Raw genomic sequence first — 55596 nt, 5'->3', positions numbered from 1 at the left:
GGTCCCCGATCAGGGAGAACAGGGCAGGGACGAGCACCGTGCGCACCAGCACCGTGTCCACGAGGACGCCGAGCCCGACGATCAGGCCCAGCTGGCCGAGGACCACGAGCGGCAGCACCCCGAGGGCCGCGAACACGGCGGCCAGCACGATGCCGGCGCTGGTGATCACCACACCCGTCGAGCCGACGGCCCGGACGGTCCCGTGCACGGTGCCGAAGCGCTCGGCCTCGCGACGGATCCGGTGGGTGAGGAAGATCGTGTAGTCCACGCCGAGCGCCGCGAGGAACAGGAACGCCAGCAGCGGCACGGTCACGTCGAGCGCCGGGATGTCGAACAGGGTGCGGCCCACCCAGAGCCCGAGCCCGATCGAGGCGAGCGTGCTGACGAGGTTCGCGGCGAGCAGCACCACGGGGGCCACGGCGGCGCGCAGCAGCACCACGAGCACCACGAGGATCACGGCGAGGATGATCGGCGCGATCAGCAGCAGGTCGCGCTTCGAGTCGTCCTGGACGTCGAGCGCCTGGGCGGAGGTGCCTCCCACCAGGGCGTCCGGGGTGACGTCGTGGACGGCGGCGCGCAGGTCGGTGACCTCGGTGTCGGCCGCGGGCGACTCGGGCTGTGCGGTGCCGGTGGCCGAGAGAACCGTCTGCCCGCCGGGCGTCGTGCCGGTCTCGGAGACGGACTCGATGCCGGGAACGTCCTCCGCGGCGGTCGTCACGGCCTTCGCCTCGGACGTCGGGACGGTGATCAGGTGGGGGCCGGACTGGCCTGCGCCGTAGTGCTCGGCGATCGCCGTGAAGCCGGTCTGCGACTCGTTCGCGGAGGCGAACTGCTCGCTCTGGGCGAGGCCGACGCGCGTGCCCAGCAGGCCCGTTGCACAGATCGCGAGCACGGCGAGGGTCCCGATCACCGAGATCACCGGGTGAGCGGTGACGCGGCGCGCCACGGCGGCGAAGATTCCGCGCTCGGCATCATCGGTCGCCGCGGAGTCGGCCGTGGCATCGACCGCGGAGTCCGAGTCGGAGGCCTTCTCGCCGTCGGCCGTGGCCTGCGTGGGACGGGGCACGAAGGGCCAGAAGACGCGGCGCCCCGTGATCGCGAGCAGCGCGGTGAGCGGGAACAGGACCGCGAGCAGGGCGATGACGAGCCCCACGGCGGCGGCGATGCCCAGCCCACGGGTCGCGGGCATCACCGCGAGGACCAGGGTGAGCAGGGCGAGCACCACGGTCACGTTCGAGGCGAGCACCGCCGGGGCGGTCTCGCGCCACGCCATACGCAGGGCTTCGCGATGGTCCGTGTGGCGATGCAGCTCCTCGCGGTAGCGGGAGATCAGCAGCAGCGCATAGTTCGCGCCGGCGCCGAAGACGAGCACGCTGATCACACCCGCGTCGAAGGCCAGGGAGAAGGACTCGCCCATGCGGGAGGTGACCGCGCTGGCGACCCCGTCGGCCGATCCGACCACCGCGAGCGGCAGCAGCCACAGCACGGGAGAGCGGTAGGTGAGCAGGAGGAGCAGGCCGACCACTGCGATCGTCACGATCAGCAGCTTGAAGTCGGCGCCCGCGAAGGCGCCGCGGATGTCCGAGCCCACGGCCGGTCCGCCCGTGACCTGCACCTGCAGTTCAGCAGCGGCGCTGCCCTCGACGGTGTCGTGGGCGACGTCCCGCAGCTGGTCGATCTTCGCGTCCACCGCGTCATCGCCCGCGCTCACGTCGATCGGGGCGAGCACGAGGTCGGCGCGGCCGTCCTCTGAGGGCATCGGCGGCAGCTCGTGGCCGTCGGTCGCGGAGGCGAGGTCGCTGCGCAGCTGCGCGATCTGCTCCCGGTCGGCCGACGTCAGCTTCCCGCCGTCGGTGCGGGTGACCACGGCCATCACGGACTGCTGGTCGGCGTCGGGCAGCTGGTCGGCGACTGCAGCGGCGCGGGAGGACTCGGCGCTCGCAGGAAGGGCGTCCATGCCGGCTGCGGGTCCGGAGCCGCGCAGGCCCATCAGGCCGAGCGCGAGGACGGCCGCGATCACGAGCACCACCCATGCGGAACGGCGACCGGTGAGGATCGAGGCGGCCTTCGCGAGAGCGCGGCCGGCGGGCGAGCGCGGCGGGGTCGACGCCGCACGCGCGTCGGTGGTCGGGGAGGAAATCGGGGACGTGGTCGAGGTTCTCATCGTTCTTCCTGGTCGCGCACGGGTTTCGGGGCCGCGGCGCTCAGCGCCGCGGTACGTGTCCCACGCTAGGAACGGCCTCCTCGGACGGAATCAACCGTTCGATGTATTCGACCTGTGACCCGGAGCGCCGCCGCGCCTCGGCGTGCTCCCCGGAGCCTCATGTAGGAATGGGGGCATGGAGAACCGACCCACCTACGGCTACGGCGCCGACGACCCGGATCCGGCCCAGCGCCCGCGACCCAGCTACGGCTACTCCGCCGGCGACGCCGAACGCGCCGGAGGGGCCGACGGCGCGGCGGCCGGGACGGGCGGCTCCTCCGCGGGCGCCGCGGACGACGCCTCGCTGCCTGCGCACCAGATCCCGGGAGGCGAGCAGGCGAGAGCGCCCGTGTGCCCCCGCCACCCCGACCGCGTGAGCTACGTGCGCTGCAAGCGCTGCGGCCGGCCCGCGTGCGGCGAGTGCCAGCGCCCCGCACCCGTGGGGATGCTCTGCGTGGACTGCGAGAAGGAGCTCGCCGCGCAGCAGCGCTCGGCGAGCCCGCGCAACATGGCCGGCGGCCGCATGGGCAGCTCCACCCCGTTCCTCACCTACGGCGTGATCGGCCTGTGCGTGGTGCTGTTCCTCGGCCAGACGCTGATCCCCGGGGGCGCCGTCGAGCAGGCGCTGATCTACGCGCCGGTGCGCACCCTCGCGATGCCCTGGACCCTGATCACCACGGGGTTCCTCCATGGCGGCGTGTTCCACCTTCTGCTGAACATGTACGCGATGTACCTGGTGGGTACGCACCTCGAGCGCACGCTCGGGCACTGGCGCTTCGGCGCGATCTTCATGCTCTCCCTGTTCGCGGGGCAGGTGGCCGTGCTCCTGTTCGCCGACCCCATGTCCTCCTCGTGGGTCGGGGCGACGCTCGGCGCGAGCGGCGGCATCTTCGGCCTGTTCGGCACACTGCTGATCGTGAACCGGCGGATGGGCGCGGAGACCACGCAGATCCTCGTGCTGATCGGGCTGAACCTCGTCATCACCTTCACGATCCCCAATATCTCGTGGCAGGGGCACCTGGGCGGTCTGGTGATGGGCACGGCGCTGACCGCGGTGATGTTCGCGCTGCGTCCGAAGGCGAGCCCCGGCGCCGACCGCGCCGCCCTCGCGCGCCGCTCCGCGCTCATCCACGGCGGCGTGCTCGCCGCGGGGCTTGTGCTGTGCCTCGTGCTCATCGCGGTGAAGATCGCGACCGTCCCCGCCGGGTACCTGCCGCTGGTCTGAGGCGGCGGGCCGCGGGTCAGGAGGGCCGACGGCGAGGGGCCGATGGGCTGAGGAGCCGACGTGCCGAGTCGCCGACGGTCGAGCCGACCCCGGGGTTGTGGAATCACATGCCTGTGATTATCCCCAGTTGTGGATAACTTTGGGGACAACTGCCGATCGTGTGTGGAATCGCGGGGGACGGAGGCCTCGAACCTGTGGACCAGAGGTGTCCAACAGGCGTCGACGCCGTGCGACAGCCCCCATGACCTGCGGTACGAAGCCCTCCACCGTGCGGAATCACAAACCTGTCATTCGTCCCCAGGTGTGGAGTTCTCTGTGGAAAACCCTCTCAGGACTCCACACCACCGGTGATCCGGACGTCCTGATCCGACCTCAGAGCGGCCTCGACCATCGCCACCAGGGCGCGCGCGGCATCGTCGGCGCCCACCACGTCGGCCGAGGGGACATGGACGAACCCGCCGCGGACGGCGACGCCTCCACGGCTGCCCGCGCTCGCGTCCGCCCGCAGCGCGTGGCACAGCCGGTAGAAGACGTCGTTGCACACGTACGTCCCGGCCGCCTGCGAGACCGCGGCCGGCACGTCGAGCACCCGCGCGGCCTCGACCATCGCCTTGATCGGCAGGGTCGAGAAATATCCGACCGGGCCGCCGGCCAGGCAGGGGACGTCGATGGGAGAGCGGCCGTCGTTGTCGGCGATGCGCGCGTCCTGCACGTTGATCGCGACCCGCTCGGGAGTGATCGCGCGCCGGCCCGCAGCGAGACCGGTCGCGATCACGAGGTGCGGCGAGCGGGCCTCGATCTGCTCGAGCAGGAGGTCGGCACCGCGGGAGAACACGACCGGAAGGCGCGCCGTCGCCACGCTCACTCCGCGGGACTCCAGCTGCGGCGCGGCCCGCCGCACCGCCTCCCACGACTCGTTCGTCGCGGCCCCCGCGAAGGGCTCGAACCCGCTCAGCAGCACGTCGATGCTCATGGGGGCAGGGTATGCGCCTCTACTCTGGGCGCATGCCCGCCTCGCCGACGCCCGATCCGTCCATGTCCCCCGGGCTCCCGCCGGACCTCGACGCCCTGCACCCGCCCTTCGCCCTCCGGGTGCGCTCCGGCCCGCTCACCCTGCGGGTCCTCGCCGACCGCGACCTGCCGGAGTACGCCGAGCTGCTGCGTCGGCCGATCTTCGCCGACCCCGACGCCCCGCACGTCTTCCCCTGGTACGCCCGGCCCGAGCAGGAGCGGATCCGCGAGGCGCTGCGCTTCCAATGGCGCCTGCGCAGCGAGCTCTCCCCGGAGAGCTGGTCGCTGACCCTGGGCATCTGGGCCGACGACCGGCTGATCGGCTGCCAGGACCTCGACGCGAAGCAGTTCGCCGTGCGCCGCACCGTGACCTCGGGATCCTGGCTCGCACGGGAGATGCAGGGGCGCGGCCACGGCGGTCTCATGCGCCGCGCCGTGCTCGTGCTCGCCTTCGACCACCTGGGCGCGGTGCGGGCGGAGTCCGCGGCTGTCGTCGGCAACGAGCGCTCCTACGGCGTCTCCCGCTCCTGCGGCTACGTCGACAACGGCACCGAGGTCATCGAGCAGAACGGCCGAGCCGTGGAGCACCAGCGGTTCGTCGTCACCCCGGAGACCTTCCGGCGCGGGCCCCGGAGCGTCGAGGTCGAGGGACTCACCCCTGAGCTGCGCACGCTGCTCGGGGCGCCGGAGCCCGGCGACTCGAGCACCTGAGCGCGCCGTCCTCCGGGTCGCGGAGCGACGCTGCTCCGCGACCCGCCCCACCACCAGCGAGGGATCTCTCTCCTGGGGTCGCAGCCCCCGGGGTCTCAGGCCATGCGCTCCGGCGGGCGCTCGCGCGGGTGCTTCGCCCGCAGGACGAAGTAGTTGATCGCGCCCACCAGGGCGAAGACGACCACGCCGAAGGCGATGCCGATCAGGAGCGCGCTGCCCACCGACGCGCCGCCCAGCACGCCGAATCCGATGATCGCGGCGGCCAGGGCGATCACCCCGGCCACGGCGCCGTTCAGCGCCGACCGGGCATAGATCTGGTTCGAGCTCATGGGAACCTCCGTTGCGAGTCCCTGTGCTGCAGTGCCGACCCGTCCGGATGCCGCAGAAGCGCGACATCGTCGCAGACCAGACGTGTTCTCACGGTAGGGTCGGCCACGAGCCAGGGCTACTTCTGCACGGAACGTGAGGAGAACGGTGACGGATCTTGAACGCTATCGGCGCACCGACCGCGCGCAGGACGTCGGGTTCGTCTTCGGTGCGCTCACGGCCGCGAGCCTTCCCGGCCCGGGCCTGCTGCGCCTGCTCGGCCGCCTCCACATGACCGAGTCCGCCGCCCGCAGCACGCTCGCGAAGATGGTGAGGATGGGTCGCCTCGACGTCGAGCGTCACGGACGCGTGGGCGTCTACTCCCTGGGAGCTCCGCTCGCGCGTCGATACCGGCAGATCGAGGGCACCGCGACGCTTCCCGCCTGGTCCGGCAGCTTCCACGGGATCGTCCATCAGGTCCCCGAGAGCGCACGCTGGTTCCGCGACCGCCTCACCTACTACGCAGACTTCCACGGATTCGGGACCCTGCGCCCCGGTGTGCTGATCAGCGTCCGGGCCGAGACGGACACCGTGCTCGGCCAGCTGGGCGAAGCGCCCGAGGGAGCAGTCCTCCACCGCGTGCTGATCACCCCCGAGACCGTCGAGGAGGCGCGGGGGATGGCGGGCGCGACGTGGGATCTCGCCGACGTCGCCCGCCGCGCCGAGGACCTCACCTCGCGGATCCGCGAGCTGCGGGGGAGCGTGGATCTCGAGTGCCGCCCTGGCGGCCAGGGGCACGAGGGCCGAGAGTTCCGTGGTGACGATCCGCCCGCCGACGAGGCGCGCCTCTGGGACGTGTTCGGACGATGGAACGCGCTCTACCAGCAGGTCATGCGCGTCGTGCTCGCCGACCCCCATCTTCCCGTCGAGCTCCTGCCGCCGCGCTGGCCCGTCGGCGTGATGTTCGCCGAGCTGAACCGGCTGAACACAGGATGGGGGCCGACGCTCCAGCCGTTCCTGCGCGCGCAGGTCGAACAGGCCGCACCGGGTCTCGCCCGGTACGAGCCCGCCCCGTGGGAGCGCACCCGGTAGCCACGCAGGTCCCGCGCGGGAGCCGGAGCGACGGGCCGGCGCGCTCCGTCAGACCCCGTCGGCCGCGAGGCGCAGCGCGGCGCGGGCGGCGGCAGCGGATCCCGGCGCCTCCTGGACGCAGCGCGCGAGGAGCCAGCGCACCGTCCGCTCCGGATCGAGGCCCGTCAGGCGCGCCATCCGGGCGCTGAAGCCCGACGGGTCCTCGACCAGGCGGTCCTCGGCGTTGAACATGTGCTGCAGCAGATCGTAGTGCGGGTCGCCCACGTACGGCTTCGGGTCGATGACCAGCCAGGAGCCGCCGTGATCCGGTCCCTCGCCGCCCGCTGCGAGCACGTTGTGGTGGTGCAGATCGGTCGCGAGCAGCACCTCGGGGACGCCGTGCTCGCGGGGGAGCGCGCGGAACATGTCCAGGCCCCGTCGCACCAGCTCCTCCGGCAGGCCGCGGGACTCGCGGGCGAGGCGCTCGGCGGCCTCGTCGGCCCACCAGGCGCACATGTTGGCGAGCGGGCGGAAGCCGTGCTCGGGAGCGCCGGGGAGGTCGCCGGCGGGGATCCACAGGCGACGCAGCAGCCCCGCGACCACCTCGTCCTCCTGCTGGCGCGGGAGCCCGCTGCGCGCGAGCGTCGTGCCGGGGCGCACGCGCTCCATGAGCAGCACGCTGAGCGCGCCCTCGCGGCGGGCCTCGAGCACGGGCGGCACGATCGGTCGAGGCTCCTCCCGCTCGGAGTCCTGGCCGGAGGACCAGATGCTCATACCGAGCGCCTCGTCCCGGGCCTCCTCGTGCGCCCACGCGACCTTGAGCACCAGGTCCTCGCCGCCGGCGCCGGTCGCCGCGCCCACCCAGCCCGTCGAGCCCTCGGGGAACGCGGCGCCCAGCATGACGCCCAGGCGCTGGGCCGTGACGTCCCTGGCGGCGAGGATCTGCGCGTCCGACGGCCGCGGTTCCTGCGTCGGTCCGGGCGCAGGTCCGGGCGCGGGCCCGGACTCGGGCCCGGGGCTGGGATCGGAGCGATGGTCGCCTTTCGTGCTCATGACCGGCGCCCGAGAAGGATCAGCTCGGCGGTCGCGTCGGTGACGGGTCCGCCGGACCAGTCGCCGTGCACCCGCTCCAGGACGAAGCCCGCGGCCTCGAGGTCCGCGCGCAGCACCTCGAGCGGCCGGAAGATCAGCGTCTCCTCGGCGCTGCGTCGCGCGGACCCCTCGCGCTCCGTGATGCCGCGGTGCGTCTCGACGACGCCGTCGGCCCCGCTCTCGTCGACCGCGAGGAGCTCGACCCAGCTGGTGAACACGCCGCCGTCGGGGTGAGGGAAGTCGCCGCGCGTGCTCTCGGGCGTCCAGTGCTCCCACGGCCGCCGACGCGGGTCGCGGCTCTCGAAGGCGAGCACCCCGCCGGGACGCAGCGCCCGATGGGCGCTCGCGAGCAGCGCGTGCCACGTGTCCGCGGGGACGATCTGCTGGGCGGCGTGCCCGGTCATGACCGCGAGGTCCGCCTCGCCCTCCGGGGCGGCGTCGGCGGAGCCAAGGATCCAGGTCACACGCTCGCCGCCGGGACGCGTGCGCGCGATCTCGAGCATCGCCCCGGCGGGATCGACGCCGAGCACGCGGTGGCCGTCGGCCGCGAGATCGACGCAAAGGACCCCCGTGCCGCAGCCGATGTCGAGGACCGTGAAGGGGGCGTCCGCCCCGCGCGCCGCGGCGCCGCGCAGCTCGCGGGCCAGGCGCCGATAGAACTCGACGTCCTCACGCCCGGAGTTCTCGGCGTCGTACAGCCGCGCGGACTCGGGATCCTCGTAGGGGTTCGTGGAGGGGAGCGTGCTCACCTCGGCGACGCTAGCGGGGCGCGACCGGGCATGGCGAGCGAATACACCGGACGCCGCGCCGCGCCGAGATGTGCCGTCTGTCCGTTCCCGGCGGTGCCCCTGAGTGACAATGACCGGGTGAAACCGTTCCTTCTCATCGCGACGCGTCCCGAGGACGAGGTCGCGCAGTCCGAGTACGAGGCAGTGCTGCGCCTGACGGGCCTCGAGGCCGAGCAGCTGCAGCACATCCAGCTCGACCGCACGCCGATGCCGCCCGTCGACCTCGAGGAGATCTCGGGGATCATCGTCGGCGGCAGCCCGTACAACACCTCGGACGACGCCGCCTCGAAGTCCTCCGACCAGGTGCGCGCCGAGCGCGAGCTGGGGGAGCTGCTGGACCGCGTCGTCGAGGCCGACTTCCCCTTCTTCGGCGCCTGCTACGGCGTCGGGACCCTGGGCGTCCACCAGGGCGCGATCGTCGACCGCACCTACGGGGAGCCCGTGAGCGGCATCGACGTCGAGCTCACCGACGCCGGTCGCGAGGACCCGCTGATCAGGGCCTCAGGCGTCCCCGAGAGCTTCCTCGCCTTCGTGGGCCACAAGGAGGCCGTGCACGTGCTGCCCGAGCACGCCGTGCTGCTGGCCACCGGCCAGCGCTGCCCCGTGCAGATGTTCCGCGTGGGCACCTCGCAGTACGCCACCCAGTTCCATCCCGAGCTGGACAACGACGGCCTCGTCTTCCGCATCCGCGCCTACCGCGACAACGGCTACTTCGACCCGGCCGAGGAGGAGGAGCTGATCGAGCGCGTGCGCCCCGTCGACGTCCACCACGCCGCGAAGCTTTTGCGCGCCTTCGTCGAGCTGCACGCCCGCTGACCCCGTCGGCCGGAGCATCCGACCGTCCGCCCGCGCTGATCCCCGCGCCGGAGGACGCCCGCCGCACCGCGCCACCCGCCCCCACCGGAGGCCCCGAGACCGATGACGTCCTCCCCGCCCCCCGACCGCTCCTCACGACCCGGCGATCCCGTGCGCCCGCGCCCGCGACCGCGCCAGAAGTTCACCCGTGAGCAGGTACGACGCCGCCAGATCGTCGCGGGAGGATGCCTCGCGCTCGTGATCCTGCTGGTCGTGATCTCGTGCAGCGCGATCCTTGGACGCCACGGCGGCGGGGGAGGGGGAACGCTCGGCGGTGGGGCCGACGACTCCGCGATGAGCGTCCCCGCCACCCCTGCTGACGCCCCGGCGCTCTCGCAGCTGCCGAAGGACGCGAGCCTCGGCGGCGAGGAGGCCCTCGGCATCGACGTCTCCGCCCATCAGGGCGAGATCGACTGGACGGAGGTCCGGGGCGACGGCATCTCCTTCGCGTACATCAAGGCCACCGAGGGCACCGGCTTCACCGACCCGCAGTTGAACGCGAACTGGCGCGGCGCGCGCGGGGCCGGCGTGACCCCCGGCGCCTACCACTACTTCACGCTCTGCTCGCCCGGGGCCGACCAGGCGAAGGCGTTCCTGGAGGCCGTGCCGCCGAGCGACGACGCCCTGCCTCCCGCCCTCGACCTCGAGTTCGACGGGGCCTGCGAGAAGCGTCCCGAGGCGAAACAGGCGAAGGAGGAGGTCGCGGCCTTCATCGATGCCGTCGAGAAGGCCTGGGGGCGCCGCGTGGTGCTCTACTCCTCGCGCGAATGGCGCGACCACTACGGACTCGACGCCACCGAGGACCGGCCCGACTGGCTGTACAACGACGGCTCCCGGCCTGTCCAGGGCGACTGGGCGCTGTGGCAGACCCGCTTCGACGGCTCGGTCGCGGGCGTGAAGGGCGACGTCGACATCGACGTCCTGCGCACCGAGGTGCTCCGCGCGTCCTCCTCGATGAACGACGACGCCTGAGCGGCAGATCTCTCTGATCCCCGACTGACCTGGTCGAGACGATCCGGCGACGCCGCGCAGCGGCGCGTGTGACCCCTCACGCATCCCCACGTGGGACGTGGTGGCGGCCCTCGCCCACCCTTTAGGGTGAGGTTCGCCGAAGCCTCGGAGAAGTCGACCCTCACCTGCCCTCGGCGGGCATCGCCGAAGGCACCGTCGACCCTCCCGCATGCGGACGCCCCACCGGATGCGCGGCCCGGCTCCATCCCCAGTCACCAGGAACGGAGACCGCACCGCCATGACCCGCCGATCCCTCTCTCGCAGCCCCCTCGCGCCCCGCCCCCTGTCCGCCGACGGGGCCCGTCGGCCCGAGCCCGCCCGTCGGCCCAGCCGCCGCTCGCTGCTCGCCGGAGCGGCCGCGGCCCCCATCGGCCTCGCGCTCGCCGCCTGCGGAGGAGCCTCCTCGGCGGACGAGACCGCCTCCGACGCCGGCGGCGACTCCGAGGACGGCGCCTTCCCCGTCACCATCGAGCACGCGCTCGGCACCGCCGAGATCACCGAGAAGCCCCAGCGCATCGTCACCCTGGGCCAGGGGTCCACCGAGACCTGCATCGCGCTGGGCACCATCCCCGTGGGCGTCGAGGACTACGCCTGGGGCGCCGACGACTCCGGCCAGCTGCCGTGGGTGCACGAGGCCATCGACGAGAAGAAGGGGAAGCTGCCGGAGCTCATCACCGGCTCCACCGAGCTCGACACCGAGGCGATCCTCGCGCTCACCCCCGACCTGATCCTCGCCCCCTGGTCCGGGATCACCAAGGAGCAGTACGACGTCCTCAAGGACATCGCCCCCACCGTCGCCTACGAGAAGGAGGCGTGGGTGATCACCTGGGAGCAGCAGATCACCACGATCTCCACGGCCCTCGGCCTGCCCTCGAAGGCCGACGAGCTCATCGCGGGCATCAAGGACGAGTTCGCCTCCCGCCGGCAGGAGGAGTGGGAGGACGTGACGTTCTCCTTCATCTACAACTCCGGGAAGGGCACGCTGGGCGTCTTCTACCCCGACGAGCAGCGCGTCGCCATGGTCAGCGCACTGGGCCTCACCGTGGATCCCATCAAGGACGAGATCTCGAAGTACGAGGTCGAGGGCACGGACTCGGCCATGATCGGTCTCGAGAACGCCGACATGCTCGACGACTCGGAGCTCATCTTCACGTTCTACTCCGACGAGAAGAACCGCAAGGAGGTCGAGGCGCAGCCGCTGTACGCGGACATCCCCGCGATCAAGGCCGGCGCGATCGTCGCCCCGACCGACCAGGCGTTCGTCACGGGCTCCTCGATGATCAACCCGCTCACCGTCCCGTGGGCGCTCGAGCGCTACGTCCCGCTGATCGAGAAGGCCGTCGCGAAGGTCTGATCGTGAGCACCGCGGTCTCGTCCGATCCGAGCACCCGCCCCGCCGCCGGCGCGGGGCGGGTGCTCCTCGGCGGCAGGCGTCGGATCCCGCCGCTCGCCGCGATCGCGCTCGCCGTGCTGCTCGTGCTCGCCGTGTGCCTGGCCAGCGTGTGCCTCGGCGCCCGGGCCGACGACCCCGGCCAGCTGCGCGCCGCCCTGCTGGGACGGGGCGAGGAGCGGATGGAGCTGATCGTGCACGGCCGCGCCGTGCGCACCCTCGTCGGACTGGCCGTGGGCTCGGCGCTCGCGCTCTCCGGCCAGCTCATCCAGGCCCTCACCCGCAACCCCCTCGGCGAGCCCGGGCTGCTGGGCGTCACCTCCGGCGCGTCCTTCGCGATCGTGCTGGTCACCGCGGTCCTCGGCACCGTGAGCGCGCAGGTCGCGGCGCTCGCCGCGATCCCCGGGGCGCTGCTCGCGGTGCTCGTCGTCCACCTCGTCTCCCGCCCGGCGGGCACCTCCTCCGTGGTCCCGCTCGTGCTCGCCGGCGCCGTGGTGAGCGCCGTGCTCGGCGCCATCGTGCAGGGGATCATCCTGCGCATGCCCGGCGTCTTCGACTCCTACCGCTACTGGGTCGTCGGCTCCCTGACCGGCGCCGACCTCACCACCCTCGCGACCGTCGCACCCGTGCTGCTCACGGGGCTGGTCGTCGCGATCCTCATCGCCCCGGCCCTGAACACCCTCGCGCTCGGCGACGACGTCGCGATCTCGCTCGGCTCGCCGGTGCGCCTCGTGCGGGGCGCCGGGATCATCGCCGCCGGACTGCTGGCCGCGGGCGCGACCGCCGCCGCGGGCCCCATCGCCTTCGTCGGCCTCGCCGTCCCGCACCTCGTGCGCGGCCTCGTCGGCGCCGACCACCGCTGGCAGCTGCCGCTCAACCTGCTGCTCGGGGCCGCGCTGCTGGTCGCCTCCGACGTCCTCGCGCGCGTCCTCATCCGGCCCGAGGAGCTCATGGTCGGCGTCGTCACCGCCTTCGTGGGCGCCCCGTTCCTGCTGCTGGCCGTGCGCCGCGGGGCGGTGACCGACCGATGAGCACCGTCTCCGCGCCTCCCGCCGAGCGCGCCGCGCGCCGCTCCGAGCCCCGCCCGACCCGGGCTCCGCTCCCGCCGGGGCTCCGCACCGTGCTGCTCGCCCTCGTCCTCGTCGCGATCGCCGTCGCGGCCGGGGTCATCACCCTCGCCCGCGGCGAGCTCGGCGTCGGCCCGTCGGACATCCTGAAGGTGCTCGAGGGAGGGGGAGATCGCCGCGCAGAGATCATCCTGACCCGCATGCGCGGACCGCGCGTGCTCGTCGGCGCGGGCGCCGGAGCCGCCCTCGGCCTCGCCGGGACCCTCTTCCAGACCGTCACCCGCAACCCGCTGGGGAGCCCCGACGTGATCGGGCTGGGAGCGGGCGCGGGCGCCGGCATCGCCCTGGTCTCCCTCGTCTCCGACGGGCCCGCCCCCACCTGGATGGGCGCGCTCGCCGGCTCGGCGATCGCGATCGGCCTCGTCCACGCGGCGACCGGACGCGGCTTCGCCTCGCCCTCGCGGCTGATCATCGCCGGGATCGGCGTGGCCGCGATGGCGCTCGCCCTCACCCAGTACGTGGTGGCCGTGGTGCTGCGCGACGCCGGCTCGCAGCTCGCCGGGCAGCTCGTGGGCTCCCTGAACTCCCGCAGCATGCAGCACGCGGCGATGATCGGCATCGTGCTGCTGGTGTGCGCGCCGCTCGCCGGTCTGCTGCGCCACGACCTCACCGTCATGGACATGGGCGACGAGATGGCAGACGCCCTGGGCGGCGGGGCCGTGCGCACCCGTACGAGCGCGATCATCCTGTCGGTGCTGCTGTGCGCGGGGGCCGTCGCGGTCGCCGGGCCCATCGCCTTCGTCGCGCTCGCCGCGCCGCACATCGCCCGCAGCACCCTGCGCCTGCCCGGCCCCCACCTGCTGGTCTCCGCGCTCGTGGGCGCCGTGATCCTGCTGGTCTCCGACCTCGCCGTGCAGGCCGTGCCCCTGCTCGACGGGCTTCCCGTGGGCGTGATCACCGCCGGATTCGGCGGCGTCTACCTGGGCATCCTGCTGATCGGCACCTGGAGGAGGAACAGCGCATGAGCACAGGACCCGAGCCCGTCGCGGCCCCGGGGCGCGCCACGAAGACGGTGCGCACCCCTGCCGCCGCCTCGGCGCCCGCACCGGCTCTCTCCCTCGAGGGCGTGAGCGTCGGCTACGGGGAGAATCTGGTCCTCGCCGACCTCGACCTCGAGGTGCCCGCGGGCCGCTTCACCGCGGTGATCGGCCCGAACGGCTGCGGCAAGTCCACGATGCTCAAGGCCATGGCGCGGACGCTGCCCGTGCGCGCCGGGCGCATCCTCCTCGACGGCGAGCCGCTGGACGCCCAGCGCTCCCGGGCGGTCGCACGGCGCCTCGCGATGCTCCCGCAGGAGCCCGTCGTGCCCGACGGCATCACCGTGCGCGGCCTCGTGGACCGCGGGCGCCACCCGTACCGCTCCGCGCTGCGCCGACGACTCCCGGGCGACGGCGAGGCAGTGGACGTCGCGATGGCCGCCACCGGCGTGGCCGAGCTCGCGGACGTGCAGGTCACGGACCTCTCCGGCGGGCAGCGCCAGCGCGTGTGGATCGCGCTCGTTCTCGCCCAGCAGACGGCGCACGTGCTGCTCGACGAGCCCACGAGCTTCCTCGACGTGGCCCACCAGATCGAGGTCCTCCACCTGTGCCAGGACATGCGCGCGAGCGGCCGCACCGTCCTCGCCGTCCTCCACGACCTGAACCAGGCCGCCCGCTACGCCGACGAGCTCGTCGTCCTCCACGAGGGCCGGCTCGTCGTCCAGGGCGCCCCGGCCGACGTCCTCGGCGAGCAGCTTCTCGCCGACGTCTTCGACCTCGACGCCCAGGTGGCCTCCGATCCGCAGAGCGGCACGCCGATGGTGGTGCCGCGCCTGCGACAGGCGGCTCAGGCCGGCTGAAGCCGGTGGGGTCGCGGCCCCACCCGGTGGCGGCCCGCGGCGCGGCGATGGTCCCGCTGGACGCGAGCGCGGTGCAGGGCGGCCTCGGCCTCGCGCTGACGACGAGAGTCCTCCGCCCTGCGCTCGGCGCGGATCCGCTGCAGCTCCTCGAGGGCGCCGGGATCCCCGAGGTCGGCGTCGAGTGGACGGTAGGTGATCAGTTGCGTGGTCATGTACCGACCCTCCCGCGCCCGCCCCTCGTCCTCCCCGTGATCGGGCTGTGCCGTCGCTCTGGACGGGACGCGGCGTCGGGCGCCGGTGCGATCCGTGCGACCGGTGCGTGAGGTGCCGCTGGTCGCGGGGCGGGGAGCGGGGCCGTCGCGGTGGGGAGCGGAGTCGTGGCGGAAGCGGCGGAGCAGGTCGTCGAAGAACATGCCTCAAGGCTCGCGCCGCGCGGGCATCCTGCACATCGCTCCGCGGTCGCCTGCGGCTCGGACCGCGGGTGGATCCCTCGGAGGCGCGCGCCCTACCGGGGAGTGAGCACCGGGTGCCCGAACTGCGGGGTCACCGCGGAACCGGTCCCGGGGAACCGATCCTGCGGGAGGGAAGCCCGGAGGTCACGGCTGCAGGCGCACGCGCTCCCAGGCGCCCGCGGAGGGAGCGGCGGATCCCGAGCCGTCCGCCGCCGCGGCCCCGTCGGCCCACCGGTAGACGATGCGGTCGTGCATGCGGCCGCCGCGGCCCTGCCAGAACTCGATGCGGTCGGGCACGAGGCGGTACCCGCCCCAGTGCGGGGGACGGGGGATCTGCTCCTCGTCGGCGAAACGAGCCTCGACCTCGGCGTACTGCGCGTCGAGCTCCTCGCGGGCACCGATCTCGCGGGACTGGTGGGAGGCCCAGGCGCCCAGCTGGGAGGCGCGCGGGCGACGCGCCCAGTAGGCGTCGGACTCGGCGTCGGCCACGTCCTCGATGCGCCCGTCGACCCGCACCTGTCGCTGCAGCGGGTACCAGGGGAACAGCATGGTCGCCCATGGGTCGGCGGCGATCTGCTCGCCCTTCGCGGAGTCCTTGTTCGTATAGACCACGAAGCCTGCGGCGTCGTGCGCCTTCAGCAGCACGGTGCGCGAGCGGGGGCGGGCGTCGCCGTCCTCGGAGCGGTCGACGGTGGAGAGCACGAGCGCCGTGGGATCCGGCAGGTCGCCGCGCTCCTCGCGGCGCGTGAACGCCTCCTGCATCCAGACGTCGAACAGCCCCATCGGGTCCGCAGGGGCGGCGTCGGCAAGGGAGCCGCCGAGGTAGTCGTTGCGGTCGTCCGCCAGGTCCGGGACGGGGTGCGAGTCGCTCATGCCCCATGAGTACGCCTGCGGGCCGCCGCGCGCAACACGGTCCGCCGGGCGCTGCCGACCCTGCCCCACGTCACGATTCGGCCACGGGATCGACCCTTCGTGCACAGGACGCGACCCTCGCGCGCGCCGAGTGCTAGGTTTCCGTCCACCATGCGCCGTGGGGCACAGGTCACATTCGCGCCCAGCGCCCGCCCCGCCCCCGTCACCCCCATCGGAGGATCTCCATGTTCGACGCAGCTCTCACTCCTCGCCGCCGCACCGTGCTGCTCGGTCTCGCCGGCGTCCCGGTGCTGCTGACCGCCTGCGCCCAGACCAGCGACGACGGCGGCGACGGCGGTGGCGGGGACTCGTCGGGCTCGCTCACCGTCGGCACCACCGACAAGGTGACCGCGCTCGACCCGGCCGCGGCGTACGACAACGGCTCCTCGACGGTGTGGACCCAGGTCTACGGCTACCTGCTGAACACGAAGATCGGCTCGAAGGACGGCAAGCCCGAGCCGGACCTCGCCGAGTCCGCCGAGTTCACCTCGGACACCGTGTTCACCGTGAAGCTCCAGGAGGGCCTCACCTTCGCCAACGGCAACGAGCTGACCAGTGAGGACGTGAAGCACACCTTCGACCGCCAGCTCGCGATCGCGGACCCCAACGGCCCCTCGAGTCTGCTCGCGAACCTCGAATCGGTCGAGGCCAAGGACGACCTCACCGTCGAGTTCCACCTCAAGGAGCCCAACGACCAGACCTTCCCCTACGTGCTCACCAGCCCCGCCGGCCCGATCGTCGACAAGGACGTCTTCCCGGCCGACAAGGTCCTCGCGGACGACGAGATCGTCAAGGGCAAGGCCTTCAGCGGCGCCTACCAGATCGCCAGCTGGAAGCTCAACGAGCTGGTCGCCTTCCAGGCCTTCGACGACTACAAGGGGATCTACGGGAAGCCGAAGACCTCGGACGTGTCGCTGAAGTACTACGCCGACCAGAACAACATGAAGCTCGACATCCAGCAGGGCAACGTCGACTGCGTGTTCCGCTCGCTCTCGGCGACGGACATCGAGGACCTCAAGAAGGATTCGAAGGTCGCGGTGCACGACGGCCCCGGCGGCGAGATCCGCTACATCGTCTTCAACTTCGACACCATGCCCTACGGCGCGAAGACGAAGGACGCCGACGCGAAGAAGGCCCAGGCCGTGCGGCAGGCCGCCGCGGACCTCATCGACCGCCAGGCCATCGCGACCTCGGTCTACAAGGACACGTACACCCCGCTGTACTCGTACATCCCCGAGGGCCTGCCGGGCGCGGGCGACCAGTTCAAGACCATGTACGGCGACGGCTCCGGCAAGCCCGACGCGGCGAAGGCGAAGAAGCGCCTGTCCGACGCCGGCGTCGAGACCCCCGTGAAGCTCAACCTGCAGTACAACCCCGACCACTACGGCAGCTCCTCGGGTGACGAGTACGCGGCCGTGAAGTCCCAGCTCGAGGCCGACGGCCTGTTCGCCGTGGACCTGCAGTCCACCGAGTGGGTCCAGTACTCCAAGGACCGCACGGCCGACGTCTACCCGGCGTACCAGCTGGGCTGGTTCCCCGACTACTCGGACGCCGACAACTACCTCTCGCCGTTCTTCATCAAGGACAACTTCCTGGCCAACCACTACGACGACGCCGAGGTGCAGAAGCTCATCGAGCAGCAGCGCGGCACCCAGGACGCCGCCGAGCGCGAGAAGCTCTTCGTCGAGATCCAGGACAAGGTGGCCACGGACGTCTCGACCCTGCCGCTGCTGCAGGGCGCCCAGATCGCCGTGTCCACGAAGGACCTGCAGGGCGTCACCCTCGACTCGTCCTTCAAGCTCCGCCTCGCGCCGCTCGCCCCGTGACCGCGGACCTCACGCGCAGCGCCACGGACGAACCGGCCGACGCGGGCCCGTCGGGCTCGTCGGCCCCCTCCGCGACCGCCCGCCGCGGCCGGCGCGGCGGCGGGGGACTGGGCCGCTACATCCTCACGCGCTTCCTGCTGATCATCCCCACCGTGCTGATCCTGATGACGGTCGTCTTCTTCCTCATGCGGATCACCGGCGACCCGATCACCGCGGCCCTCGGCGGGCGCCTGACCCCTGATCAGCTCGCCCAGCGCCGCGCCGAGGCCGGCTACGACCGGCCGCTGATCATCCAGTACCTCGACTACCTGTGGGGCGTGGTCCGCGGCGACTTCGGCACCACCTACACCGACCGCACGCCGGTGGCGAAGATCCTCACGGAGTACGGCGGGGCGACCGCGGAGCTCGTCGTCTACGCGGTGGTGGTGGCGCTCGTGATCGGGGTGCCGCTCGGCATGCTCGCGGCCCGCGCCCGGGACCGCTGGGGCGACCTCGCCCTGCGCGTCCTCGCGATCCTCGGGTACGCGACCCCGGTGTTCTTCGTGGGCCTGCTGCTCAAGCTCGTGTTCTCCGTGGGCCTGGGCTGGCTCCCGGTGGCCGGGCGCATCTCCAGCCGGGGCGAGCTGACGATGGGGAAGATCCTGAACCCCACCCCGTTCTACCTGCTGGACGCGATCCGGCTGGGTGACGCCTCGCTGCTGTGGGACGTCGTCAGCCACGCGATCCTGCCCGCGATCGCGCTGGGCCTGCTCACCGGCGGGATCTTCCTGCGCCTGGTGCGCACCAACATGATCGGCACCCTCGAGATGCCCTACGTCGACTCCGCCCGCTCCCGCGGCGTGCGCGAGTCGCGACTGACCACCCGCCATGCCCTGCGCCCCGCCCTGATCCCGATCATCACCGTGATGGGCATGCAGATCGCGATGATGCTGGGCGGCGCCGTGCTCACGGAGACCACCTTCGAGTGGAAGGGCCTGGGCTACATGCTCGCCGAGTACATGACCGCCCGCGACTACGTCGCCGTGCAGGGCATCGTCATGATGCTCGCGGTCATCGTCGCGATCTCGAACTTCCTGGTCGACGTGATCGCCGCCCTCATCGACCCCCGAGTGAGGTACTGAGATGACGATCCCCCCGCCCCAGCCTCCCGGAGAGTCCCCCTCCGGCCAGGAGGGCACCGAGCTCGCCGCCGAGGCCGCCGTCGTCGCCGCCACGGCCCGCGAGCGCTGGTACCTGCGCCTGCCGATCATCAGCCATCTGCGCCGCAGCGTCGGCCTGCAGCGGGGCATGCTCGTCGCGGGCCTCGTGCTCGTGCTCGGCCTGCTGGCGACGGCGCTGTTCGCGCCGCTGCTCGCGCCCTACGGCTTCGCCGAGACCTCGGCCGACGGCGCCTCCTTCGGCACCCAGCATCCGCCGTCGGGCGCGCATCCGCTGGGCACCACCGTCGCCGGCTACGACGTGCTCTCGCGCGTCATCTGGGGCACGCGGACGGCTGTGGCCGTGATGGCGTGCGCCGTGGTGCTGTCCCTGTTCATCGGGGTCGCGCTCGGGCTGATCTCCGGTTACGTGGGCGGCTGGCTCGACCGGATCCTGGTGATGCTGGCCGACGCGATCTACGCGTTCCCCTCCCTGCTGCTCGCGATCGTCATGTCGATCGTGATCTCCGGCGGCCAGTCGAGCGCGGGCGGCGGCATCCTCGCCGCGGCCATCTCGATCACCGTGGTGTTCGTGCCCCAGTACTTCCGGGTCATCCGCGCCGAGGTGGTGCGGCTGAAGGCCGAGCCCTTCGTCGAGGCCGCGAAGGTCATCGGCACCGGGCACCGGCGCATCATGGGCACGCACCTGCTGCGCAACGCCACCCGCACCCTGCCGCTGATCTTCACCCTCAACAGCTCCGAGGCGATCCTGACCCTCGCCGCGCTGGGCTTCCTGGGCTTCGGCATCGAGCCGACGAGCGCCTCCGAATGGGGCTACGACCTCAACCGGGCCATGGCCGACGCGACCTCCGGCATCTGGTGGACCGGCCTGTTCCCGGGCCTCGCGATCGTCGCCGCCGTTCTCGGCGTGACCCTCGTGGGCGAGTCCATCAACGACCTCAACGACCCGCGCCTGCGCGTGCGGCGCAGACGGCGGGGCGGCGGACGGCGCACCGACGCCGGGCCCACCGGCCCCGCGGGAACCACCTCGACGGAGGCCACGGCATGAGCGAGACCCTCGACGAGCGCACGAACGGGTCCGCGGGCGCTCCGGCGCGCCTCGCGATCCGCGATCTCGACGTCACCTTCGCGACCGACGCCGGGGAGGTCCACGCCGTCGACGGCGTCAGCCTCGACGTCGCCCCCGGCGAGATCCTCGCCGTCGTCGGCGAGTCCGGCTCGGGCAAGTCCGTCACGGCCCGCAGCATCCTGGGCCTTCTCCCGGAGACCGCCGAGGAGTCCGGCGCCGTGCTCGTCTCCGGCACTGACGTCGTCGGCCTCAGCGGCGCGCGCCTGCGTGCGCTGCGCGGCGAGGACGTCTCGATGGTGTTCCAGGAGCCCTCGAGCGCCCTGAACCCGGTGTTCCCGATCTGGTGGCAGATGGGGGAGGGGCTGCGCGCCCACCAGCCGAAGCTGACGCGCAAGCAGATCCGCGCGAAGGCCATCGAGGCGCTCACGGCCGTCGGCATCCCCGACCCGGCCGAGCGCATCGACCGCTACCCGCACGAGTTCTCCGGCGGGCAGAAGCAGCGCATCATGATCGCGATGGCGCTGGCCCTCGAGGCCGAGCTCATCGTGGCCGACGAGCCCACCACCGCCCTCGACGTCACCGTGCAGGCCGAGATCCTGGACCTGCTGCGCGACGTGCGTGACCGCTTCGGCACCTCGATCATCGTCATCACCCACAACATGGGGGTCGTCGCCGACCTCGCCGACCGGGTGGCCGTCATGCACCACGGCCGCGTGATCGAGCAGGCGGGCGTGCGCGAGCTCTTCGCCGAGCCCCGTGAGGACTACACGCGGAAGCTGCTCGAGGCCGTCCCGCACCTGGGGCGGCGCAGCGCCTGGAGCGCCCTGTCCCGCGCGCAGCAGGAGACGATCGAGTCCGCGGAGCCGCTGGTGACCGCGAAGGACCTGGTCATCGAGTATCCCGGCCGGCTGGGACGGCCCGCCTTCCGCGCGGTCGACGGGGTGGATCTCGCCATCCGCCGCGGAGAGGTCTTCGGCCTGGTGGGGGAGTCCGGCTCGGGCAAGACCACGATCGGCCGCACCATCGCGGGCCTGGAGAAGGCGACGGGCGGCAGCCTCACGGTGCTGGGCCACGAGATGCTGGGCCTGCGCGAGCGGGCCTTCAAGCCCGTGCGGCGCCGCATCGGCTTCGTCTTCCAGGACCCCGCGACCTCTTTCAACCCCCACCTGACCATCGAGGAGTGCATCGCCGAACCGCTCGCCGTGCACGAGCGCGGCATGTCCGCGCAGGCGCGCTCGCAGAAGGTGGGGGAGCTGCTCGAGGCCGTCGAGCTGCCCGCCGGGCACCGCCGCCGCTACCCGCACGAGCTCTCGGGCGGGCAGCGCCAGCGCGTGTCGCTCGCCCGCGCCCTGGTGCTGGATCCCGAGCTCCTCATCGCCGACGAGCCGACGAGCGCACTCGACGTGTCCGTGCAGGCCACGGTGCTCGAGCTCTTCCGCGACCTGCAGGAGCGCCTGGGCTTCGCGGCGCTGTTCATCAGCCACGACCTCGCGGTCGTCGACTCCCTCGCCCACCGCATCGGCGTCCTCTACCGCGGCCGTCTCGTGGAGCAGGGGCATGGCCCGGACGTGCTGCAGGACCCGCAGGACCCGTACACGAGGCGCCTGATCGCCTCGCTGCCGGTGCCCGATCCCGTCGAGCAGGAGCGCCGCCGTCTCGCCTTCGCCCAGGAGTTCGGCCGCGCGCAGGGATGAGACAGGGGGCGGGGCGAGCGCGGTCGGGGCTCCTCCTCCACGGCCCGGTCAGGTGATCGGCGTCGCGACCACCGGCGCCGAGTCCTCGATCCGGGATCGTGCGGATTCCATGACCTCGATGATGCGGGCCTCGTGCTCGGGCGTGAGGCGCCCCATGGGCACCGAGCAGCTGATCGCGTCGACCACCGGGTCGTCGTAGCGCAGCGCGAAGCCGAAGCACCGCAGTCCCTCGGTGTTCTCCTGGTCGTCCACGGCGTGCCCGCTCTCGCGTGCGGCGTCGAGATCCGCTTCGAGCGCGGCGATCCCGGTGTGCGAATGCCGGGTGAGGGCCGGTGCCATCTGCGCAGGCACGGCGGCAGGGTTCTCGGCCAGGATCGCCTTGCCCAGTGAGGTGTGCACGGCGGGCAGGCGGCGGCCCACCCGCGGCATGACGCGCGTGTACTCATGGGATTCGACCGTGGCGAGGTAGACGACCTGATCCCGGTCCAGCCGCGCGAGATGCACCGTCTCCCCGAGGGTCGAGCAGACGTCGGCCAGGATGGGGTGGACCAGGCGGACCCGCGGATCGCGGTCGATGTAGCTGGTGCCGGCGAGCAGGGCACGGATCCCGATGGAGTAGTAGGTCCCCGTCGGCTCGGTCTGGACCCAGCCCCACGCGACCAGGGTCTGGAGCAGGGCGTAGGTGGACGAGCGCGGGGCCCCCAGGGCATCGGCGACCTCGCGCAGGCGCGTGAGCATGCCCTGTCGACCGGCGAGGTATTCCAGCACCTCGAGCGTCCTCGCGGCGGACTTCACCTCGCGGAACCCGGACGGCCCGGGCGCCTCGGGCTGCTCGTTCTTCCCCATGGGCCGATCGTAGCCGCCGTCCGGTGGAGAGGCGACGATTCCCTGACGAAGCGCGCAGACACTCTTGTGTATTGGTGTCCACATATGTGAACGTAGGGGCGGCACATCGTCCCCCTGCATCGGAGCAGAAGCATGAGCAGTCCTCACGGCAGCATCCCGGCCCTGGTCACCCCGCTCGACGAGGAGGGTGAACTCCTCGAGGACTCCCTCCGCCACGTGCTCGACCATGTGATTGACGGCGGATCCCACGGGGTGTTCATCCTCGGGAGCAGCGGCGAGATCTATGCGCTCGACGACCGGCAGAAACGACGGGTCGTCGAGATCACGGTCGAGCACGTCGCCGGACGGGTGCCGATCTATGCGGGCGCGAGCGAGATCACCACCCGCGACTGCATCCGCACCGCGCGCATGGTCGAGTCGGTGGGCGGGGTGGTGGCCCTGTCCGTCCTCACCCCGTACTTCATGACGCCCACCCAGGGCGAGCTCGTCGAGCACTTCAGCACGATCGCCGGCAGCACCGATCTTCCCGTCGTCCTCTACAACAATCCCGGTCGCACCCACGTGCAGCTCGAGGTCGAGACGGTCCTGCGGCTCTCGGAGGTCGACGGGATCATCGGGCTCAAGGACTCCGCGGGGGACCTGGGGCGCGTGCGGCGGATCCTCGCCGAGCGGCCGGAGGGCTTCTGCGTGCTGATGGGGATGGACGCCCGGATCCTCCCGGCGCTCGAGGCCGGAGCCGACGGCGCCATCGCCTCCACCGGCAACGTCGTGCCCCGCGTCGTCGCGGGCATCTACGACGCCTTCCGCGCCGGCGACGGAGCTCGCGCCGCAGAGCTCCAGGCAGCGCTCGGCGCGCTGCGCGTGCTCGTGGACCGCGCGACGTTCCCCCTGGTCCTCAAGGAGGGACTGCGTCTGGCCGGCGTCGATGCCGGCAGCTGCGCGGCCCCCGCGCGCGAGGTCGATCCCGCCCTGCGCGAGGAGCTGCGCGAGGTCGTCGACACCCTGTCGGCCCTCTGAGCCCTCGCTCACCCCTGCTGAGGAAGGAATCCCATGCCCCTGGTCATCGTCGCCCTGGCGGTCGTGCTCCTGATCCTGCTGATGACGCGCCTGAAGCTCAACGGCTTCGTCGCCCTCCTGCTCGTCTCCGCCCTCGTGGGGCTGTGGGCGGCAGCGACCGGAAACCTCGTCCACGACGGCAAGAGCGCCGGCGTCGAGGCGATCCCGGCGCTGATCGAGGACGGGCTGGGCGGCCAGCTCAGCTCGACGCTCATCGTCATCGGCCTCGGCGCCATGATCGGCCGCGTCCTGGGGGACGCCGGCGCCGCCCAGCGCATCGCCCTCTCCCTCACACGCGCCTTCGGGGAGCGCGGGGTCCAGTGGGCGATGATCGCCACCTCCGTGATCATCGGCGGGACGATGTTCTACGAGGTCGCCTTCATCATCATCGTGCCCGTCGCCTTCACCCTGGTGCGCACCACCGGCAAGCGGCTGCTGTGGATCGCACTGCCGATGTCGATCACGCTGTCCACGATGCACAGCTTCCTGCCGCCGCACCCGGGGCCGACGGCCGTCGCCGGGCTCTACGGCGCCTCGATCGGAACCACGCTGCTGCTGGGACTCGTGATCGCGCTGCCCGCGGGCGCCCTGATCGCGATGATCTGGCCGCGCCTGTCCTTCGTGCGCCGTCTGGATCCCTCGATCCCGGAGGGGCTGGTCTCGGACAAGGAGTTCGCCGAGGAGGAGATGCCGTCGCTCGCGCTGTCGGTGGTCGTCGCGATGATCCCCGTGGTGCTGATCGCGGGAGGAGCGGTGTACGACCTCGCGTCGCCGGGCGAGAGCGCCGTGGGATCGGCGATCCGCTTCATCGGCGAGCCCACGGTCGCCCTGCTGGTCTCGCTGGTGATCGCCACGTGGGCGCTGGGGCCGCGGCTGGGGCACAGCCTCGTCGAGGTCGCCAGCTCCATGGGAGGCGGCGCCAAGGCGATGGCGATGATCATCCTCGTGGTCGGCGCAGGCGGTTCCTTCAAGGAGGTGCTCACCGCCGCCGGCGTGGGTGACTACATCGCCGACGTCACCGGGAGCTGGTCGGTGAACCCCCTGGTGCTGGCCTGGCTCATCGCGGTGATCCTGCGCATCGCACTGGGATCGGCGACGGTGGCGGTCGCCACCGCAGCCGGCATCGCTGCGCCGCTGGTCGCTGCCGGCGGCGTCTCCCCGGAGCTCGCCGTCCTCGCGACGGCCTGCGGGTCCATCGCCTTCAGCCACGTCAACGATCCCGGATTCTGGCTCTTCAAGGAGTACTTCAACCTCGATCTCACCGATGCCATCAAGACCCGCACCAGCTATACCACGGTGCTCGCGCTCCTCGGGCTAGGCGGCGTGATGCTGCTGAGCCTCGTGGTCCCCGCCTGAGTATCTCCGTCGGCCGCCGCGGCCGACGCCACGACCGCACGACACGATCGAACGCAGCACCTGACCGAGCGCAGCACCTGACCGAACGCACGACCTGACGCGAACACACGAACGCACAAGACAGGAGCCGGGAAGGATCCCGGCCGCAGAGGAAGGAACCGCCTGAGATGACGATCGGATTCATCGGACTGGGGATCATGGGACGCCCCATGGCCAAGAACCTGCTGGCGGCGGGCCATGAGCTCGTCGTCCACAACCGCTCGGACGCGGCCATGGAGGACCTGGCGGCCGCTGGAGCGGCGACCGCCGCGAGCCCTCGAGAGGTCGCCGAGCGCGCGGACATCGTGCTCACGATGCTCCCCGACGGTCCCGATGTGGAGGCCGTCGTGCTCGGTGAGGACGGCGTCGCCGAGGGTGCGTCCGCGGGGACGCTCCTGGTGGACATGAGCTCGATCGCTCCGGATGTGAGCCGCCGACTGCACGCGCAGCTCGCCGAGCACGACGTCGCGATGCTCGACGCCCCGGTCTCCGGAGGGGAGCCCGGGGCGATCGCCGGGACGCTCGCGTTCATGGTGGGAGGCGCGGAGGCCGACGTGGAGCGCGCTCGCGAGATCCTCGAGATCATGGGCGCCTCCGTGACCCGTGTCGGCCCGATCGGCGCCGGCAACATCGCCAAGCTCGCGAACCAGGCGATCGTGGCGGTGAACATCGCGGTCCTGGGCGAGGCCGCGGTGCTCGCCCGCAGCGCCGGCGTCGATCCCGCCTCGGTGATCGATGCGATCCGCGGCGGCCTCGCCGGGTCCAAGGTCATGGAGCAGAAGGCTCCGAAGATGCTCGCGGGGGAGTACGCCCCCGGATTCCGCATCGACCTGCACATCAAGGACCTCGAGAACGCCCTGAGCACCGGCCACGACAGCGGAGCGGCTCTGCCGCTCACGGCCGCCGTGCGGGAGATGATGACCGCGATCTCCGTGGACGGGCACGCGCGGGACGACCACTCCGCGCTGGCGACGTACTTCGAGAAGCTCGCCGACCGACGGATCTCCGCATGAGCGCCGTGCAGAGCCCCTCGCGAAGCGGCCGTGCCCGGGAGGACGGAACGGCCGCGCCCGCAGCGGGGTCGGCCTCCGCACCCACCATCGCCCGGATGGAGGTGTTCCCGGTGGCCGGGCGCGACTGCATGGAGCTGAACCTCTCCGGCGCCCACGGGCCGCTGTTCACGAGGAACATCGTGCTGCTCACGGACTCGCGCGGGGAGACCGGCGTGGGCGAGGTCCCCGGCGGCTCGGCGATCACGCGCACGCTCGAGGACGCCCGTCACCTGGTCGAGGGCGCGAACCTGGCCGACCGTCGGAACGTGCTGCGCCGGATCGGCGAGGAGTTCGCGGAGCGCGACGCCGGTGGTCGCGGCTCCCAGACCTTCGACCAGCGCACCACGGTGCACGCCGTCACGGCGATCGAGGCCGCGATGCTCGACCTGATGGGGAAGTGGACCGGGCTGCCCGTGGCCGCCCTGCTCGGAGCGGGGCAGCAGCGGGAGTCCGTGAGGACCCTCGGGTACCTCTTCTACGTGGGCGACCCCGACCGCACGGATCTCGACTACCTGCGCGAGCCGGAGGCCGACGACCCGTGGCACCGGCTGCGCCACGAGGAGGCGCTGACCCCGGAGGCGATCGTCCGGCTCGGCGAGGCGGCCTTTGAGCGCTACGGCTTCCAGGACTTCAAGCTCAAGGGCGGCGTGCTCTCGGGAGCCGAGGAGATGGAGGCTGTGAGGGCGCTGAAGCAGCGCTTCCCGGACGCCCGGATCACGCTCGACCCCAACGGCGCCTGGTCCCTGGCCGAGGCGATCGACCTCTGCCGGGACGCGCAGGGGCTCCTCGCCTACGCCGAGGACCCGTGCGGCGCCGAGGACGGCTATTCCTCCCGCGAGGTCCTCGCGGAGTTCCGGCGCGCCACCGGGCTCCCCACCGCGACCAACATGGTCGCCACGAACTGGCGCGAGATGACGCATGCGATCGCCCTGCAATCGGTCTCGATCCCGCTCGCGGATCCGCACTTCTGGACGATGGAGGGGTCCGTGCGCGTCGCGCAGCTGTGCCACGACATGGGGCTCACCTGGGGATGCCACTCGAACAACCACTTCGACGTGTCCCTCGCGATGGTCGCTCACTGCGGCGCGGCCGCCCCCGGGGAGTACAACGCGCTGGACACGCACTGGATCTGGCAGGAAGGGGTCGAGCAGCTCACCGCCGCGCCACCCCAGATCGGCGCCGGGGAGATCCGCGTCGACCCGGCGGTGCCCGGACTGGGGGTGGAGATCGACCGCGAGCGGCTGGAGGCGGCGCACGCCCTGTACCGGGAACGGGTCGCCGGGAGCGGCGGCAGGGACGATGCGGCTGGGATGCAGTACCTCGTCCCGGGCTGGTCCTTCGACCCGACGCGGCCGTGCCTCGTGCGCGACGAGACATCGGCGGCCGGTGCCGCCCAGACCCAGGAGCAGGCACGATGACATCCGAGACGACCACGGGGACGGGCCCTGCGGTGACGGGAGACCCCGCGGCGACGGGCCGGCCCACGGCGTCGGGTGCGGGCGACCGCATCCGCTCCGTGACGCTCTCGAGCGTGGTCCTGCCGCTGCCCACGGCGATCAGCGACGCGAAGGTGCTCACCGGCAGGCAGCGCCCCATGACCGAAGTGGTGCTGCTGTTCGCCGAGATCCGCAGCGAGCAGGGCCTCGAGGGCATCGGCTTCTCGTACTCCAAGCGTGCCGGTGGCCCTGCCCAGTACGCCCACGCGAAGGAGGTCGCCGACCTGCTGATCGGGGAGGATCCCTCCGCGATCCCTCGCCTGTACGAGAGGCTGCTGTGGGCGGGCGCGTCCGTGGGGCGCTCGGGCCTGGCCACCCAGGCGCTCGCCGCGCTCGACATCGCGCTGTGGGACATGAAGGCCAAGCGGGCCTCGCTCCCGCTCGCCGGACTGCTCGGTGCGCACCGCGACTCCGTGCGCACCTACAACACCTCGGGCGGGTTCCTCAACGCCCCGCTCGAGGAGGTGCGGGAGAACGCCGCGCGTTCGCTCGACGCCGGGATCGGCGGCATCAAGATCAAGGTCGGGCACCCCGATGCGGCCGTCGACCGGGCGCGCGTCAGCGCCGTGCGCGAGACGATCGGTCCGGACACGCCGCTGATGGTCGACGCGAACCAGCAGTGGGACCGCACCACGGCGCTGCGGATGGGGCGGTGGCTCGAGCCGTTCGACCTGGTCTGGATCGAGGAGCCGCTCGACGCCTACGACGTCGAGGGGCACAAGCACCTCGCCGACACCCTTGACACCCCCATCGCGACGGGGGAGATGCTCGCCTCCGTCGCCGAGCACGTGCGGCTGATCGACGCGCGGGCATGCGACATCATCCAGCCCGACGCGCCGCGCGTCGGCGGGATCACGCAGTTCCTGCGCCTGGCGGCCCTCGCCGATCACGCCGGTCTCCAGCTGGCTCCCCACTTCGCGATGGAGATCCATCTGCACCTCGCGGCCGCGTACCCGCGCGAACCGTGGGTGGAGCACTTCGACTGGCTGGATCCCCTCTTCGAGCAGCGACTGGAGACGAAGGACGGGCGCATGCTCGTGCCCGAGCGGCCCGGGCTCGGCATCACCCTCTCCGAGCGCTGCCGCGCACTGACCCGCGACACGGTGACGCTCGGCCGCTGATGGCGCCGATGCCGCGCCTGGCACCCCCGCGGAGCCTGCGAGCCCCGCCCGGCAGGTCTCGAGCATGACCAGCGTCGATGGGGACTTCTCCCCATGGTCGGATGTCGGTGGTCGGACCTAGTGTTCGAGATGCCCCCACGGGGGATCGGGCTGATGCCCGGTGGGGAGCGGACGATCGGCCCCGCGCGACGGAGGGGGTCCGTCGGCGCGGGGCCGAGTTCGTCGACCGGATGACCGGTCCGCGCGCCGCCCCGCTCCGCCCGCCTCGCTTCGCGCTGATTGGCACGGGTACCTGAAACCGTTAGTATCAGGAACGGCCGGTATCGGTATCCGCTCGGCGGTGCGCCTGCGCGCGGCACCTCCGTCGGGCCCGGGGCCGGCGCCCCCACACCCGTCGAAGGAGACACCGTGCCCGAGGCCGTCATCGTCGCCGCTGCCCGCTCGCCCATCGGCCGCGCCCGCAAGGGCTCTCTCGTCTCGATCCGCCCCGACGACCTCGCCGGGCAGATGATCGGGGCGGCACTCGAGCAGGCCCCCGGCCTGGACCCCGCCACCATCGACGATCTGCAGCTGGGCTGCGCGATCCCTGAGGGCTACCAGGGCGGCAACCTCGCCCGCACCGTCGCCATCCGCCTGGGCCTGGACACCGTGCCCGGCGCCACCGTCACCCGCTTCTGCGCCTCGAGCATCCAGACCACGCGCACCGCCTTCCACGCGATCCGCGCGGGCGAGGCGCACACGGTCATCTCCGCAGGCGTCGAGTCCATCTCCATGAGCAGCGGCAAGCTCATGGAGGAGGACGACCGAGACCCGCTGTTCCGCGACGCCTGGGAGCGCACCGACAAGCGCGCGAGCCGCGAGATCCCCGCCCCGTGGCACGACCCGCGGGAGGACGGCGACCTGCCCGACCCGTACATCCTCATGGGCCAGACCGCCGAGAACGTCGCCGAGCTTCGCGGCATCACCCGCGAGGCGCAGGACGAGTACGCGGTGCGCTCGCAGAACCGCGCCGAAGCGGCCATCGCCTCCGGCTTCTTCGACCGCGACATCACGCCGGTCACCCTGCCCGACGGCACCGTCGTCTCCGCCGACGACTCCCCGCGCGCGGGCGTCACCTACGAGTCCGTCTCCCAGCTCGACCCCGTCTTCCGGCCCGACGGGACGATCACGGCGGGCAACTGCTGCCCGCTGAACGACGGCGCCGCGGCGCTCGTCGTCATGTCCGACGAGCGCGCCCGCGAGCTCGGCCTCACCCCGCTCGCGCGGGTCGTCTCCACCGGCGTCTCCGGACTCAGCCCGGAGATCATGGGCCTCGGCCCCGTCGAGGCCACCCGTCGCGCGCTCGACATCGCCGGCATGAGCATCGACGACATCGACCTCGTCGAGCTCAACGAGGCCTTCGCCGCCCAGGTCATCCCCTCGGCCGACGACCTCGGCATCGACCACGACAAGCTCAACGTCCACGGCGGCGCGATCGCGCTCGGCCACCCCTGGGGCCAGACCGGCGCCCGCATGACCACCACCCTCATCCACGGCCTGCAGGAGCGCGACGGCGCGCTGGGCCTGGCCACGCTGTGCGTCGGCGGCGGCCAGGGCATGGCCCTGATCCTCGAGAGGATGTCCTGATGACCACGACCGACCACCCCGGCCAGCCCCAGACCCCTCCGGCCCCGAGCACCGACGCTGGCGCCGCCCGCTCCGAGCGCGCCGGCGACGCCGCGACCGGCATCGGGCCCGGCCCCGTCGTCTCGGCTCCCGACCCGACCGCCGCGACCCCGGCCGAGCTGCTGCCGATCGAGGCCGACCACTTCGCCCTCTTCCAGGAGGTCGCCGGAGAGGACCTGGCGGCATGGGCCGACGCCCGCCGCCTCGCGGAGGACCTCGAGCACCTGAGCGAGGCATGGGACCGCGCCGAGTACCCGACGGAGTTGATCGCGAAGCTCGGCGACCTCGACCTGCTCACCGACGGCCTCGACGTCCCCGGGCACCGCGCGCTCAGCCCGCTCGCGGCGGGCCTGGTGAACATGGAGCTCTCCCGCATCGACGGGTCGCTCGGCACCATGGTCGGCGTCCAGGGCGGTCTCGCCCTGCGCTCGATCGTGCTGCTGGGCTCCGACGCGCAGAAGGAGCGCTGGGTCGAGCCCCTGGCCACCGGCCGCGAGTTCGGCGCCTTCGCCCTCACCGAGCCCGACCACGGCTCCGACTCCGTCTCGCTCGAGACCACCGCCCGGCGCGACGGCGACCAGTGGGTGCTCAGCGGCCAGAAGCGCTGGATCGGCAACGGCGTGAACGGCCACGTCTCCGTGGTCTGGGCGCGCGTCGACGACCCGAGCGACGAGACGCTGCACGGCCAGGTCTCCGGGTTCCTCGTCGCCCAGGACCTCCCCGGCTACGAGGCCGAGGTCATCACCGGCAAGGTCGCCCTGCGCGCCATCCACCAGGCGCACATCCGCCTGGACGACGTGCGCGTGGGGTTGGATGCGCGCCTGCCCGGCGCACGCTCCTTCAAGGACACCTCGAAGGTCCTGTTCGCGACCCGCGCGGGCGTCGCCTGGGGCGCCCTCGGGCACGCCACCGCGTGCTACGAGGCCGCCCTCGAGCACGCGCGCACCCGCATCCAGTTCGGCCGGCCCCTCGCCAAGGCGCAGAACGTGCAGGTGCGCCTCGCGGACATGCTGCAGACCCTCACCTCCATGCAGCTGTACTGCACGCGCCTCGCCGAGCTCGAGACCGCGGGGGCGATCAGCCCCGAGCAGGCGTCGCTCGCCAAGGTGCACAACACCCGCGCCGCGCGAGAGATCGCCTCGAACGCCCGCGACCTGCTGGGTGGCTCCGGGATCCTGCTCGAGAACCGCGTGGTGCGCCACCGCAGCGACATCGAGGCCCTCCACACCTACGAGGGCACCGACACCATGCAGTCCCTGATCGTGGGTCGGAAGGTGACCGGGGTCAGCGCCTTCGTGTGAGACGCGTGCGGGTCCGCATGCAGGCTCGGCGGACCCGCACGCGGCGCGCCGCGCCGACGCGAGACGGCGCTCCTGGTCGACGCGCGAGGAACGTCAGTGCTCGGGATCGGGGTCCTCGGCGACCGTCACGTTCTGGAACCGCTCGCGGTACTCGTCCTCGGTGAGGAGCAGGGTGCCGGGTTTCTTCACGCTGTCTCCCTCCTGGTAGCCGCCGTCGGGGCCCCACGGGTTCTGCAGCTCGACATGACCGTCGTCCGTCACGCCCGTCACCACGTACTGGTGCGTGGAGACGGTGTCACGGGGCACGGGGCCGTCCTTGTCGTCCCAGGACTCGGAGTCGAAGATGCCGCCCTCGCCGTCGCGGGGGCCCGTGTCGGCGACGACCACCTTGCCGTCCTTCAGGTCCTGGCGCAGTTCGTCGACCGAGGGCTCCTCGTCCGTGGTCGTCGGCTCCTTGCCGGTGATCGTGAACAGCGCGTCCTGCGCGTGGCCACCGTCCTCGATACGGTCGTACCCGCCCTGCTGCTGCGCGTAGGCGGTCTCGTAGACGGACATCGTCGAGATGCTGCCGTCGGAGCGTCTTGCACCGTGCTCCGCGACCTGGGGATCCACGTCGACGACCTTCTCCTCGGTGTTGCCCCAGAACCCCTTCTCGTAGAACCGGACGTGGTACTTCCCGTCGCTGAACCAGACGTTCTTTTCGATGAAATCGGGATTCGTCTGCGCGACCGCCGCGGCCGAGGCGAGGAAGTAGCAGTCCCCCATGCCGCCCTGCGTCACGTCCGCCGCATCCCGCGCGATCGCCGCCGGGTCGTCGACGTCGTGCTGGATCTGCTCCGGCACGGGCTGAGGCGCGCCGCTGTCATCGGTGCGCCCGGGCGATGACATGTCGCCCGCGTCGCCGGGTGCCCCGGATGCTCCGGAGTCTTCGGACGATCCGTCGACCGCGCTGGCCGCATCCTGCTCCCTGGCCTCGTCGGCGGCGCGGCGACCGAGGTTGGCCAGGCGCTCGGCCGTCTCCGCCCCGGCGCGGCGGATGCGCGCCTCGTAGTCGGCGCGGAACGCGCGCGCGTCAGGGCCGGTCCAGTTCGCACTGTCGACCGCGGCGTCCAGGCCGGTCAGGAGGGCAGAAAGGCGGGTGCGAGCCCGCTCGGCGGTCACGGACCACGCCGCGAGCGCTTCGGTGTCGGCACCGAGGAAAGTCATCTGGTCCCCCTGTCGGATGCGGCCTCTGGCGGAACACTACGGACGACGTCGTCGACGGTCGATGGGCACTTCTCCCCATGGCGCGCGCTTGCGGGGGAGGGGCGGCCCGATGAGACTTGTCCGAGCGGCCCGGCCGGGCCGCAGATCAGGAGGAGCGATGGCCGAGCACCTGCGCAGGACGCCCGGGCGGCGAACGGCGCTGATCCTCGGCGCGGCCATGGTCTCCACGGTGACGGCAGCGTGCCGGGGAACCTATCCCGCGCAGGAGGAGACCACCATGCCCACGAGCACCAAGGAACCTCAGGACGCGGTCGACGCGGGACGCACCCTGCTCGAGGACGCGCAGAAGGCGCTCGACGATGCCTTCGGACGTCACGACTGGAGCGACGCGTCGCCTGCCGGCACCGAGCCGCGCGACGGGGGATGCCGATGGACGTCCCCCACGCGCCGCTGCGACGCCTACCTCGGCGAGGACCCCGAGGATCACCAGCGCATCGCCGACGCCCTGACCGCGGCGCTCGCCGCCCATGGACTCCCGGCCGCCCTGGCACCGACAGGCGGGAAGGGCGGCTGGCTCACCACCTCGAGCACCGCCGAGGGCACCACCCTCAGCTTCCGCTCGAAGGGATACGCGGAGCTCGCGGTCACGGTCGACGCGGCCGGAGACTGCTCCGCACTCGACGCGGGCTGAGGTCCTCGACGCGAGGCGGAGGTTTTCGAAGCGAGGCCGAGGGCCCCGAAGCTATGCAGGACACCGTCCGCGGACGCCGACATCCGCGGCGATCGCCTCGCGGTCGATGCTGCTCACGGGGATACTGCCGCCATGGATCTCGATGTCGATGACGCCGCCACCCTGATGACGCTGCTGGACGAGAAGCGTCCGACATCCGTCGACCGGTCCCTGCTCTCGGGGTGGGACATGCTGCAGACCGACGTCCCCTCCCGCGAGCGGATCGAGAGCGCGGCCGCCGTTCTCGTGGGTACCGGCCTGGCCTCGGTCGACGAGGACTGGGGGATGCTGCTCACCGCCGAGGGCGCACGGGTCCGCCGTGCGGTGCCCGGTCGCATCGGCGTGCGGCAGATTCCGGGGTTCCTCGGTGCGCAGTTGCGGGAGAGGGACGTCTCGCGCGCAGACCTCGTCCTGCCGTCCTCCGTGTACGACGCTGCGTTCACCGCGTACATGGACGCGGCCAGGCGCCGTGCGGAGCGCGCCGTCCGCCGGCACTGGTGGGAGACGTGGAAGCCCAGACCGCGAGGGTGAGGCGGCCGAAGCGCCCGGTCACCGCATCGCGGCGATCTCCTCGTCCGAGTGCAGGATGCAGAACTCGTTGCCCTCGGGATCGGCCAGGACCACCCAGCCGCTGCCGGGGCCGTGGATGCCGCGCAGATCGGCCACCTGCGTCGCGCCCAGCTCGAGCAGGTGCGCCAGCTCCTGGTCCTGCGGGTCGCGACGCGGGCGCAGGTCCAGGTGCAGGCGGTTCTTGATGGACTTCGCCTCGGGCACCTCGAGGAACAGCAGGGTGTGTCCGGTCTCGGGATCGTGGATCGCGCACTCCTCGTGGCCCGGGAAGTTCGGGTCCTCGGGATCGTCGGCGTACCCGAGCACCCTCTTCCAGAACTCCGAGAGCTCGAACGCGTTCGCGCAGTCGATGGACGTATGGGAGACATAGCTCGTCATGGCCCCATCGAACGCCGGGGGGCGCGCGGGCGGCAAGGGGATTGCCGTCGACGGGCCTCGACTTAGAGTCACCCGTTCGGTGACGGCGGTCACAGCGCCGCGTCACAGCACCCGTGTTCGGGTCATGGCGACCATAAGGTCTCCGCAACCGTAAAGGTCCGCATGACTTTAACTGGAGGTGACCGCTGTGGCCGATCCCGTCTCCCTCGCCGTCTCGACGGTGATCTTCGCGCTGCGGCCCCATCCCAGCACCCGTCTGCCGGTGCTCTGGGTCCCGCTCGTGCGCCGCATCCGCGACCCTCACCAGGGAAAATGGGCACTTCCTGGTGGTCCGCTCGGCGCCAGCGAGGGGCTCGCGGCATCGGCGGGCAGGACCCTGCGGGAGACCACGAGGCTCACCCCGCGCTATCTCGAGCAGCTCTACGCCTTCGGGAGCCTGGACCGCGCGCCCTCGGCCGCGGACCGCACCGTCTCCGTCGTCTACTGGGCGCTGGTGCGCTCCGAGGAGGCCGACGCGAGCCTCGAGTCGGTCAACGTGCGCTGGTTCGTCGCGGACGAGCTTCCCGAGCTCGCCTTCGACCATTCGCTCATCGTCGAGTACGCGCTGTGGCGCCTGCGCAACAAGGTCGAGTACTCCCGCATCGCCGCGGCCTTCCTGGGGGAGGCCTTCACCCTCGCCGAGCTGCGCGCCGTCCACGAGGCCGTGCTGCGCCGGCGCCTGGACCCCGCGAACTTCCGTCGTCAGATGGAGGCGAGCGGGCGCCTCGTCGCCACGGGCGAGTACCGCGCCGGCGGCCGTCATCGCCCCGCGCAGCTCTTCCGCCACGACGAGTCCATCCACCTCGCCGACAACGGACCTCTCACCGGCCTCTGACCGGCACCCATCGCCCCCTCGCCCCACCGCACACCCTGGAGAACCCGATGACCACCACCGCCTCGGTCGACCTCACCATCCGCGACATCTCGACGGGCGCCGCCCGCGGCAGCACGTGCTCGACCGCGCTGCTGGACGCGCCGTGGGACGTGGACGCCGGTCCTTCGACCTACGGCCCCGGCGCCTCCCAGGCCGACCCGATCCCGGGCGCCGCGCCCCGCCAGGGCGGCATCCCCGGGCGCTACCGGCAGGCGAGCCGCGAGGAGCTCGACCGGCGCATCCGCGCCGCGAAGGCCGAGCTGGGGGACAGGGTCGTGGTCCTCGGCCACTTCTACCAGCGCGACGAGGTCGTGCAGTACGCCGACTACGTGGGCGACTCCTTCCAGCTCGCGAACGCCGCGAAGGCCCGCCGCGAGGCGGAGGCGATCATCTTCTGCGGCGTGCACTTCATGGCCGAGACCGCAGACCTCCTCTCCGGCCCCGAGCAGGCGGTCATCCTGCCGAACCTCGCCGCCGGCTGCTCGATGGCCGACATGGCCGACATCGACCAGGTCGAGGAGTGCTGGGAGCAGCTCATGGAGGTCTACGCCGACGAGCTCGGCGGGACCGACGGGCCCGGCGCCGCCGACGGAGCGGGCGCGGCCGACGCGGACGACGTCCTCGCCCCGGTCATCCCCGTGACCTACATGAACTCCTCCGCGGCGATCAAGGGCTTCGTGGGCCGCCACGGCGGGATCGTGTGCACCTCCTCGAACGCGGCGACCGTGCTCGAGTGGGCCTTCGCCCGCGGCCGACGCGTCCTGTTCTTCCCCGATCAGCACCTGGGCCGCAACACCGCCAAGGCGATGGGGATCCCGCTCGAGCAGATGCCGATGTGGAACCCGCGCAGCCCGCTCGGCGGCAACGACGAGCAGGCCCTGCGCGACGCCCGGGTCGTGCTCTGGCACGGCTTCTGCTCGGTCCACAAGCGCTTCACCACCGCCCAGATCGACAAGGCCCGCGCGGAGCACCCCGGTGTGCGCGTGATCGTCCACCCCGAGTGCCCCATGCCCGTGGTCGATGCGGCCGACGAGGCGGGTTCCACGGACTACATCCGCAAGGCCATCGAGGCGGCCGAGGAGCCCACGACCTTCGCGATCGGCACCGAGATCAACCTCGTCCAGCGCCTGGCCGCGCAGCATCCGCAGCACACGATCTTCTGCCTGGACCCCGTGGTGTGCCCGTGCTCGACGATGTACCGCATCCACCCGGGCTACCTCGCCTGGGCGCTCGAGTCCCTGCTCGAGGGCGAGGTCATCAACCGCATCACCGTCGGCCCCGACGTCGCCGATCCCGCCCGCCTCGCCCTCGAGCGCATGCTCGCCGCGAAGCCGAGAACGGACCGGACCGGCACGTCGGCCGACGCCGCACGCGCATGACCCGCGCCCTGCGGGCCGACGTGCTCGTCGTCGGCTCCGGCATCGCAGGGCTGACGGCGGCCCTGCGCGCCGCCCGCACCTCCCGCGTGCTGCTCGTGACCAAGGGGGCGATCGACGCCTCGGCGACCGCGAAGGCCCAGGGAGGGATCGCCGGAGCCCTGGATCGGGACGACTCGCCCGACGAGCACGCCGCCGACACGCTCATCGCGGGGGCGGGCCTGTGCCTCGAGGACGCCGTGCGCGTGCTCTGCGAGGAGGGTCCGGTGCGGATCCGCGAGCTCATCGACCTCGGCGTCGCCTTCGACCGGGTCGAGGGGGACGACGAGAAGCCCGGGCTCCCGTACGCGATGGGCCTGGAGGGCGCCCACTCGCGGCCCCGGATCCTGCACGCGGGAGGGGACGCGACCGGTCGGGCGATCGAGGACGCCCTGGTCCGGGCGGTTCGACGCGCGCCGATCGAGGTGCTCGAGCAGACGGCGCTCGTCGATCTGCTGGTCGCCGCGCCGAGCAATGCCCCCTCCGGTCACGACTCCGCAATGTTTTCTGACACCCCGGACGTTCCCGCGGGAACGTCTTGTCCCGCTGCCCGGGACGAGGAGTATCAATCCGCGAACCGTGGCGAGCACGGGCACGCGCCCCGAGCCGTCGGCGCCGCGTTCCTCATGGCCGACGGGACCCCGCTCGAGGTCCGTGCAGGCGCGGTGGTCCTCGCGACCGGCGGCGCCGGGCAGCTCTTCTCCCACACCACGAACCCCGAGGTCGCCACGGGTGACGGCGTCGCCGCCGCCTGGCGCGCAGGCGCGCGCGTCGCCGACCTCGAGTTCGTGCAGTTCCACCCCACGGCCCTCACCGGGAGCGGCTTCCTCGTCTCCGAGGCCGTGCGCGGAGAGGGCGCCGTCCTGCGCGATGCGGAGGGCCGGCGCTTCATGCCCGACATCGACCCGCGCGCCGAGCTCGCGCCCCGCGACGTGGTCGCCCGGGCCATCGCCCGCGTCATGGCCGCTCAGCATGGGCGCCCCGTCCTGCTGGACGCGACGGACATCGGCCGCGCCGAGCTCTCCCGACGCTTCCCGACGATCGACGCTGCCGTGCGCGCGGCGGGGCTCGACTGGGGATCCCAACCGATCCCGGTGACCCCGGCCGCGCACTACGCGATGGGCGGGATCCGCACCGACCTCGACGGGCGCACGAGTCTCCCGGGCCTGTTCGCCGCGGGGGAGTGCGCCTGCACCGGCGTGCACGGCGCGAACCGCCTGGCCTCGAACTCCCTGCTCGAGGGCGCCGTGTTCGGTGCGCGCGCCGGAGAGATCGCGGCTGTCGAGGCCGCTGGGACGACCGCTGGGTCGGACGCTGAGTCGGACGCACCACCTGCCGCAGCCCTCGCGGCGCTCGCCGCGGCGCCTGCAGCGGGGCCCGCATGGACACGCCGCGACCTGCAGGAGCTCATGTGGGAGCACGTGGGGCTGCTGCGCACGGGCGATCGGCTCGCGCACGCCGCCCGTGTCCTGGACGGCTGGTCCGCCGCGACGCCCAGCACCGTGGCGCCGATCGAGGATCGCAATCTCCTGCATCTCGCCCGCCTCACGGTCGCCGCGGCCCGCGCCCGCACGGCCTCCGCGGGCGCCCACCACCGGCTCGACGACCCGTCGGCCGCAGAGGCGATGGCTCAGAGCTCGTCGATCTCCGCCCCGTCGGCCCCACCCGTTCCCGCTCCCGCCGCCCGCACCCTCCAGGAGGTCCACGCATGCTGACCACCGCCCACATCGACCGCGTCGTCGCCGCGGCGCTCGCCGAGGACGCGCCCTGGGGCGACGCCACCGGCGAGGCCTTCCTCCCTGCGGACGCCCACGCCACGGCGCAGCTCACCGCCCGCGAGGCAGGAGTGCTCGCAGGCATCGACGTCGCCGGCGCGGCCTTCCGGCTCACCGACCCCTCGATCCAGGTCACCGCACGCGCCGCCGACGGCGACTCCTTCACCGCCGGCCAGGTGCTCGCCGAGATCGAGGGGCCCGCGCGCGCCGTGCTCCAGGCGGAGCGGATCGCCCTGAACTTCGCCCAGCGCATGTCGGGCATCGCGACCCTCACCCGCACCTTCGTCGACGCGGTCGAGGGGACCGGCGCGCGCATCACCGACACCCGCAAGACCACTCCCGGCCTGCGCGCCCTCGAGCGCCACGCGGTGCGCTGCGGCGGCGGCGTGAACCACCGCTTCTCCCTCTCCGACGGCGTGATGGCCAAGGACAACCACCTCGCGGTGCTGCGCAGCCAGGGCCTCGACCTCACCGAGGCGATCCGCGCCGCCCGCGAGCGCCTCGGGCACATGACGCGGCTCGAGGTCGAGGTGGATCGCATCGACCAGATCGAGCCCGTGCTCGACGGCGGCGTCGACGTCATCATGCTCGACAACTTCTCGCTCGCCGACCTCGAGCGCGGCGTGGAGATCGTCGGCGGCCGGGCGATCGTCGAGGCCAGCGGCAACGTCACCCTCGAGACCGTCGGCGACATCGCCCGCACGGGCGTCGACGTGATCTCCTCCGGTGCCCTCACCCATTCGGTGCGCAGCCTCGACCTGGGGCTCGACGCGACGGTGAGCGCCGCCCGGTGATGCTGTATCTCGACGCCGCCGCGACCGACGCGGTGCGGCGCGAAGCCCTCGAGGCCGCGTGGCCCTACCTGACCGGCGTGTTCGGCAACCCCTCGAGCCACCACAGCGCAGGGGAGGCCGCCGCCGCGGGTCTCGCCGACGCCCGCTCCCGGATCGCGGCGGTGCTGGAGGCTCGCCGCAGCGACGTCACCTTCACCAGCGGCGGCAGCGAGGCCGCGAACCTCGCGATCAAGGGGTTGGCGCTCGCGAACCCGCGCGGGAAGCACCTGGTCACCTCACCCATCGAGCACGAGGCCGTCCTCGGCAGCATCGATCACCTGCGGCGCCTGCACGGCTTCGAGGTCTCCTTCGTGAACCCGTCGGCGGACGGGACGATCGCGCCGGAGGCCTTGCGCGAGGTGCTGAGGGAGGGCACGACCCTGGTGTCCCTCGCATACGCGAACAACGAGGTGGGAGCGATCTCCGACGTGCTGGCGCTCGTCGAGGAGGCGCACCGGGTCGGCGCGCTCCTGCACACCGACGCCGTCCAGGCGGCCGGATGGCTCGACCTGCGCGGGCTCGGCGCGGACGCGCTGACGATCTCGGGCCACAAGCTCGGCGCGCCCAAGGGTATCGGCGCCGCGATCATCCGCGGCCGCCTGCCCCTCGAACCGCTCGTCCACGGCGGTGGGCAGGAGGCCGGTCGACGCTCGGGCACCGAGAACGTCGCCTTCGCGGTCGCGCTCGCGACTGCGCTCGAGCTCGCGGAGTGCGAACGCGAGGACACGGCAGCTCGGCTCGCACCGCTCCGCGACGCCTTCATCGCGCGCGTCCTCGCTGCCTACGAGGGAGCGCTGGCCACGGGGCCGACGGCGGAGGTCGCGAGGGTGGATCGTCCGTCGGCCACGGAGCGGCCGGACCGGCGACTGCCCGGCCACGCCTCCTTCTGCTTCCCCGGGACCAGCGGCGAGTCCGTGCTGCTGGACCTCGAGGAGCACGGGGTCATCGCCTCGAGCGGCTCGGCGTGCGCGGCAGGCAGCGACGAGCCCTCGCACGTGCTCACGGCCCTGGGCGTCCCGCGCGAGGTGGCGCAGACGGCCGTGCGCTTCAGCTTCCCCCGCGGCGCCGACGCGCAGACCCTGGGGGCCGCGACCGCTGCGGTGGAGTCGGTGCTGCGGGAGCGGTGAGGCGTGCTCGGAGCTCAGCACGCAGCGCCAGACGTCAGCGCCCAGCGCCTGGAAGCACTTCCTCTGCACCCGCTCCTATCGCTGCGTCCGCGACCGCGCGTCGAGATGGAAGGCCAGGAACAGCAGCGCCGCCACGACGACCAGCAGCGGGATCCACAGGGGCGCATGGATGCTCTCGATGACGAGCGAGGACAGCAGCGTCAGGCCGATGACGCCCAGGAAGATCATCCGCGAGGCGACGGGCGTGGGAGCCGTGCCGGTGCGCGGCAGGTCGGAGCGTCGGATCGCGATCCCGTACAGCAGCACGCCCGCCGCGAGCAGCGCGAACATCACCAGCAGCCGCGCCAGGCCGTTCGAGATCAGCCACGGGGCGTAGGGCATGAGCACGCCGCCCGCCATCAGCAGCGAGGAGAGCACCTGTCCGGGCCAGAGCGACCGGCCGGGTGCCTCGCTACTCGCTGTTGTCGTGCTTGCCGCGGGCTTCCGAGGGCTCGCGTCCTTCCTCCCTGTGCTCATGCCGCACCTCCTGCCGGGTCGCCGCTGCCTGCGTGTTCGTCGTCGCCCAAGTTTTCGCCCCCGCCCTCTTCGTCGCCCACGAGCTCGGCGAACCGGGCGAGGTCCACGTTCCCACCCGAGAGGATCACGCCCACACGGGGCGGTCTGCCGAGGTCACCGGCCAGATCCTGTGCCTGCGCGACGGCGGCGGCGAGTCCCAGGCAGCCCGTCGGCTCCACCACGGTCTTCATCCGCGCCGCGAGGAACCGCATCTGGGCGACGAGCTCGGCGTCGCTCGCGGTGAGGATGCCGCTCGCGCGCTCGCGGATGATCGCGAAGGTCGTGTCGCCGACGCGCGTGGTCTGCGCGCCGTCGGCGATGGTCCGCGGCACGTCGATGGACACCGGCTCGCCCGCCTCGAGGGAGCGGCGCACGTCGTCCCCGGCCTCCGGCTCCACGCCGAACACGCGGCAGGCGGGGGAGAGGTCCCCCGCGGCCAGCAGACTGCCCGAGAGCAGACCCCCGCCTCCGCAGGGCACGAACAGCAGGTCCAGCTCGCCCACGTCCTCGAGGAGCTCGAGAGCCGCGGTGCCCTGGCCGGCGATGATCGACGGATGGTCGAAGGGCGGGATGACCTCCGCGCCCTGCTCGCGGGCGATGCTGCGCGCGATCGCGGTGCGGTCCTCGCGGTAGCGGTCGTAGAGGACCACCTCGGCGCCGTAGCCGCGGGTCGCGGCGAGCTTCGCGGCCGGGGAGTCCTCCGGCATGACGATGGTGGCGCGGCATCCCTGCTCACGCGCCGCGAGCGCGACCGCCTGCGCATGGTTGCCGGAGGAGAACGCGACCACGGGCGTCCCGGGGGCGAGGGCGCTCAGCGCCGTGAAGGCGCCGCGGAACTTGAACGCCCCCACGCGCTGCAGGTTCTCCGCCTTCAGCAGCATCTCGCAGCCGGTCAGCGCGTCGAGCGCGCGCGAGGTGAGCACGGGCGTGCGATGGGCGACGCCGTCCAGGAGGCGCGCGGCCTCGCGCACGTCGGCGATCGTGGGTGCGCTCACGCGGTTCCTTCTTCCTGCTGGGGGTCCCGTCCGACTCTATGCGGCGGACGGGACCGGCCGTCGGACCCCTGCGTACGGTGGGGCCATGGCGACACCGACCACCGGCCCCTTCGGCGACCTCCCCACCGCGCCCTACGACCCACCCGTGCCGCCGCACGCCGCCGGGACGGACGTGGTCCAGCGCAGCGTCCGCGACTTCCCCGAGACGGGCCCGGCCGTGGGCTTCGCCGTCGCCGGCACGGTGCTGCACGACTCCGAGGACCTCATCGTGATGATGACCGTCCCCGGCTCGGAGATGGCGGGGCGCGGCGGCCCCCGCTCGGGCCCGAACAGCCGGCTCGTCGCGCCGGGGGACTGGGACGGCTCCTACGAGCTGTCCGCGTGGCGCGGCAGCACGGTGGTGCGCGCGCACCGGCCGGGCGAGCCCTGGTCGATCTGGCGCTGGCACGACGGCACGGACTGGACGCCCCGCTGGTACGGGAACCTCGAGGCGCCCTGGCGGCGCACCCCGCTCGGCTACGACATGCAGGACTGGGCGCTCGACGTGGTCGCCGAGGGCGATCCCGCGACCGACGACTGGCGCGTCGCGATGAAGGACGAGGACGAGCTGGCATGGTTCGTGGACAACGGCACCGCGACCCCCGAGATCGCCGAGCGCATCACCGAGGTGGGGGCGACGGTGCGGGGCATCTTCGAGCGGCGTGAGGGTCTGGTCGGCGCCGACTGGGGCGCCTTCGTCCCTCCGGCCGACGCGGGACTCGTGACGTTTCCGGAGGGCTGGCAGGAGCTGCGGCCATGAGGCCGCTGCGATCGCCGCTGCCGCTGCCGCCGCAGGTACGACGACGAGAGGGGAGAGCGCCATGGACCAGCGCACGCGGCTGAGCATCCTCCTGGGGTTCCTCGCCGTGCTCGTCCTCGCGATCGTGATCGGGGTCGAGAGTCTCACTGCGGGCACGCTGGTCGGCGTGCTCGGCTGCCTCGTGGTGCTCTCGATCGGCTGGTGGTCGGGCAGGCGCGGACGCCACATCGCGTGGGCCGAGGCGTCGGAGCGGATCGCCCCGGGCCGCGCCCTGGTGCTGTGGAAGCCCGGCTGCGTCTACTGCGAGCGTCTGCTGCTGAGTCTGGGTCGCGACCCGCGCGTGACCTGGGTGAACGTGTGGCAGGACGAGCAGGCGAACGCACGTGTGCGCGAGCTGAACGGCGGCGACGAGCTCACGCCCACGGTGATCATCGGCGACCAGGTGCTGCGCAATCCCACGGCCGACAAGATCCGCGCGCTGCTCTGATCAGGGTCGATGGGGCCGTCGGGCCGATCCGATCCGCAGCGGACGTGCCCGCTCGGCGCGGCGAACCGCTCAGCGCGGGGAGGCGGGTGCGGGGCCGTCGACGTCCTGCGGGCCCGTCGCAGTGGGCTGGACGAAGTGCCCCTCCCGGGCGCGCTGCAGCGACGCGACGTCGTCGAAGCGCAGCAGCGCGGTGAAGCCGAGGAAGACGACGAGCATGGCGAGGATCCCCCATGCGGTGAATCCGAGGCTCTCCGCGAGGAGCACGAGCACCACCAGCGGGACCGCCGCGATCGCACTCACCGCGACGACCCTGCCGCTGCGGGTCACGCGCCCTCCGAGATGACGGCGCCGGACGAGCCCTCCGAGGAAGAGCCCTCCGTACATGAGGACGGCATAGACCAGCCACGGCCACCAGCTCGTCGTGACGGTGGTGAGCACCATCATCACCGCGAGGGCGCCGCAGAGCATCACGGCCTGGATCAGCGTGAGCGCCAGAGGGATGGGCCGAGACGTGCTCCGCTCGGCCGATGCGCCCGTGGAATCCTGCGCCGTGCGCGCTGTCCGGACGCCTTCGGGTGTCGGTGTCGTCGGCGTCGCCGGCATCGTGCTCCCCCTCGATCGCCGCGCCCTGTTCCCCGTCGTGCGGGCCCTGCGCGGCGGACCGGACCCGCTCCTCGACCGTACGGAACCGTGGAGGACGCGGCAACCGTTCGGGTGCTCAGGGCGTGCGCACGGCCCCGAAGATCAGGGTGCGGCGAAGCCCGAGCGCACCCCGAGCACGCGCAGACCCGTGTTCTCGCCATCATCCTCTCCCTCCGTGCACCTCACATCGGGCCGCGGCAGACCCGATCGTGTGCGGAACGCACCTGTCGACTGAAGGAGGAAGGTGATGAGGCCTCAACCATCCGCGGTGACCTGGCAGAAGACCTCTGCCACCAGCGTGGCCCCGGCTCCCGGGCATCAAGGACGAGTGCGCGTGATTCTCATGGAGCTGACAATGAAGCAACGGCTAAGCGACTACGAGAAGAACGCCCTCGCCTGCAAAGACACCGACTATGCCGACAAGTTCAGCATCCTCGACGAACTCGTCGACCGCACCGGTCGACTCGAGCCACTGTCGATCGCGAAGAGGCCGGCCATTCACCGGACCCGCGCCCCAACGGTTCTGGAGACACCGGTGAGCGCCGCGGAGACTCTCCTAGGCACCGATGATTCGTCCCCGGCAGTTGTGCAAGGAGGGTTCAGGAGCGGGTCGTTCGAGGTGCACGGAGGTCGGCCGTCGTGAGGGGCGGGCGGTGTCGGACCGGTCGGACGGCCGACGTCGAGCGGGTCGATGGCGGAGCTGTTCCTCGGACAAGCGCGGGTGCACGGTGCCGAGACCTGGCCGTGAGCCACCGGGAGCAAGACCGCTGGCGCCGAGGTCGGCGTCGGTGGAGAGGTCGACCGGGCGTTGTCGTGCCCGGTGCTGACCGGTGGCCCACGCGGCCAGCGTCACCGAGGCCCAGCCGATGCCCATACCGAAGATGTCGTCGAGGATGTAGTGCCACCCGAAGTAGATGGTGGCGACCGTCGTCACGCCGAAGAAGATCCAGGCGGTCACTCGGAGGGGTGCCTTCTGGTTCGTGCGCCTCATGAACAGCGCTGCGGCGAAGGTGACGGAGACGTGGAGCGACGCGAACGCGGCGACACCCTGGATGGAGTCGCTGCCGACAGGGTCGCTGAGGTAGTCGAGGCGCGTGGCGAAGAGGGAGTCCTGGAGCTGGCTGACTCCGGTGTCGGGCAGTGTCCGGTAGGCCTCGGGATCGCTGAACGCCGGGCCGACCGACGGCAGGATGTAATAGCTGACGGTGCCGAGAACCCAATTGAGACACAGGGTCGTGGCATACCAGGCGCCGGTGGAAGGCGTGCGACTGAGCACGAGGAACGCGCCGAGGCTGATCGGGACGAGCGGAAGATAGGCCAGGTAGGCGACCGAGAGGAAGTTCGCAGCGATGTCGGTCCCGAGCAGATGGTGCAGCATCACTGCCGGGTTGTGGCCCTCGGTGAGCGAGGAGTCGATGTGGAGCAGCTGCCGGTCGAAGAGAGTGCCGCGACGGTACACCGGCAGCATGCTCTTGAGGTTGCGGTAGGCGACATAGCAGACATAGAAGCTCAGCAGTCCCGTGCCGATGCACAGCAGACGGTGAACGTTCCATTCCTTCTTGGCGACGTCGACGATTGCGGCGGGAAGGCGCCGCACCCCGCTTCGTCTCGCCGCCTCCAGGATGAGCCCGCCGCCGATGAACCCGAGAGCCAGCAGAGGCAGGCGGATGTACGAGGGACCGAGAAAGCCGTCGGGGTCCCGCAGAGGGAGGCCGAGGTAGAGGGACGAGACCACGGCGGCTGCTCCGATGAGCAGAGAGAGCGCCACGGCGAACGTGTAGGGCCAACGTCGCATTCGGGTCATCGGGATATTCTCGTGACCATTTTTAACGTTGCCTCGGATTTCTCTTGGTTCCCGCTGACCGTATGACCGGGCGTCGGCGGCGTCCCGGTCAGGAGGCCGACGCTCTCAACGGAGCCTGGCCCGGGCGAGCCGCGTCAGCTGAGCAGGCGGGCCACGACCGCCCCGGCGTCGCGCAGCACCGTGTCCATGTCATCGCGCACACGTGCGCAGTGGAGCGCACGACTCATGGGCTGCGGACAGCGCCGAAGATCAGGGTGCGGCGCAGGGCGAAGCCGAGCTTCTCGTAGGCGGCGATCGCACCGGTGTTCTCGGCGCCCGTGTGCAGCAGGGCGCGGTCTCCGCGCTGCTGGATGGCGTGGGCGACGTCGAGCACGAGGCGCGAGGCGAGTCCCTGTCGGCGCTGGTCGGCGTCCACGGCCACGGCGCTGATCTCGGTCCAGCCGTCGGGGTGCAGGCGCTCCCCGGCCATGGCCACCAGTCGCCCCTCGCGCCGGATGCCCACGTAGCGCCCCAGCTCATGGGTGCGCGGCAGGAACGGGCCGGGCTGGTTGCGCTCGACGAGGGCGAGCATCTCCGGTGCGTCGTCGGCCCCGAGCACGACCGCTTCCTCATCGGGGCGGGTCCGCAGAGCGGGGGTCTGGGTGAGCTGCACGCCGTCGATGCGGTGCTCCCAGCTCCAGCCCTCGGGCAGCGTCGGATCCGCGTGGGAGACGCTGACCACGGCGTCGTGCCCGAACACGTCGAGGATCGCGGCCCACACGCCCGGGTCCTCCCAGTCCTTCACGCCGACGAAGGGTGAGACGTCCCGTGGGTATCGCAGCACCAGGTCGTTGCCGATCGCGAAGTGCGCGTGCGCGCCGGTGAGCGCGGACCAGGCGGGGGAGTCCAGCACGGAGTCGTCCGTGGCGGCGGAGGCGGTGTCGGCGAGCGTGACCATCGGCGGGGCGATCTCCAGAAGCAGGTGGGGGACGGGCCTTCACGGTAGATCCGCGAGGGCGGGAGGCGACAGGCCCTCCGCGCGGGTGTGACGAAGGGAGAACGCGTGCGGCGGGCGCGCGGGACGGGCGGACTTCCGGGCCCGTGCCCCTCCCGCCTCCGCATCCTCGCCGCTAGGCTCGTGGCACGCCCGGATCACCGCCGACCGGGAACGCCGATCGCAGCCCTTCGGAGGGACGCCATGGACTTCAGCGACACCATCATCGTCGGGTACGACGGCTCTGATCAGTCGGCCATGGCCCTGCGCTGGGCAGCGCGGCTGGCGAAGTCCGGGAAGAAGCCTCTCGCGATCATCCACGCCTGGATCTTCCCGCTGGTCACCAAGGATCTGGGGCCGGTGAAGGGCGTCTCCGGCTCCGGCCACCGCAACGTCGCCGAGCAGCTGCTGAGGGAGGCCGCGGGCATCGCCGAGGAGACCGCGCCCGGCGTGGAGGTGCGCACGGAGCTGATCACCGGCAACCCCCGCGCGGTCCTCGAGACGGCCTCGCAGACCGCTCTGCTGATGGTCGTCGGCAACCGCGGCCTCGGCGGCTTCCTCGGCATGCTGCTGGGCTCCGTGAGCCTCGGCCTGATCACCCACGCCGGCTGCCCCGTGATCGTGGTGCGCGAGGCCGAGGCGCCGCACGGGCCCGTCCTCGTCGGCGTCGACGGGTCGGAGGCGAGCCTCGAGGCGGTCGACACCGGCGTCCGCCTCGCCCGTGCCCTCGGCGAGGGCCTCACCCTGCTGCACGTGCGCGGCACGGTCGACGGACACGTCGTCGAGGGCGACGGCGCCGAGCGGATCCTCGACGAGGCGACCGCCCGAGCGCATGCGTCGGCACCCGATCTGGCCGTCACCGCCCAGGTCGAGGAGGGGAGCAGCGTGCCCGACGGGCTCCTGCGCGCCTCGGCCGAGGTCGGCATGCTCGTGCTCGGCTACCAGGGCCGCCACGGCCGCCTCTTCGGGTCCACGGCGCACGCGGTCGTCCATCACGCGCAGTGCACGACCGTGATCTGCCGCCACGAGTTCCGCGGCGAGTCGGAGCCCACGTCCCAGCCGTCGTCGGAGCAGTCGGCCTGAGAGGTCCGCGCGGCCGCTGCGCCGCTCACTTCTGCTGTGCGGCGACCTGGGCGGCGACGGCTCGCGCCCGCTCCACCTGCACGCGCTTGTCCCATCGCAGCTCGAGGAACAGGCCGACGGCGACCGCGGCGACGAGACCCCAGCGCACGGGCGCGGGGGCCGTCAGCGGCGTCGCCGTCACGGCGAGCACGATCACCAGCAGGGTGAGACCGCCGATCACCAGTTGACGCATCGATCGCTCCAGCCCGGAGCCTGCGCGGAGCATCCGCGTGAAGCCGTCGATGAGCACGAGCGCAATCACCAGCGCGCCGCACGCGACGGTGCGCGCGAGCAGGCCCAGGGGGAACAGGTCGAGCATGGTCGCCGCGGCGCCGCCGCCCAGCAGCGCCTCCGCGAGTGTCCATCCCCAGGGCACGGGACGCGGATGGGGGACGACGGGGCTGTACTCGGAAGACATGGCGCACCTCCTGCGCGAGGTCTCCCCTCCAGCGTACGCGCGGGGTGGACGGCGCTCCGGGGCATCGCCAGGGGGCACTCCCTCCTTGTGGTGCTCCCGGACCTCCCCTAAGGTCAGACATCAGACGTCCCCTGGTGGGTCCCAGCGAGCTGACTGCCCGCGCCGCCGGCGGACAGGAACGAAGGAGCTCCCATGACGTCTTCTCCTCGCACTGACGGACCTCATCGCCGCACCGTGCTCGGCGCCAGTGCCGGCACCCTCCTCTCTCTCCTCGCCGTCCCCACGGCCGCTCACGCAGCGCCCACGGGCGCGGGCCACGGCCACGGTGGCGGCCACGGCCACGGCCACGGCCACGGCCACGGTCACGACGGCAGCACCGGCGGTCGCCTCCTCACGAAGTCCCTCGCCGCCGGAGGCGACGGGGAGTTCCCGAACTACCGGATCACCGCGCTCGTGCAGCTCGAGAACGGTGGCGTCCTCGCCTCCTACGACGGCCGCCCCACCGGCATCGACGCCCCCGGCCCCAACTCGATCCTCCAGCGCCGATCGCGCGACGGCGGACGCACCTGGCAGGAGCAGACGGTCATCGAGCAGGGCCACGACGGCGAGGACAAGATCGGGTTCTCCGACCCCAGCTACGTCTACGACCGCATCACCGGCACCCTGTTCAACTTCCACGTCTTCTCCAAGGACGCCGGCTTCTTCGACAGCGGGTACGGGAACGACGACGCCGACCGCGCGGTCCTCAGCTCCACCGTCTCGGTCTCGAAGGACGACGGGCGCACCTGGACCTCACGGCGCCTGACCGAGGTCACCAAGCCCGACGACGTCCGCGGCATGTTCGCCACCAGCGGCGCCGGCATCCAGATCACCCGCGGGAAGCATCGCGGACGCCTCGTCCAGCAGTACATCGGGCAGTGGCGCGACGAATCGTTCCGCGCCTACTCCGTGTTCTCCGACGATCACGGCGAGACCTGGCGGATGGGGGAGCCGACGGGCGTCGACATGGACGAGAACAAGGTCGTCGAGCTCAGCGACGGCACGCTCATGCTGAATTCCCGCGTCCACAGCGGAGCCGCGGCGCGCTACGTCGCCCACTCCCACGACGGCGGGGAGACCTGGTCCGAGCCCGTCCTCGACGCGACGCTCACGGACCCGCACAACAACGCCTCGATCATCGCTATGAATCCGGGGGCGCCGGCGGGCTCGAGCGCCGCGAAGGAGCTGCTGTTCTCGAACTCGGACAGCGCGACCGCGCGTGTCGACGGCACCGTGCGCTATTCCTACGACGACGGCGAGACCTGGCCGGTGAAGAAGACCTACCAGGCGGGGGACCACGCGTACTCGCAGCTCGCGGCGCTCGGGGACGGCACCTTCGGCGTGCTCTTCGAGGGCGAGGGGGCGAACACGATCGTCTTCGGCCGCTTCGACCGCGGCTGGCTGAACCCCTTCCGCCTGCACGTCCCCGACACCTCCGCGACGGTCGCGGCGGGCGGCGACGTCGAGGTCACCGTGACGCTGCGCAACGACGAGAAGCGCGCACTGCCCGCCTCCCGCGTCACGGCGGACCTGCCCGACGGATGGAGCGCCGAGAGCGTGCACGTGCCGGCCCTGTCTCCGGGCCGCAGCCGCACCGTCCGCCTGCGCGTCACCGCGCCGGCCGATGCCGAGCCCGCGACCGTGACCGGCGACGTGACGATCAGCGCGGGGGCCTTCTCGCTGCGCGGGGACCTGGAGCTCACCGTCCGGGCCTGAGCATCCGGCCGTCGGCCCGACGGGGAGCGTCGCACCTGCGGCGCTCCCCGTCGTCGTCCTCCGACTCGTTGGACACTCCCGCACCGCCTGCGGCATGCTGTACCTGAAACCGTCGGTATCAGGAATCAGCGCCTCGATGACGTACGGCGCCTCGACGACGAGCACACCCCGAAAGGCTGGCCATGGCCCCCACCACCGCGAACTCCGGCAGCGCCTCCGCGTACACCGAGCACGTCACCCGCGTCCTCGTCGAGGACCGCGAGCACGAGGGGATCGGCACTCTCGCCGTCCTCACCTTCGCCCCGCCGGAGGGCGAGACCCGCCCCGCGACGCTCGGACCGCAGTCGCTCGAGAACGTCGAGGCCGCCCTCACGGAGGCTCTCGCGCGCGCCGAGGCCGGCGAGATCCAGGCCATCGCGCTCACCGGCACGGACAGAGTCTTCCTCGCCGGCGCCGATCTCTCGATGTTCGCCGATCCCGCCGGTCGCGAGGCCATCGACCCCATGACCCGCCGCGCCCACGACCTGCAGGTCCGTATGCGCAGCGCCGCGGTCCCCGTCCTCGCCCACCTCAACGGCGCGGCCCTCGGCGGCGGCCTCGAGGTCGCGCTCATGGCCGACGTCCGCACCGCAGGCCCCGAGGTCCGTGGCCTCGGCCTGCCCGAGACGAGCCTCGGGATCCTGCCCGGATGGGGCGGCACCACCCTCCTGCAGTCCGTTATCGACCCGGCCGACGCCGTCCGCGTGATCCTCGAGGACCCCGCCCGCGACAAGCAGCTCAGCGCCTCCGCCGCCCACGAGCTCGGCATCGTCGAGGCGCTCGTCGAGGATCTCGACGCGGCCCTCGACCATCTCGCCGGCCGCATCGCCGACGGCGGCATCGACCCGTCGGCCCGCCCCGACCCGATCCCCGCCGCGGGATCCGAGCGCGCCCGCTCGCTGCTCGACGCGCTGGACGCCCCGCACAGCCCCGCCGAGACCCGTCGCGAATGGGCCGCGCGCATGGAGGCCGCGGGCGCGCCCTCGCTGAAGCGCACCCTCGGCATCCTCGAGGCCCTGCCCGGATCGAGCCTCGAGCAGTCCCTGGCCGCGGAGCGCGAGGCCATCGTCGGCCTCGCCGACTCCGATGCCGCCGCCGGGTCGCTGTACGCGGCCGAGCTGCTGCGCCGCGGCAAGCCCGGACGCCGCCCGGTCGAGGGCGCCCGCGAGATCCGCCGCGTGGGCGTGGCCGGAGCGGGCCTCATGGCCTCCCAGATCGCCGCGCAGCTCGCCCTCGGCCTGCAGGTGCCCGTCACCCTGCGCGACCTCGACGAGGACATCGCCCAGAAGGGCCTCGCGCACGCCCGCGACGTGATCGCCCAGGCAGCCTCCCGCGGGAAGCTCGACGAGCAGTCCGCCCGCGCCGTCTCCGAGCTGCTGAGCGCGACCGCCGATGTCGCCGACCTCGCCGACTGCGACCTCGTGCTCGAGGCCGTGCCCGAGGTCCTCGCGGTCAAGAAGAGCGTGCTGGGAGAGCTCGAGGGCGTCCTCGACCCGTCGGCCCTGCTGGTCACGAACACCTCCTCGCTGTCGGTGGCCGCGATGAGCAAGGACCTCGCCCATCCCGAGCGCGTCGTCGGCCTGCACTTCTTCAACCCCGTCGCGAAGATGCCGCTCGTCGAGGTCGTGCGCACCGAGCGCACCGACCCCGCGGTCCTCGCGACCGGTCACGAGGTCGTGCGCCGCTGCGGCAAGTTCGCCGTCGAGAGCGCCGACGCCCCCGGGTTCATCGTCAACCGCCTGCTGTTCCGCGTGCTCAGCGAGGTGCTGCGCTCGGCCGACCAGGGCGCCGACCTCGCCGCCGTCGACGCCTCCCTGGACCCCTTCGGCCTGCCGATGCGGCCCTTCGAGCTGCTCGACCTCGTGGGCATCGGCGTCGCCGACCACGTCGGCAAGGTCCTCGGCGAGCAGCTGGGCACCGAGCGCTTCCCGATCTCCACGGGCCTCACGCGGCTCCTGGAGTCCGGCGAGGCGGGCACGGTGCGCGACCGCTCGCAGGTCCATCCTCAGGTCTCCGACGCGCTGCGGGCAGCCTTCTCCGACGGGACCTCGGAGGGCGGCTCGGCCGCCGTCGGCGATGCCCTCCTGGACCGCGTCCTGCGCGGGCTCGCCGAGGAGAGCGGGCTGATGCTCGAGGAGGGCGTCGTGGAGCGTCCCGAGCAGATCGACCTGGCGCTGATCCTCGGCGCGGGCTACCCGCGCCACCGCGGCGGGCTCACCCCGTACCTCGACCAGACCGGCGTGAGCCGCGAGGTCGTGGGCGCACCCTTCCACGGGGACCGCTTCACCCGCTGAGGGCACCCGGCCGCCGCCGGCCGTTCCGGGAGCTGGCGGTCCCGGGAGTCGATGACGCTCGGCGCCGCTCCGCACGGGGCGGCGCCGAGCGGCGTATCGGGCTCCCGCCCCTGTGTGCGCTGGGGCACAATGGCCTCTCAGAGTGCCGTGGACCTCGTCGGCACAGGTGCTGAGAGGAGGGGCGGGGCCGTACGGCGCCGCGCGACACGATGACGCAACCACCGCAGAATCCCGGTCAGAACGGATGGGGCTCCGCCCCGCAGGGCGACGGCTCGGCCGACGGCGCCGCGGGCCCGCCCGACGGGCATCAGGGCTATGGACAGGACTTCGGCTCGGCCGACGGCGCGTACGGCTCGGCGAATACCGGCTACGGCGGCCAGGGCACGGGCTATGGCGAACCGAACTCCGGCTACGACGCTCAGAACTCGGGCTACGCCGGCCAGGGCTCGCACTATGGCGACCAGGGCACCGGCTACGGCGCCCAGAACTCCGGCTTTGGCGGCTACGGCTCGGCGAACCCCGACTACGGCGCGGCAGGCGGAGGATATCCGGCGCCGCCCACGAGCCCCGGCTCGTCGGCCTCCGCGAATCCCTACGGCGCGACCACGGGCGCCTCGAGCGCGCCCGCATACGGCGGGGGCGGCGACGGCTTCTCGAGCATCCAGCAGCAGGGAAGCGGAAGCGGCTCGAAGAAGTGGTGGTTCATCGGGTGCGGCGGCTGCGCGATCCTCGCGCTGCTCGCCGTCATCGCGATCATCGCGGTGTTCGCGCTGGCGGGCGGCGACGATCCGGAGCCGACGTCGGGCCCCGCCACGCAGGAGCAGACGACCGAGCCCGAGGAGACCACCGCCTCCGAGGAGCCCAGCGAGTCCGACGAGCCCAGCGAGGACGCGACCGCGTCCGACGAGGCCGGCGGCTCCTCCTCCGAGCGCGGCACTCGCACCGACCCCCTGCCCGCGGGCAGCACGGTCACGGTGGAGGCGATCGACGGCGGGCAGGTCGACGTGAAGCTCGGGAAGGCGAACTTCGACGCCGACGAGGCTATCGCGAAGGCCGACCAGTACAACGAGAAGGCGCCGAACGGCCAGAAGTACATCCTGGTCCCCGTGACGATCACGTACCACGGCGACGGCAGCGCGGCCGCGAACTTCGACGCCGCCGTCTCCTACGTGAGCGCGGACGGCAAGGGGTACGAGTACACGTACGCCACGACCGAGCACGACTACCTCGACGCCGAACAGATCTACGACGGTGCCTCGGTCACGTACGACATGCCGTTCCTGGTCCCCGATTCCGACAAGGGAGACGGCACCTTCAAGGTGTCCGGACTCGTCGACTTCGACACCGATCCGGCGTTCGTCGCCGGGAAGTGACGTCGGGGCGCGGGGTGGTCCGCGCGGTGTCTGCTCAGCCCGCGCGGACGCCCTCGGCCCATGCGGCCAGGCGCCGTCCGGCCTCCTCGAGCGTCGCGCGGTCCTTGCAGAACGCGAGCCGCGCCCAGCTGCGCCAGTCCCCGGCCTCGCCCTCGGGCAGGAACGCACTGACGGGGATCGCGGCCACGCCCGCCTCGGCGGGCAGACGGTCGCAGAGCTCGGCGGCGTCGTGCGCTCCCAGCGGCGCGAGATCGGCCAGCACGAAGTAGCCGGACTCCGCGACGACGAGGGGCAGCCCGATCCGATCGAGCGCCGTGAGCAGCAGGTCGCGGCGCTCACGCAGGTCCTCGGCGATCGCCGCGAAGTCCTCGTCGGCCATGGCGAGGCCGCGCGCGACCGCTCCCTGGAAGGGCGTGCCCGAGGCGTACGTGAGCCACTGCTTGACGCCGGTGACCGCCTCGAGGATCGGTGCCGGCGCCGTCACCCAGCCGATCTTCCAGCCCGTCACGGACAGCGTCTTGCCGGCCGAGCCCACGGAGATCGTGCGCTCCCGGGCGCCGGGCAGGGACGCGACGGGCACGTGCTCGCCCTCGAAGACGAGGTGCTCGTAGACCTCGTCGGTGAGCACGAACGCGTCGTGCTCCGCGGCGGCGTCGACGACGACCTGCAGCGTCCGGGCGTCCAGCACCATGCCCGTGGGATTGTGCGGGGAGTTCACGAGCACCACGCGCGTGCGGTCGGTGATCGCCGCCCGCAGCTCCTCCGGGTCCACGTGCAGGCGCGCCCGCGCCCCGTCGGCCTCGTCCGCCCCGGCGTCCTCGACGGTCTCGCGGCGGATCTGCACGGTGCGGTGCACGCCGCCCGCCAGGGCGATCACGGCCGCATAGGCGTCGTAGAACGGGGCGAGCGTGAGCACCTCGTCGCCCGGGCGCACGAGCGCGAGGAGCGACGCGGCGAGCGCCTCGGTCGCGCCCGCCGTCACGAGCACCTCGCTCGTCGGATCCCAGCGCAGCCCGTAGAAGCGCTCCTGGTGGGCGGCGATCGCCTCCCGCAGGGCGGGAACCCCGGCGCCCGGCGGGTACTGGTTCAGCCCCTCCCGGATCGCCGCCACCGCGAACTCGGCGACGACCTCCGGGGGATCGGTGTCGGGGAAGCCCTGGCCCAGGTTCATCGCGCCGTGCGCCGCGGCGAGAGCCGACATGTGCGCGAAGATCGTCGGCCGCACCTCGCCGTCGCGCAGCAGGCCGGCGGCGCTCACCGCGCGGGACCACGGGCCCTCGGGCGCCGGCGCGGGCGCCGGTGCTGACGAGGGCGCGGGCCGGGGAGCTCCAGCGGGCTCCGGCGCGGATCGGCGGGCGGGGGAGAGGTGATCGGACATGGTGCGAGTCTCGCAGGGTCGCGGCCGACGGGGGCTGGGTCGTCGCGGGCTGGACCGGGAGCGGCGCCGGCGGTCCTCGCGAAGGGCCGGGACGACCAGGAGGATCGCGGACGCGCGCGCCGACGAGCGCCCGGACGCGCCCCGTCGGACGTCCCGCGGGCCGTACTCAAAAGTTATGAACGTGGGGTGACCTGCGGCATCACCCGCGCAGTGGTCTGCGCCACTGGTGGATCGCCCATCCGGAAACCTATAGTTCCCAGTCGTACAGGCACGGCCTGGTACCAGACGCCTCGGGTGGGGGTCCGAGGTGTCGTTGTGCAGCGGCCCGCGCCGACGTGTGTCGGCC

The 55596-nt window shown here is 72.5% G+C and carries 49 protein-coding genes and 1 pseudogene (1 of these 50 only partly in view); 33 read left to right on the top strand and 17 right to left on the bottom strand.

The features are described 5' to 3' along the window. Positions 1–2164 carry the 5' portion of an MMPL family transporter gene (locus ACFQ53_RS11095; RefSeq protein ID WP_377859523.1) on the bottom strand. It extends 53 nt beyond the left edge of the window, so only the first 2164 of its 2217 coding nucleotides appear in the window; it begins with the start codon at positions 2162–2164; its stop codon lies off the left edge, out of view. Positions 2165–2339: 175 nt separating this feature from the next. Between ACFQ53_RS11095 and ACFQ53_RS11090 the strand changes: the two genes are divergently transcribed. Further along, complete coding sequence (locus ACFQ53_RS11090; RefSeq protein WP_377859520.1) at positions 2340–3428, top strand: rhomboid family intramembrane serine protease; 1089 nt, start codon at positions 2340–2342, stop codon at positions 3426–3428. Positions 3429–3756: 328 nt separating this feature from the next. On the opposite strand, the gene ACFQ53_RS11085 is transcribed toward ACFQ53_RS11090, so the two are convergent. Continuing rightward, a complete protein-coding gene (locus ACFQ53_RS11085) occupies positions 3757–4401 on the bottom strand; it encodes a pyroglutamyl-peptidase I (RefSeq protein ID WP_377859517.1) in 645 nt (214 codons plus the stop codon). 32 nt (positions 4402–4433) lie between these two features. On the opposite strand from ACFQ53_RS11085, the gene ACFQ53_RS11080 reads away from it, so the two are divergent. Then, positions 4434–5150, top strand: a complete 717-nt coding sequence (locus tag ACFQ53_RS11080; RefSeq protein WP_377859514.1) for a GNAT family N-acetyltransferase — start codon at positions 4434–4436, stop codon at positions 5148–5150. Between the two features lie 95 nt (positions 5151–5245). Here ACFQ53_RS11080 and ACFQ53_RS11075 read toward each other — a convergent pair whose 3' ends face one another. Beyond that, positions 5246–5479: a hypothetical protein gene (locus ACFQ53_RS11075; RefSeq protein WP_249478207.1), complete on the bottom strand. Its 234-nt coding sequence runs from the start codon at positions 5477–5479 to the stop codon at positions 5246–5248. Between the two features lie 145 nt (positions 5480–5624). Here ACFQ53_RS11075 and ACFQ53_RS11070 point away from each other — a divergent pair, with 145 nt between their 5' ends. Beyond that, entirely contained in the window at positions 5625–6548 is a 924-nt protein-coding gene (locus ACFQ53_RS11070) for a hypothetical protein (protein WP_377859510.1), read from the top strand. 48 nt (positions 6549–6596) lie between these two features. Here the strand turns inward: ACFQ53_RS11070 and ACFQ53_RS11065 are convergent, their stop codons facing one another. Then, the gene (locus tag ACFQ53_RS11065) at positions 6597–7580 is read right to left on the bottom strand and encodes an aminoglycoside phosphotransferase family protein (protein ID WP_377859507.1); all 984 of its coding nucleotides are present in this window, start codon (positions 7578–7580) and stop codon (positions 6597–6599) included. Then, a complete protein-coding gene (locus ACFQ53_RS11060) occupies positions 7577–8368 on the bottom strand; it encodes a class I SAM-dependent methyltransferase (protein WP_377859504.1) in 792 nt (263 codons plus the stop codon). The genes ACFQ53_RS11065 and ACFQ53_RS11060 overlap by 4 nt, the downstream gene beginning before the upstream one ends. A 117-nt stretch (positions 8369–8485) precedes the next feature. Between ACFQ53_RS11060 and ACFQ53_RS11055 the strand changes: the two genes are divergently transcribed. The 6 genes from ACFQ53_RS11055 (at position 8486) to ACFQ53_RS11030 (ending at position 14627) form a co-directional block, all read left to right on the top strand. Next, the gene (locus ACFQ53_RS11055; RefSeq protein ID WP_377859501.1) at positions 8486–9223 is read left to right on the top strand and encodes a glutamine amidotransferase; all 738 of its coding nucleotides are present in this window, start codon (positions 8486–8488) and stop codon (positions 9221–9223) included. A gap of 102 nt (positions 9224–9325) precedes the next feature. Continuing rightward, a complete protein-coding gene (locus tag ACFQ53_RS11050; RefSeq protein ID WP_377859498.1) occupies positions 9326–10234 on the top strand; it encodes a GH25 family lysozyme in 909 nt (302 codons plus the stop codon). A gap of 277 nt (positions 10235–10511) precedes the next feature. Continuing rightward, positions 10512–11627, top strand: coding sequence for an iron-siderophore ABC transporter substrate-binding protein (locus tag ACFQ53_RS11045; protein ID WP_377859494.1), 1116 nt, complete (start codon positions 10512–10514; stop codon positions 11625–11627). A gap of 2 nt (positions 11628–11629) precedes the next feature. Then, positions 11630–12694, top strand: coding sequence for a FecCD family ABC transporter permease (locus ACFQ53_RS11040; RefSeq protein WP_377859491.1), 1065 nt, complete (start codon positions 11630–11632; stop codon positions 12692–12694). Beyond that, complete coding sequence (locus tag ACFQ53_RS11035) at positions 12691–13755, top strand: FecCD family ABC transporter permease (RefSeq protein WP_377859488.1); 1065 nt, start codon at positions 12691–12693, stop codon at positions 13753–13755. Before ACFQ53_RS11040 ends, ACFQ53_RS11035 begins: the two co-directional genes overlap by 4 nt. After that, complete coding sequence (locus tag ACFQ53_RS11030; protein WP_377859485.1) at positions 13752–14627, top strand: ABC transporter ATP-binding protein; 876 nt, start codon at positions 13752–13754, stop codon at positions 14625–14627. Before ACFQ53_RS11035 ends, ACFQ53_RS11030 begins: the two co-directional genes overlap by 4 nt. Here the strand turns inward: ACFQ53_RS11030 and ACFQ53_RS11025 are convergent. Continuing rightward, the gene (locus ACFQ53_RS11025; RefSeq protein WP_377859482.1) at positions 14615–14839 is read right to left on the bottom strand and encodes a hypothetical protein; all 225 of its coding nucleotides are present in this window, start codon (positions 14837–14839) and stop codon (positions 14615–14617) included. The two genes, ACFQ53_RS11030 and ACFQ53_RS11025, sit on opposite strands and share 13 nt — an antisense overlap. Positions 14840–15223: 384 nt before the next feature. Then, on the bottom strand, positions 15224–15952 hold the full coding sequence (pdxH, locus tag ACFQ53_RS11020; protein WP_377859479.1) for a pyridoxamine 5'-phosphate oxidase: 729 nt from the start codon (positions 15950–15952) through the stop codon (positions 15224–15226). Positions 15953–16176: 224 nt separating this feature from the next. On the opposite strand from pdxH, the gene ACFQ53_RS11015 reads away from it, so the two are divergent. From ACFQ53_RS11015 to ACFQ53_RS11000, 4 genes are read left to right on the top strand one after another with little or no spacing between them, the layout of a single operon-like run. Continuing rightward, positions 16177–17817: an ABC transporter substrate-binding protein gene (locus tag ACFQ53_RS11015; protein ID WP_377859476.1), complete on the top strand. Its 1641-nt coding sequence runs from the start codon at positions 16177–16179 to the stop codon at positions 17815–17817. Next, the gene (locus ACFQ53_RS11010; protein ID WP_377859473.1) at positions 17814–18938 is read left to right on the top strand and encodes an ABC transporter permease; all 1125 of its coding nucleotides are present in this window, start codon (positions 17814–17816) and stop codon (positions 18936–18938) included. Before ACFQ53_RS11015 ends, ACFQ53_RS11010 begins: the two co-directional genes overlap by 4 nt. Before the next feature lies 1 nt (position 18939). Further along, the gene (locus ACFQ53_RS11005; protein ID WP_377859470.1) at positions 18940–20022 is read left to right on the top strand and encodes an ABC transporter permease; all 1083 of its coding nucleotides are present in this window, start codon (positions 18940–18942) and stop codon (positions 20020–20022) included. Next, a complete protein-coding gene (locus tag ACFQ53_RS11000) occupies positions 20019–21737 on the top strand; it encodes an ABC transporter ATP-binding protein (RefSeq protein WP_377859467.1) in 1719 nt (572 codons plus the stop codon). The genes ACFQ53_RS11005 and ACFQ53_RS11000 overlap by 4 nt, the downstream gene beginning before the upstream one ends. A gap of 48 nt (positions 21738–21785) precedes the next feature. Here ACFQ53_RS11000 and ACFQ53_RS10995 read toward each other — a convergent pair whose 3' ends face one another. Continuing rightward, entirely contained in the window at positions 21786–22583 is a 798-nt protein-coding gene (locus tag ACFQ53_RS10995; protein WP_377859464.1) for an IclR family transcriptional regulator, read from the bottom strand. A 132-nt stretch (positions 22584–22715) separates the two neighbouring features. Between ACFQ53_RS10995 and ACFQ53_RS10990 the strand changes: the two genes are divergently transcribed. The 7 genes and pseudogenes from ACFQ53_RS10990 to ACFQ53_RS10960 all read left to right on the top strand — a co-directional run bounded on the left by ACFQ53_RS10990 (position 22716) and on the right by ACFQ53_RS10960 (position 31669). Beyond that, complete coding sequence (locus ACFQ53_RS10990) at positions 22716–23600, top strand: dihydrodipicolinate synthase family protein (protein ID WP_377859461.1); 885 nt, start codon at positions 22716–22718, stop codon at positions 23598–23600. A gap of 33 nt (positions 23601–23633) precedes the next feature. After that, entirely contained in the window at positions 23634–24995 is a 1362-nt protein-coding gene (locus tag ACFQ53_RS10985) for a gluconate:H+ symporter (protein WP_377859458.1), read from the top strand. Between the two features lie 143 nt (positions 24996–25138). Beyond that, positions 25139–26047, top strand: a pseudogene (garR, locus tag ACFQ53_RS10980) (2-hydroxy-3-oxopropionate reductase); the annotation flags it as partial. Between the two features lie 95 nt (positions 26048–26142). Beyond that, a complete protein-coding gene (locus tag ACFQ53_RS10975) occupies positions 26143–27504 on the top strand; it encodes an enolase C-terminal domain-like protein (RefSeq protein ID WP_377859541.1) in 1362 nt (453 codons plus the stop codon). Continuing rightward, positions 27501–28703, top strand: a complete 1203-nt coding sequence (locus ACFQ53_RS10970; RefSeq protein WP_377859455.1) for a mandelate racemase/muconate lactonizing enzyme family protein — start codon at positions 27501–27503, stop codon at positions 28701–28703. Before ACFQ53_RS10975 ends, ACFQ53_RS10970 begins: the two co-directional genes overlap by 4 nt. A 408-nt stretch (positions 28704–29111) precedes the next feature. Continuing rightward, entirely contained in the window at positions 29112–30329 is a 1218-nt protein-coding gene (locus ACFQ53_RS10965) for an acetyl-CoA C-acetyltransferase (RefSeq protein WP_377859452.1), read from the top strand. Then, a complete protein-coding gene (locus ACFQ53_RS10960; RefSeq protein WP_377859449.1) occupies positions 30329–31669 on the top strand; it encodes an acyl-CoA dehydrogenase family protein in 1341 nt (446 codons plus the stop codon). Before ACFQ53_RS10965 ends, ACFQ53_RS10960 begins: the two co-directional genes overlap by 1 nt. 93 nt (positions 31670–31762) lie before the next feature. Here the strand turns inward: ACFQ53_RS10960 and ACFQ53_RS10955 are convergent, their stop codons facing one another. Further along, complete coding sequence (locus tag ACFQ53_RS10955; RefSeq protein WP_377859447.1) at positions 31763–32875, bottom strand: C2 family cysteine protease; 1113 nt, start codon at positions 32873–32875, stop codon at positions 31763–31765. 157 nt (positions 32876–33032) lie between these two features. On the opposite strand from ACFQ53_RS10955, the gene ACFQ53_RS10950 reads away from it, so the two are divergent. After that, positions 33033–33566: a hypothetical protein gene (locus ACFQ53_RS10950; protein ID WP_377859444.1), complete on the top strand. Its 534-nt coding sequence runs from the start codon at positions 33033–33035 to the stop codon at positions 33564–33566. Positions 33567–33698: 132 nt separating this feature from the next. Then, entirely contained in the window at positions 33699–34136 is a 438-nt protein-coding gene (locus ACFQ53_RS10945) for a hypothetical protein (protein WP_377859441.1), read from the top strand. 18 nt (positions 34137–34154) lie between these two features. Here the strand turns inward: ACFQ53_RS10945 and ACFQ53_RS10940 are convergent, their stop codons facing one another. Next, positions 34155–34553 carry a VOC family protein gene (locus tag ACFQ53_RS10940; RefSeq protein WP_377859438.1) on the bottom strand — a complete coding sequence of 133 codons (399 nt, stop codon included), beginning with the start codon at positions 34551–34553 and terminating at the stop codon, positions 34155–34157. A gap of 178 nt (positions 34554–34731) precedes the next feature. Between ACFQ53_RS10940 and ACFQ53_RS10935 the strand changes: the two genes are divergently transcribed. Genes ACFQ53_RS10935 through ACFQ53_RS10915 form a run of 5 tightly spaced genes read left to right on the top strand, consistent with a single transcriptional unit; the run spans position 34732 to position 40616 of the window. Continuing rightward, complete coding sequence (locus ACFQ53_RS10935; RefSeq protein WP_377859434.1) at positions 34732–35427, top strand: NUDIX domain-containing protein; 696 nt, start codon at positions 34732–34734, stop codon at positions 35425–35427. Between the two features lie 47 nt (positions 35428–35474). Further along, positions 35475–36845, top strand: coding sequence for a quinolinate synthase NadA (nadA, locus tag ACFQ53_RS10930; RefSeq protein WP_377859431.1), 1371 nt, complete (start codon positions 35475–35477; stop codon positions 36843–36845). Beyond that, positions 36842–38596: an L-aspartate oxidase gene (locus tag ACFQ53_RS10925; RefSeq protein ID WP_377859428.1), complete on the top strand. Its 1755-nt coding sequence runs from the start codon at positions 36842–36844 to the stop codon at positions 38594–38596. The genes nadA and ACFQ53_RS10925 overlap by 4 nt, the downstream gene beginning before the upstream one ends. Then, positions 38590–39450 carry a carboxylating nicotinate-nucleotide diphosphorylase gene (gene nadC / locus ACFQ53_RS10920; protein WP_377859426.1) on the top strand — a complete coding sequence of 287 codons (861 nt, stop codon included), beginning with the start codon at positions 38590–38592 and terminating at the stop codon, positions 39448–39450. The genes ACFQ53_RS10925 and nadC overlap by 7 nt, the downstream gene beginning before the upstream one ends. Beyond that, complete coding sequence (locus ACFQ53_RS10915; protein ID WP_377859538.1) at positions 39450–40616, top strand: cysteine desulfurase family protein; 1167 nt, start codon at positions 39450–39452, stop codon at positions 40614–40616. Before nadC ends, ACFQ53_RS10915 begins: the two co-directional genes overlap by 1 nt. A 75-nt stretch (positions 40617–40691) precedes the next feature. Here the strand turns inward: ACFQ53_RS10915 and ACFQ53_RS10910 are convergent, their stop codons facing one another. Together ACFQ53_RS10910 and ACFQ53_RS10905 are read right to left on the bottom strand one after the other, a co-directional pair. After that, positions 40692–41132 carry a hypothetical protein gene (locus ACFQ53_RS10910; RefSeq protein ID WP_377859423.1) on the bottom strand — a complete coding sequence of 147 codons (441 nt, stop codon included), beginning with the start codon at positions 41130–41132 and terminating at the stop codon, positions 40692–40694. Then, positions 41129–42166: a threo-3-hydroxy-L-aspartate ammonia-lyase gene (locus ACFQ53_RS10905; protein WP_377859420.1), complete on the bottom strand. Its 1038-nt coding sequence runs from the start codon at positions 42164–42166 to the stop codon at positions 41129–41131. The genes ACFQ53_RS10910 and ACFQ53_RS10905 overlap by 4 nt, the downstream gene beginning before the upstream one ends. 85 nt (positions 42167–42251) lie before the next feature. On the opposite strand from ACFQ53_RS10905, the gene ACFQ53_RS10900 reads away from it, so the two are divergent. Together ACFQ53_RS10900 and ACFQ53_RS10895 are read left to right on the top strand one after the other, a co-directional pair. Then, positions 42252–42965, top strand: coding sequence for a DUF402 domain-containing protein (locus ACFQ53_RS10900; protein WP_377859417.1), 714 nt, complete (start codon positions 42252–42254; stop codon positions 42963–42965). Between the two features lie 61 nt (positions 42966–43026). Then, positions 43027–43452 carry a glutaredoxin family protein gene (locus ACFQ53_RS10895; protein ID WP_377859414.1) on the top strand — a complete coding sequence of 142 codons (426 nt, stop codon included), beginning with the start codon at positions 43027–43029 and terminating at the stop codon, positions 43450–43452. A 69-nt stretch (positions 43453–43521) separates the two neighbouring features. Here the strand turns inward: ACFQ53_RS10895 and ACFQ53_RS10890 are convergent, their stop codons facing one another. The 3 genes from ACFQ53_RS10890 to ACFQ53_RS10880 form a co-directional block, all read right to left on the bottom strand. Then, positions 43522–43920 carry a hypothetical protein gene (locus ACFQ53_RS10890; protein WP_377859411.1) on the bottom strand — a complete coding sequence of 133 codons (399 nt, stop codon included), beginning with the start codon at positions 43918–43920 and terminating at the stop codon, positions 43522–43524. A 730-nt stretch (positions 43921–44650) separates the two neighbouring features. Further along, complete coding sequence (locus ACFQ53_RS10885; protein WP_377859408.1) at positions 44651–45829, bottom strand: phosphatase PAP2 family protein; 1179 nt, start codon at positions 45827–45829, stop codon at positions 44651–44653. Positions 45830–46121: 292 nt separating this feature from the next. Continuing rightward, positions 46122–46835, bottom strand: coding sequence for a GNAT family N-acetyltransferase (locus ACFQ53_RS10880; RefSeq protein WP_377859405.1), 714 nt, complete (start codon positions 46833–46835; stop codon positions 46122–46124). Between the two features lie 240 nt (positions 46836–47075). Between ACFQ53_RS10880 and ACFQ53_RS10875 the strand changes: the two genes are divergently transcribed. Next, positions 47076–47954 carry a universal stress protein gene (locus ACFQ53_RS10875; RefSeq protein ID WP_377859402.1) on the top strand — a complete coding sequence of 293 codons (879 nt, stop codon included), beginning with the start codon at positions 47076–47078 and terminating at the stop codon, positions 47952–47954. Positions 47955–47979: 25 nt separating this feature from the next. On the opposite strand, the gene ACFQ53_RS10870 is transcribed toward ACFQ53_RS10875, so the two are convergent. Further along, complete coding sequence (locus ACFQ53_RS10870; RefSeq protein ID WP_377859399.1) at positions 47980–48411, bottom strand: hypothetical protein; 432 nt, start codon at positions 48409–48411, stop codon at positions 47980–47982. Between the two features lie 192 nt (positions 48412–48603). On the opposite strand from ACFQ53_RS10870, the gene ACFQ53_RS10865 reads away from it, so the two are divergent. The 3 genes from ACFQ53_RS10865 (at position 48604) to ACFQ53_RS10855 (ending at position 53872) form a co-directional block, all read left to right on the top strand. Continuing rightward, a complete protein-coding gene (locus ACFQ53_RS10865; protein WP_377859396.1) occupies positions 48604–50166 on the top strand; it encodes an exo-alpha-sialidase in 1563 nt (520 codons plus the stop codon). A gap of 182 nt (positions 50167–50348) precedes the next feature. Beyond that, entirely contained in the window at positions 50349–52499 is a 2151-nt protein-coding gene (locus ACFQ53_RS10860; RefSeq protein ID WP_377859393.1) for a 3-hydroxyacyl-CoA dehydrogenase NAD-binding domain-containing protein, read from the top strand. A 209-nt stretch (positions 52500–52708) separates the two neighbouring features. Further along, entirely contained in the window at positions 52709–53872 is a 1164-nt protein-coding gene (locus tag ACFQ53_RS10855) for a hypothetical protein (protein WP_377859390.1), read from the top strand. 34 nt (positions 53873–53906) lie between these two features. On the opposite strand, the gene ACFQ53_RS10850 is transcribed toward ACFQ53_RS10855, so the two are convergent. Next, the gene (locus ACFQ53_RS10850; RefSeq protein ID WP_377859388.1) at positions 53907–55250 is read right to left on the bottom strand and encodes an aminotransferase class I/II-fold pyridoxal phosphate-dependent enzyme; all 1344 of its coding nucleotides are present in this window, start codon (positions 55248–55250) and stop codon (positions 53907–53909) included. Between the last annotated feature and the right edge of the window lie 346 nt (positions 55251–55596).

Source organism: Brachybacterium sp. NPDC056505, assembly GCF_042794925.1.
GTDB classification, from domain to species: Bacteria; Actinomycetota; Actinomycetes; order Actinomycetales; family Dermabacteraceae; genus Brachybacterium; species Brachybacterium kimchii.
Note: the sequence above shows the minus strand (reverse complement) of the source record. Positions and strands in the feature narration are given on the sequence as shown.

Excerpts from the sequence above, each read along its gene's own strand:
- ACFQ53_RS11090 (WP_377859520.1), top strand. The coding sequence starts at position 2,340 with ATGGAGAACCGACCCACCTACGGCTACGGCGCCGACGACCCGGATCCG.
- ACFQ53_RS11085 (WP_377859517.1), bottom strand. The coding sequence starts at position 4,401 with ATGAGCATCGACGTGCTGCTGAGCGGGTTCGAGCCCTTCGCGGGGGCC.
- ACFQ53_RS11080 (WP_377859514.1), top strand. The coding sequence starts at position 4,434 with ATGCCCGCCTCGCCGACGCCCGATCCGTCCATGTCCCCCGGGCTCCCG.
- ACFQ53_RS11075 (WP_249478207.1), bottom strand. The coding sequence starts at position 5,479 with ATGAGCTCGAACCAGATCTATGCCCGGTCGGCGCTGAACGGCGCCGTG.
- ACFQ53_RS11065 (WP_377859507.1), bottom strand. The coding sequence starts at position 7,580 with ATGAGCACGAAAGGCGACCATCGCTCCGATCCCAGCCCCGGGCCCGAG.
- ACFQ53_RS11050 (WP_377859498.1), top strand. The coding sequence starts at position 9,326 with ATGACGTCCTCCCCGCCCCCCGACCGCTCCTCACGACCCGGCGATCCC.
- ACFQ53_RS11045 (WP_377859494.1), top strand. The coding sequence starts at position 10,512 with ATGACCCGCCGATCCCTCTCTCGCAGCCCCCTCGCGCCCCGCCCCCTG.
- ACFQ53_RS11035 (WP_377859488.1), top strand. The coding sequence starts at position 12,691 with ATGAGCACCGTCTCCGCGCCTCCCGCCGAGCGCGCCGCGCGCCGCTCC.
- ACFQ53_RS11030 (WP_377859485.1), top strand. The coding sequence starts at position 13,752 with ATGAGCACAGGACCCGAGCCCGTCGCGGCCCCGGGGCGCGCCACGAAG.
- ACFQ53_RS11025 (WP_377859482.1), bottom strand. The coding sequence starts at position 14,839 with ATGACCACGCAACTGATCACCTACCGTCCACTCGACGCCGACCTCGGG.
- pdxH (WP_377859479.1), bottom strand. The coding sequence starts at position 15,952 with ATGAGCGACTCGCACCCCGTCCCGGACCTGGCGGACGACCGCAACGAC.
- ACFQ53_RS11015 (WP_377859476.1), top strand. The coding sequence starts at position 16,177 with ATGTTCGACGCAGCTCTCACTCCTCGCCGCCGCACCGTGCTGCTCGGT.
- ACFQ53_RS11005 (WP_377859470.1), top strand. The coding sequence starts at position 18,940 with ATGACGATCCCCCCGCCCCAGCCTCCCGGAGAGTCCCCCTCCGGCCAG.
- ACFQ53_RS11000 (WP_377859467.1), top strand. The coding sequence starts at position 20,019 with ATGAGCGAGACCCTCGACGAGCGCACGAACGGGTCCGCGGGCGCTCCG.
- ACFQ53_RS10995 (WP_377859464.1), bottom strand. The coding sequence starts at position 22,583 with ATGGGGAAGAACGAGCAGCCCGAGGCGCCCGGGCCGTCCGGGTTCCGC.
- ACFQ53_RS10990 (WP_377859461.1), top strand. The coding sequence starts at position 22,716 with ATGAGCAGTCCTCACGGCAGCATCCCGGCCCTGGTCACCCCGCTCGAC.
- ACFQ53_RS10985 (WP_377859458.1), top strand. The coding sequence starts at position 23,634 with ATGCCCCTGGTCATCGTCGCCCTGGCGGTCGTGCTCCTGATCCTGCTG.
- ACFQ53_RS10975 (WP_377859541.1), top strand. The coding sequence starts at position 26,143 with ATGGAGGTGTTCCCGGTGGCCGGGCGCGACTGCATGGAGCTGAACCTC.
- ACFQ53_RS10970 (WP_377859455.1), top strand. The coding sequence starts at position 27,501 with ATGACATCCGAGACGACCACGGGGACGGGCCCTGCGGTGACGGGAGAC.
- ACFQ53_RS10960 (WP_377859449.1), top strand. The coding sequence starts at position 30,329 with ATGACCACGACCGACCACCCCGGCCAGCCCCAGACCCCTCCGGCCCCG.
- ACFQ53_RS10955 (WP_377859447.1), bottom strand. The coding sequence starts at position 32,875 with ATGACTTTCCTCGGTGCCGACACCGAAGCGCTCGCGGCGTGGTCCGTG.
- ACFQ53_RS10950 (WP_377859444.1), top strand. The coding sequence starts at position 33,033 with ATGGCCGAGCACCTGCGCAGGACGCCCGGGCGGCGAACGGCGCTGATC.
- ACFQ53_RS10945 (WP_377859441.1), top strand. The coding sequence starts at position 33,699 with ATGGATCTCGATGTCGATGACGCCGCCACCCTGATGACGCTGCTGGAC.
- ACFQ53_RS10940 (WP_377859438.1), bottom strand. The coding sequence starts at position 34,553 with ATGACGAGCTATGTCTCCCATACGTCCATCGACTGCGCGAACGCGTTC.
- nadA (WP_377859431.1), top strand. The coding sequence starts at position 35,475 with ATGACCACCACCGCCTCGGTCGACCTCACCATCCGCGACATCTCGACG.
- ACFQ53_RS10925 (WP_377859428.1), top strand. The coding sequence starts at position 36,842 with ATGACCCGCGCCCTGCGGGCCGACGTGCTCGTCGTCGGCTCCGGCATC.
- nadC (WP_377859426.1), top strand. The coding sequence starts at position 38,590 with ATGCTGACCACCGCCCACATCGACCGCGTCGTCGCCGCGGCGCTCGCC.
- ACFQ53_RS10915 (WP_377859538.1), top strand. The coding sequence starts at position 39,450 with ATGCTGTATCTCGACGCCGCCGCGACCGACGCGGTGCGGCGCGAAGCC.
- ACFQ53_RS10910 (WP_377859423.1), bottom strand. The coding sequence starts at position 41,132 with ATGAGCACAGGGAGGAAGGACGCGAGCCCTCGGAAGCCCGCGGCAAGC.
- ACFQ53_RS10900 (WP_377859417.1), top strand. The coding sequence starts at position 42,252 with ATGGCGACACCGACCACCGGCCCCTTCGGCGACCTCCCCACCGCGCCC.
- ACFQ53_RS10895 (WP_377859414.1), top strand. The coding sequence starts at position 43,027 with ATGGACCAGCGCACGCGGCTGAGCATCCTCCTGGGGTTCCTCGCCGTG.
- ACFQ53_RS10890 (WP_377859411.1), bottom strand. The coding sequence starts at position 43,920 with ATGCTCTGCGGCGCCCTCGCGGTGATGATGGTGCTCACCACCGTCACG.
- ACFQ53_RS10880 (WP_377859405.1), bottom strand. The coding sequence starts at position 46,835 with ATGGTCACGCTCGCCGACACCGCCTCCGCCGCCACGGACGACTCCGTG.
- ACFQ53_RS10875 (WP_377859402.1), top strand. The coding sequence starts at position 47,076 with ATGGACTTCAGCGACACCATCATCGTCGGGTACGACGGCTCTGATCAG.
- ACFQ53_RS10870 (WP_377859399.1), bottom strand. The coding sequence starts at position 48,411 with ATGTCTTCCGAGTACAGCCCCGTCGTCCCCCATCCGCGTCCCGTGCCC.
- ACFQ53_RS10865 (WP_377859396.1), top strand. The coding sequence starts at position 48,604 with ATGACGTCTTCTCCTCGCACTGACGGACCTCATCGCCGCACCGTGCTC.
- ACFQ53_RS10860 (WP_377859393.1), top strand. The coding sequence starts at position 50,349 with ATGGCCCCCACCACCGCGAACTCCGGCAGCGCCTCCGCGTACACCGAG.
- ACFQ53_RS10855 (WP_377859390.1), top strand. The coding sequence starts at position 52,709 with ATGACGCAACCACCGCAGAATCCCGGTCAGAACGGATGGGGCTCCGCC.
- ACFQ53_RS10850 (WP_377859388.1), bottom strand. The coding sequence starts at position 55,250 with ATGTCCGATCACCTCTCCCCCGCCCGCCGATCCGCGCCGGAGCCCGCT.